Here is a 55,462-nt window from a genome sequence, read left to right as displayed (position 1 = left end):
ACAACACTACACATCGTAGTGTTCGAGTGTAAAAAAAACGAGCTAAAATTGCCCGCTAAGGAGCATGGCCGATACGAAGATCACCGTGTGAAGCGATATTAGCGCCCGTTTGATCGGCAGCTTGAAGTGCAGCGTTTCCTTCGGATCGAGCAGCTGTTGAAGTCTCGCATTGATCGACGTCTCCGCGAACGACGCATAAGTGAACGAGAACGTCCGAATCTGATTTTGCCGAATCAGCTTCAGCAAGGCGCTGCCGAGCCCGATCGACGAGCCTGACGCCCGCACCGCATACGCGTCGGCCAAGATTTCTCTCGCCGTCCGGTATTGGTCGTAACTCCAGCGGAGAATCGGAATGTACCACAGCGCGGCGGCACACCCATGCATGAAAGCCATTTTCAGCGGGTCTCTGCTTTGCTTATGGTGAATCTCGTGCTGCACCACCGCGGCCAACTCGTCATCGCGCAGCAGCTGCAGCAAGCCGGTGGATAGGACAATTTTCGGACGAAGAAAACCCATGGTCAGAGCGATGATCTCTTGATGGTCTACGACCAGAACTTCCCGGCGCCCTCCGAAGAGGCTGTCGTTAAGAGAAGCCGTGCGCTCCTCATGGATGGCCTTGGCTAATCTTCGGTGTGCAAGGAAGGAGAGGTACGATTGTTGCATGAAGCGCCAACATGCCAACACCAGCGTAGAGACGACCAACGCGTCCATGACGGGGACCAACCCGCTTAGTCCATTGGAAAGCAGCCAGCTGCTGCAATATTGGAACAGATTTCCCGCCGAAGCGCTGCCTTGCAAAGACGGGTATACGTAGAGCGCCATCTCCGTCAGAATGACAGCGGTCAGGGTCGCGGTCATTAGAAACAGAATTTTCGATCTTCGTTTCCAACTCATGTCATTTCCCCTCTTTAAGCTGTTTTAGTTTCCGTTCCAGCTTCTCGATCAACTCCTCGTCCGCGCGATCCAGCGCATCCAGCATATGATTAACAACCAAGGGCCCGAAATCTTCCACGAGGCTTTGCGACAGCTCCTTGGATTGCTTCTCCAAAAATTGCTCCTTCGAATCCACGGGCGAAAACAACGAAGTTCTGCCGACGACGTTCTTGGTTAAGAAGCCCTTGTCCAGCAGCCGCGTCATGACCGTCATGACCGTGTTGTAATTCAAATCCTTGTCTTCCTTCTCCAGCCTGAGCTGCACATCTTTAATCGATAAGCCGGGTTGATTCCAAAGGATCTCCATGATTCGGGCTTCAAGCGGTCCGAAAAAACGAACGAGCCCTCTCTGGTTCCGGTTTCTACTAAAATGATTCATCCCGTCGCACCAACCTTTCACTACATATTGTAGTGAATATGAGCGTCAAACGCAAAGGAAAGGACCGCTGCGAACATCAGTCTACCATTCGAACCTGAAATGAACCTTAAAGGAATTTAAAATTTTCCCTGCTCCTCCATGAATCGTTTTCCGGCGATGTTTCCTCATTGACGGGACTCTATATAGTGTCCTAAGATAAAGACACCATTTGGTGTACTTTCATTTCATACGAGGGAGTGCGCGATCATGGGCGCTGTTGCACACACGCGGGATGTCTTTTATGCCGTGGCCGATCCGACCCGGCGCGAAATCATTCGACTGCTGGCGGAGGCGGACGAATTGCCGCTCAATCGGTTAACTCCGCATTTTCCGATGGGCCGAACCGCAGTCTCCAAACATTTGACGATTTTGAAGGAAGCCGGCCTCGTGAGCGAGCGTAAAGTCGGCCGCGAAACGCGAAACCGTCTCAACTCTGCACCGCTGAAGGAACTTCAGGACTGGTTGTCGTACTACGAGAAATTTTGGAAGCACAATCTGGTTCGTCTAGAACAATTTCTTATGGAGGAACAGGAGTAACCCAAGCTGGCGATACGGAATAAATGATAAAGGAGCGGTACGAATTGTCCTATGTCGTTGATTACAAAAATGTCTCCACGGTTGGGTTAGAATCCTCGCCTGTAGCAGATGCGCTTGCCGGTTTACGTGCGAATGAAGCCCGTTACTTCATGAACAAATACAAGCATGAATTTACGGTGGTACCCGCCAGCGAAAGCCAGGACATCGTCGATTATGTGAACCGAATTTTAAAAGAAGAACGGGGTCTTGTATTTACGGCCAAACCATTGGAGACGTCGCGTGTTCAAGTCGAAAATATGATATGGATCTTCGTTTTTTATGAGGATGGTCTAGCGGTCAACGTCCTGTACACGGTCGATGACCCGAAGAAGCGGGCCGTTGGCTTTAAGCTTTCCGAGGGGATGGAGGTACCCAAGGAGTTGGAAGAGAAGAAATTTAAGTTTGCCAGACAAAAGTCGAAACTTGCCGGAACCATTCGAGGCTCGTTTTTTGTAATCAAGGGTGAATATTAAATATGGTTATATTGTGGTTCCTATTCCTTCCTTTCCTGTTGTTTCTTTTTGTAATGTTTTACCTTGAAGTATCGCTATATTCCCTTCTGCCCCCACACCAAGGCGGGATGAGTTTCTGGATGGAATTAACACATGTTTGGTATCGTTCCGTTTGGTTCCATGCCTCGTTGTCCGTGATGATCCTCTTTTTCGTTCTCTTTTTTCTACGTAAGCGAGGAGTATAAGCTTATTAGGGAATCCTCAATAATGTGTAATATTGAACTCATGGCATGTCCTCCATTGCTGAAGGAGAAGAAACCTAATGATGAAGCTGAACGAGCAAGTACTGCGCATTGAGGCGCTGGAGTTGGAGCTGACAAAGCTGAATGCGAGCCGATCCCTAACGACGGTCGAGAGGCAGCTAGAGGTCTGGAATGTCGGGGACTGTACGCTTCTGCGCGACAAAACGGATCCGCAATCCATGTATTATAACCGGGTGAAAGGGTTTGGACCGAAATCGTTGTCCATGTTGGACGAATTAATCCGGCAGTTCGGCGGCCAATGGCCGAGCATCGACCTGCTGCCTGGACGACTCACCGAATCCGTGGCGCAGGCGTTGATCCTTCGAGGTTTCATTCCTGTCGATCAGCTGGTATTTATGGCGGTCGAGACGGCAGCCCAAGTCGACCCTATGATACCGGGAGGAGTTCGTATTGATACCGTCACAAGAGAAAACGCAGAGGAATGGATCGAATGGATTGGACGGTCGACGGGGAGACCTGTTACGGACAAGCATGTCATTGACCGAGCCGCGCCATACTTTTACCGTTCCGACTTCGTAAATTATATGCTTACGATCGACGGCCAGCCGGCGGCGATGGGCTCGTTGTTTATCCGGGATCAAGAAGGTTATATAGCCAATGATTATACGTTCGAAAGCTTCCGCGGGAGAGGACTTCAACTCGCGTTGCTTCGGCATCGGCTGAAGGAGGCGAACGCAAGGGGAGTCGAGCGCGTGTATACGGACGTGGAATTCGGCTCCGTCAGCCACAACAATATGGCCCGGGCGGGGTTCCAAACGGTGTTTCTCAATACCTTCTGGATAAAAGCGAACGAACGACGGGATTGAGTTCAATCCATCCTTGATGAAAACAACAAATGGAGTAATGTACCAATGCCCAGGTACAGCATACAATATTGTGGGAAATTTCAGGATCATTAACGAAGGGCAGGAGACCTGGATGTCCATTTCACAAAGAGTATCGGAAGAGTGCTTAGGCGTGCCGCCGCAAAACATATCGATCGGTACAAGAATCAGACAACGTATACAGGCGGGGTCGGAGCTCCTGAATATTTTCTCAACTTCGTTTCCGTTCGAGAATGCCGCTGCCATTACTGTATTAGAAGTGACGAACACTTCCATTAGGGTAGGCGTAGCTACAGGCGCCAATGGTCAAGACGTATTCGTTCAAAGATTCGATCAACCGATTGCATTGCTTTTTGAAAAATTAGCAAGCGATAAACCGACAAATTCAAGAGTGCTTGTTAAACTGCCGATCGGCTTCTCCGTCGAGACATCCGAGACGAATTTGGAAGGTAAGATTTTGCGTGTTGGAAAGGGTTTTATTGAAATTCTGACAGATCTTAATTTCGGCACTCCGCAAGGGAGTGTAATTGTAATCCCGCTTAATAAGTTTATTCAAGTGATTTGTTTGGATGATGAGGAGTAAAACGTTCGGCGCGGCCGCTCGACTAACGGGCAGGAGAGTGCAATAACTTTGTAGAATTACTTATGTTCAGGTTTTGAACTGAAGGTTTTTTTCTTCAATAAGGGGGTTCTACGTGGCAAAGGCGAAAGTATCAAAGAGACCTACTCGGGACGAATTCGTATTAGAGGAGATCGGGAATCAGCTCAGCGAAGCGAAACAAGAAAATTCCGAAATCGTGCTTACGGTTTGGGGCTGGGAAGAACAAGTGCGCGGTTTGATTACTACGATGGATTCGCGTACCGGAAAAGTGCACATCCAACGGGATGAAGAAACTACGAAGGTACCGTTCATGGATATTATGAAAGTAGATTACCCTAGGGATTAATCGGAAAGGTCTCAACTAGGAGGGACGACAGTTCAACAATAAAGCCGGTCAGAACCATTCCTGAATGATTCCGAGCGGCTCTTTTTATTGTAGCTTCCGGAAGTACGATCGGCGGCTTCATGTACTAACGGCAGGATCGTTATTCGACACGGGGTGAGAAGTATGGATGTGCAAAGTGTGATTTCTAAAATTATGAATCGGCTAAAGGAAGTCGATGGTGTGCATGCTCTGGCACTAGGCGGTTCACGAGCTAGGGGAACTCAAAATCCCAACTCCGATATTGATATTGGAATATATTATAGCGGCAAGAGCGGTTTAGACATTGCCCAGCTTCAACGGGAAGCTTCTGTGTTGGATGACGATAATAGAGATAACATACTAACAGAAATCGGCGGCTGGGGATCATGGATCAATGGAGGCGGTTGGCTGAAAATGAATCAAATCCCGGTCGATTTTTTGTACCGCGATCTTGATAAAGTGTCTAAAGTAATGGATCAATGCATGACGGGGGATATTACGATCGATTACCAGCCGGGGCATCCTCATGGATTTATGAATTCCATATATTTTGCGGAAGTGGCGTTGTGCAAGGTGTTGTGGGACCCGTCAGGCGTGCTTGCAGAAATGAAGACGAGGACGAATCCGTACCCGCCGATTTTGCAAAAGGCAATCATTCAAAAATTTCTTTGGGAGGCAAATTTCTCCCTTGAGAATGGAAGAAAAGGTATCTATAAAAAGGATTTATCTTATATTGCTGGATGCTGGTTTAGGTCAGTTTCTTGCTTGAATCAGGTTCTGTTTGCACTTAACGAGACTTACTGGATGAACGAAAAAGGAGCTTCCGCCATCATTGATACATTGAAGATGGTTCCAAGCGAATACTCCTCTAGAGTGAATAACATAATGACCTTGGTCACGGAAGATCGAACCGAATTGGAGAAGGCTTTAAACATGTTACGCGCTCTGATTCGCGAAACAGAAGATCTGGTGAAAAGTGTATAAGGGGGGCATCCTCTTGTTGCGGTGCAAAACATTCATTACGATTGCAGCACTTTTGACCCTATCAGGGACAATCGTATCCGGCTGTTCATCTTCTTCCGTTAGTCCAGCTTCGTCAGAAGTTCCTTCGGAATCTTCGAATGTTGCAGGAATCGAATTTCCACCGGTATTACAAGAAGGAATTCGAGAGGCGCTCCGTCTCGAACCAGGCTCCGAGATCAAGGAAGAAGATCTTACAAATATTGAACATTTACATCTCCAAGGAAATCACGACATCGTTGATCTTACCGGTGTAAAAAAGCTGACTCATCTTCAAAGCATCGAACTGCATTATGTACATACTGAGAACTATGACTTCCTTTATTCGTTGCCTAATCTTGCATATCTCGAAATTCGTGGGATTACAGCTAGTCAACTTCCTGATTTTCATCGTCTGAAACTGAAAAACCTCAATTTATACGATGGCGACATTACGACACTCGATTTTTTAAGCGGTCTCAAACATCTTTCGTATCTCACTGTTATGCATAATCAACTCGAGAATCTGAATGGGATTCAAGACATCACAGGGTTGAAAGGTTTACGGATCTCGTATAACCCTGTAAGCGACATCAACGTAATCAAGAAATTCGATCAACTGGAACGGCTGGAGATTCGGAGTACAAATGTAAAAGACATTAGTGTACTTTCAAACTTGACCCATCTGAAACATTTGGACATTCGGGATACCGAAATCGACACTGTCTCGCCGATCTCCGAACTTCCTAATCTTCAGCTGTTGGAGCTGACAAAAGCAAAGATCAATGATTTAGATAAACTACCCAACAACGTGCGAGTATCCGAGGAGACAATCCACGAATACTAGCGCAAACATCGGGCAGATGCCGCGGAAGGGGGCACCGTTGTGAAGTTGTACCATTTCAGCGAGGAAAGCTCGATCGCGGCGTTCGTCCCGAGGCAGAAAGAAAATCGGAAGAACATGCCGCCGGTCGTGTGGGCGATCGACGAAGCGCATGCGTTCACGTTTTATTTCCCGAGGGCTTGCCCCCGCATTGTGTATACTCGTACGGACGACATCGACGAACGCGATGCGCAGACGTTCTTCGGTACGAGCGGGGCGAACATCGTCGTTACGGTGGAAACGGCATGGTTCGGCCGCATTCGGAGCGCTGTCATCTACCGGTACCATCTCCCCGCGGAGACGTTCCGGCTGTTCGACGAGTATGCAGGATATTACATATCTACGGAGACCGTCGCGCCGCTGGCGGTCGAGCCGCTCGACCGGCTGTTGGAGCGGCTGATGGAGCTGGGCGTCGAAGTTCGGTTTACGCCCGATTTGCACCCGCTGCGGAACGCGATATTGCAATCCTCTTTGCGAGACTTCGGCATCCACCAATTCGCGAACTTCTCGCGCGCGTGATCGGCGCAGGCGCCGCGCTTACGGCGCGCCGCGCCGTTCGTGGCGCAGCAGCCATTCTTTGCGGGCGACGCCTCCGCCGTAGCCGCCGAGCTCGCCGCTTGCGTTGATGACGCGGTGGCACGGGATGACGATCGCGAGCTGATTCGCGCCGTTCGCTTGGGCGACGGCGCGGCAGGCGGATGGCTTCCCGATCGCCGCGGCGATCTCGAGATAAGAGCGGGTTTCCCCCGGCGGAATGCGCAGGAGCTGCTCCCAGACGGACTGCTGGAACGGCGTACCGATCGGGCGCAGCGGCGTCCGGAATTCGGTCAGGCTGCCCTCGAAATATTGCGCCAGCTCCCGTTCGATCGACCGGATCGGCGCCGCGTCGCCGGGGACGACCGCCGACTTCGTCCGCAGGCGCAGCCGTTCCACCTCGCGCTCCAGCCCGCGTCGGTCGACGAACTCGAGCAAGACGAGCGCCTGCTCGTCGGCGACGGCCAGCATCGGGCCGAGCGGCGTGTCGATCCAGGACGCCTTCAAGACGGTGCCGTCCTTGCCGAGCAGCGCGGGCGCCGCGCCCATGATTTTGGAGAACGCGTCGCGAAACCCGCTGCCGGATTCGTAGCCGGTCGACAGCTGGGCGTCGATGACGCGTTGCCCCGCTCGGATACCCTTCAGCGCAATGCCCATCCGGCGCGCCCGCGCGTACTCCACGAACGTCATGCCGAACCGCTTCTTGAACTGGCGCCGCGCCGTCGACTCGTCCACCGACAGCGCCTTGAAATCCGACGTTCTCCAACGCTTCTCCGGATTCGCCTCGACGGCTTCGACGAGCGCGCGGACGACGTCCGAGACGCCGTTCGGGGGCGAAAGCGGCCTGCATCGGCGGCACGGACGGTACGAGGCCAGCAGCGCCTGCTGCGCGGTTTCGAAAAACTCGCAGTTGTCCGGCTTCGGCTTGCGCGCCGGGCACGTCGGGCGGCAAAACACGCCGGTCGTCTTCACCCCCACGTAAAACACGCCCTCGTAGTCCGAATTTTTCTCCACTAGCGCTTTATAAAATTCCGCATGCCTGCGTTCGCGTTCGGCGGCGATCATCGCGCGCAACCCCCTATACGGATTCGTTGCTCTCATTATAGCCGCTTGCCGTTGGGGATGCCGCCGAAAATCGGGCAGCGATTTTTTACACCTTGAACTTCCGGATGCCGTCGGCGAGCGCCTCAGCCATCTCCTGCAGCGCCGCGGCGGCGCGAGCCGTCCGCTCGGTCGCGCTCAGCTGCGCTTCGGAGGAGGCGGAGATCGTACGGAAGTGGGACGCCGCCTCCCGCGATATGCCCGCCATTTCGTCGACGGACGCGCCGACCTCCTCGGCTCCAGCGGCGGCCTGCTGCGAGATCGCGGAGATCTCCTGGATTTGATCGGCGATACGCTCGACCTCCGCCAAGATGTCGGCGAACGCCGCGTCCGTCTCGCGCACTGCGTCCATGCCCGCCTCGGCTTCGGACGCGCCGGCGCGAATGGACGCGGCGACGCGGCTCATGTCGGCGGTCGTTTCGCCGATGCGCGCGCCGACGAGCTGCGCCGATTCCTCCGTCTGCGCCGCAAGCTTGCGCACCTGCTCGGCGACGACCGCGAAGCCGCGCCCGTGCTCGCCGGCGCGCGCCGCCTCGATCGCCGCGTTGAGCGCGAGCAAGTTCGTCTGGGAGGCGATGCCGCTGATCATGGCCGCGATGTGCCGAATTTCCGCCGAGCGCCGCTCCAGCGTCTCGATGTCGGCGGCGAGCGCCTGCGTCGTCTCCGAGATCGCATGCATTTGCCGCAGCGCCTGATCGGCCCGTTCCTTCCCGCGGCGCGCCGAGGCGGTCGAGTTCCACGACGCTTCGCTGGCGGCGAGGCTGGCTTCGGCGATCCGCTGAATGCCGGCGTTCACTTCCTCCATCGCGGTCGCCGTCTCCGCGGCGCGCTGCACCTGCGTCTCGGCGCCCGCCGCGACTTCGCGCAGACCGGCGGCGACGCGCTGGCCGGACGCCTCCGACGCCGAAGCGTCGCTCGTAAGGCTGTGCGACGCCTCGCCCAGCGCCGCGGCGTTGTCGCGCATGCCGCGGATCATCGTCGACAGCTCGTCGACCATCTGCTGGAACGCTCGGGACAGCATGCCGATTTCGTCCTTGCCCCGCGTATCGACGCGAACCGTCAAATCGCCGCTCTGCATATGGCGGATCGCTCCGGTCAGACGGCGCAATGGGCCGAGGAGAAAGCGGGTGAACAGCCACGCGGCCGCCAATGAGACGGCGAGGACGATGCCGATGACGAGCAGGACGGTCCGCAAGTTTTGCCTCATCAAATGGTATATGTTCGTTGCGTCGAAGTCGGCGCCGACGACGCCGACGACGCGGCCGTCCGGGGACGTAATCGGAACGTAAGCGGTCAGCGTAGCCCCGTACAGCTCGGTATAAGTCAATTCGCCCGTGCTCGCGATTCCCGTCGCGAAGACGTCGCCCAAGGAGTGGAACGTCTCGGTTTCGACGTCCCCGAACGCGGACACGTCGTCGCCCGACGCGTCCAGCGGCGCGCCGTCCACGACGTAGAAGTATTCCGGCGCGCCGCCGTTGTCCCGTACGCCCATGGTGTACAAATATTTGAGTCCGTTCGCTTCTTTCATGTCGTTCAATTGCAGGCGCAGCTCTTTGTAGTAGTCGGAATCGGCGGTCAACGCCTCGTAACGGACCGGATCGATGCCGGCGGCGGCGCGTTCGGCGATGGCCTTCGCTTGATGGCCGATCGAATGCATCAGGAGCGAAGTGGAGGATTGGTACAACGCATAGCTGAGAACGACGCTTACAATGAAAATCAGCAGCGAGAAGAAGAGTAGAATGCGAGCTTGGATGCTTTTCAAAGGAAGGAACCTCCGGGGATGATTTACAATATTAAACAATATTTGACCTATTGTACTACAGAACTCAGCTTTTCTAAAGAGCCGTCTAGGTTTCCGATCCCGTTTTTGGTACAATGATCCCTGTTTTTTAAAAATAGAGTCCTACAGCTAGGAAAGGGAGAGACGCATCATGAAGAAGACTCTAAGCAAATTCAGCGCTGCGGCCGTACTGGCCGGCGCGCTGCTGCAGGCCGCGGCGCCGACGCCCGGCATGGCGAAATCGGCGCTGTACGCGCCGATCGATAGTATGCACCCGGACGCCGTCCTGACGTCGCAGCACAGCGGGCAATCGCTCTATCAAGCGAGCGAATCGCTGACGAAGCGCTGGACGTTCAGCACGGGGGACAAGGTGCTCTTCTTCGGCACCGTCGGTCCGGACGGCACCGTCTATGCGACGGGGCAGCGGGATATGGGGCATCCGATCCGCGTATACGCCATATCGCCGGGCGGGAAGCTGCTGTGGTCGTACGAGACGGAAGGCGAAGGCATCGCCACGATGGAGCTCGGTCCGGACGGCAATTTGTATGTGAACGCCGAAACGGTGTACGTCCTCTCGACGAAGGGCAAGCTCGTCCGCAAATTCGCGGCGGAGGGCTGGGCGGCCGCGATCAGCCACGACGGCATGGTCTATACGTACCACGACGATGTCGTGGCCGCCCGCACGAAGACGGGGGAAGCGAAATGGACGTTCGAAAGCTGGGGGCTCGAACCGTGGTCGATCGTGCTGGGCAAGGACAACACGCTGTACGCAATCGATCAAAACCAAGGCCTTATGGCGTTCGACGCCGCCGGCGGCATAAAGTGGACATGGATGGACGACGCGTACGATTATTACAGCGGCACGTCGCTCGGGCATGACGGGAACATTTACATCTATGCCAAAAAGAAAGATACATACCCTCGGGAAATTACGGTGCTGTTCGCGATCGGACCCGACGGCCAGAAGCGGTGGGAGCTGCAAATCGCGGACGTCCAAGCCGCCGACGCCCGGGGATATACGATCCAGCCGTTCTCCGTCGGCAACGACGGGACGATGTACTTCGGCGCGTCGGACCGGCTCGTCGCGATTACGCCCGACGGCAAGCGCAAATGGGAGGCGAAGCTGTTCGATTACGGCGCGCTCGACGGCCACGCCGGCGTCACGTCGCCGACGATCGGCGCCGACGGCACGCTGTACTTCGCGGCGGATTCGATGACGGAGACGACGATCGGCGAAAAGATCCAGTGGACCTCGAACAATTACTTGTTCGCCTACACGCCGGACGGGAAGAAGAAATGGTCCCGAACGAACGCCGAACATGTTCTGTTCGACAATCGCGGCGGCCGCAAAGACTGGGGGACCGGTTTCTTCCCGATTTCGAGGCCGGTCATCGCGCCTTCCGGGGTCATGTACATGATGGGCAATACGCTGCACCGATCCGACACGAAACGGTTCGAGGCGGTGATGTATGCGTTCGGCGCGCCGGTACAGCAGTACGAGACCGCCAAAGTGAGCGTGAACGGAACGTTGCAGTATTACGATCAGCCGGCGATCGTCAGCAACGGCGCGGTGCTCGTTCCGCTGAAAGGGCTGTTCGGCTCGCTCGGGGCGCAGACCGCTTGGGACGGGGCCGCGCAAGCCGTCACCGCGACGAAGGGCAGCCTGACGATCAAGCTGACCATCGGCTCGAAGAAAGCGTACGTCGGCGGACGCGAGGTCGCGCTGAGCGTGCCCGCGACCGTGCTGCGCGGCCGCACCTACGTGCCGCTCCGCTTCGTCAGCGAAGCGCTCGGCGCCGATGTGCAATGGGATAACAAATTGCGCACGGCAATGATCAACGGGAACCCCTAGGAGGGGAGGGGCTGCGGCGGAGGTCGGGACGGAACCGAACTGCCGAATCGGGTTTCGAGGCAAGGAACCGCGGCGACGCCGCAATAAACGGAACCCCGGGCGCGCATTGGCGTTCGGGGTTGCGCCGTTTTCGTGACTTTCCTGTGACTCGCGGCACTAAGCGTTTGTGACTCGGGCAAGGTAAGATCAGATTATCCTATCCATCGCTGCGGAGGTTTTCTACTCATGAAAAAGAAACTTGCAATATCGCTCGGCTTCGCCGCCGCGGGCTTCCTCGCCGGCACCGCCATCATACCGAGTCAATTGGAATCGGTCCAAAACAACCCCGCCGCGGCGGCGGCGCTGTCCGGGATGCCGGTGCCTGTGTTGATGCTGGCGGCCGGCCTGCAGATTGCCGTCCTGTCGTTCCTGCTCAGCCTCGCGGGGCAATGGTTCGCAGAGAAGGTCGGGCTGCGGCTGACGTCCCCGATATCCGGACCTTGGCTCGCCGCGGCCGTGCTCGGCGGGATGGTCGGCGCAGGCGCTGCCGCGATGCTCGACGCGTACGTGTTCTTGCCTCGCCTGCCGCAGATCGGAGCGGTCGAGGTCACATGGTGGAAAAGTTTGCTCGCCGGGGTGACGTACGGAGGCGTGTTCGAGGAAGTCGGCGTGCGGCTGTTCCTCATGTCCGCGATTGCGTGGCTGCTCTTGAAGCTGACGAAGGGCGCGCGCGCCCCTTGGGTGTACTGGACGGCGATCATCGTGTCCACGTTCGTGTTCGCGGCGGGCCATCTGCCTGCGACCGCGGCGCTGTTCGGCGGCCTGACGCCGCTCATCGTCGCGCGGGCGCTGCTGCTGAACGGCGCGCTCGGCCTCTTTTTCGGCTATTTGTATTGGAAGAAGGGGCTGTCCTACGCCATCGTATCGCATATCTCGGTGCATCTGTTCGTGCAAGGCGTCGTCAACGGGTTGATCTTGTAGAAGGCTTTACATGCGCCAGCAAGCCGGGGTATGTTGGATGGAAAGATTCGGCGGAAAACGGAAGGGCGGCGTTCGGATGGAGTTGCATTTGAAGCGGGCATGGGGATGGGCGGATTCGTTCGTCGTCGCCGTGCGGACGGTCGGGTTCGTTTTAAGCCTGATCCATGTATACGGCTTGGCGCCGGCCGGCCACCGCTTCGGATTGCTGGCGGTCGGCTTGCTCGCGTTCGCCGTCCCGCAGCTGTTCTATTTGCCTCGGCACATTCGCGCGAAGCGCTACATCGCGGCGGAGGCGGCGCTGAGCGGCGGCTTCACGCTGTATGCGAGCATGGTCGTACACGAAAACGCGCAAAGCTGTTATTTGATCCCGCTGTTCGTCATGAGTTATTTGGCGTCGAAGAAGGTGCTGTACGGCGTCGTGCTGGTCGGCTTCGCCGCGATGGTTCCCGGCATAGCGGCATCGTTCGGGCATGCTCCCGGCTACGTGGTCGGCCTCGCCAGCAATTTCGCCTTGTTCGCCGCGCTAGGGCACGCCTTCGGGCATTTCCTGCGCCAAAAGCATCAGCTGACGGAGGTGCTGGCTGCGATCGAAGAGAAAAATCGAGAACTAGAGCATTATATTCGCCAGGTCGAGCGGGTCACGCTGCTGGAGGAGCGCAACCGGATGTCCCGGGAGCTGCACGATACGGTCGGGCATTCGCTCACCGCCTCGATCGTGGCGATGGAAGCGGTGCACACGCTCATGGACCGGGATCCGGAGGCGGCGCGGCATCGGCTGAAGGAGCTGATCGCGTTCAATCGGGCGAATTTGGACGGATTCCGCCGGACGGTGCACGATATGGCGATGAACGAGCTGAAGCTGCCGCTCGTCGAGCTGCTGCGCCAGGCGGCGGAGGGATTCGCCGAGCGGACGGGCACGGCGGTCGTCGTGGAGGCGGACGAGCTGCCGTTCGCGGCGACGCAGCCCATGAAGCTGGCGCTGCTGCGCTGCCTGCAGGAGACGCTCACGAACGCGAAGAAGCACGGCGGGGCGTCGGAGGTGCGCGTGAAGTTGACCGCGGAAGGCGGGAAGCTGCTGCTCACGGTCCAAGACAACGGCGCGGGCGCCGACGGCATCGCGGAAGGCTTCGGCATCGAAGGCATGAAGGAGCGGATCGAATCGCTGCGCGGTTCGCTCCGCATCGTCTCGGAGGCGGGCCGCGGGACGACGGTCGCCTGCGAAATTCCGACGGGAGGTTGAGTTTCATGGATCCGATCAAAGTGATGATCGTCGAGGATCAAGAGCTGATCCGGTCCAGCCTGCAAATCGTGCTCGGCATCGAAAGCGACCTTGCGGTCGTCGGCGCCGCGGAGAACGGAGCGGAGGCGGTCGCGCTCTGCGAGGAGCGGCGTCCGGACGTCGTGCTGATGGACATTCATATGCCGGTGATGGACGGCATCGAGGCGACGAAGCGGATCAAGAAGGCGAACCCGCAGACGAAAATCATTATCCTCACGACGTTCCAGGAGATGGACTTCGTGATCGAGGCGCTGCAGGCGGGAGCCGAAGGATACCTGCTCAAGGCGATCGACACGAAGGACCTCGTCGCGGGCGTGCGCGTCGTCGCGCACGGCGGAACGCTCATTACGCAGGAGATCGCCAAGGCGCTGTTCGCCGGCCATATTCAAAAATCGAGCGGCGGCGAGTCGCCGAGCGAGAAATATATGCTGAGCAAACGGGAGACGGAAATTTTGCAATGTCTCGCCGACGGGCTGTCGAACGAAGCGATCGCGGAGAAGCTGTTTCTGTCGATGGGCACGGTGAAAAACTACATCTCCAACCTCTACGCGAAGCTGGACGTGGCGGGCCGCGCCGAAGCGGTGCGGAAGGCGCGAACCGAAGAGCTGCTGTAACGCGGCGCAACGACCAAAACCCCCATGCCCCGGGATGTCCCGGGAGGCATGGGGGTTTCGTCGATCCGGCCGTTATCGCACGGCGACGAGCGAGTTGAGCATCGGATAGAAGCGGGGAGTGACGCCTTCCGCCGCTTCCCCGTTCGGGAAGTTCAGCGTCACCAAGAAGTATGTGCCGTTACCCTTCAGCAGCACGATGTTTTGCGACAGCTCCGACGTGCTCGCGTGCAGGAAGAACGCCTCGCGGCCGCGCACGGACGAATGCACTTCGTCGCCGGTCATCTCGACGACGTCGCCGACCGCCTTGAGCCGTTCCGTCGAGGACGTCTTGATCGACTCGACGTCGACGTCCGCCGGGAGCATCTCGACGCGGGCGTAATATTCCGGGAAGTCCGCATGGAAGATCAAGTCTTTCCCCGGCTCCTCCATCGCGAATTCGAAACCGTCCATCAAATAGAAGGCATAGCCTTGTTCGCTCGTCGTCAGCGACGCGGGCACGTTCGCCGCCTCGCCTTCGACGGAAATCTCGAGCTCTGCCGTCTGCGGCAGGTCGGCCGCGTTCGCCGGTTCGCCCGCCGGCTGCTCGGCCGGCGCTTCCTTCGGCTGCTCCGCCTCCTCGGACGGCTGCTCCGTCTCCTCGGCCGTCGGTTGCCCCGCGTCATCTCCCGCCGGCCGCTCCGCGCCGCCGGCCTCCTCCGAAGCCGCCGGCGGCTGTTCCTGCTCGTCCGCTCCGCCGCCGGTCCCCATGCAAGCCGTCAAAGAAGCCGCCAGCGCCGCCAGCAGCATCGCATAACCCAATCGTCGTTTCAAATTCATTTCCCCAGCCTCCCGATCTCTCTCTATGATTACCTTGCCCCCTCCCGACGAGACGAGCGGGGCAAAGGTTGCACCGCGTCCGCATGTTGTGACTTTCGTATGACTTGCAGCACTAATTCGCCGTGACCGCTAGGCGGTATGATAAGGGCAACTCGACCGATACGGAGGCTGTTCTCGTGCTGAACCATCTTACGAATGTGCAAAAAGCTTTGTTATATCTCGGCATCGTATGTATTTTTATGTTTTTGCTGCTCGTCCTTCCGATCCCGCGCAGCACGGCCCTGTTCATGTTCGTCCCGCTCGCGTCCGCCGTCGCCGCGATGGCGCTGACGGGGCAGGCGTTCGCCGCCTCCGGCTGGAAGCGGCTCGGCTTGCACCGCCCGGCTTGGAAATCGCTCGCTCCGGCGTTCCTCATTCCGCTCGCGCCGATCGCCGGAGGCTACGCGGTCGTGTGGGCGACAGGGCTCGGGACGTTCGGGCTGCCGGCGGCCTACGAAGGGAAAGAATTAGAGCTGTTCATCGGCTTCTTCGTGACGATGCTGATCAGCGCGTTGACCGTCACCTTGGGCGAGGAGGCCGGCTGGAGAGGGTATTTGGCGTCGAACTTGGAAGGACTCGCTTTCCCGGCCGCGCTGCTCGCGAACGGATTCGTATGGGGGTTGTTCCATCTGCCGGTCATGCTGCTGACGGACTTGTACCATTCGGACGTCAACCCTCTCGCGTACGTTCCGCTGTTCCTGATCACCGTCACGCTCGCCGGCGCGTTCATGACGTACCTCCGCTACCGAACGGGCAGCGTGTGGCCGCCGATCGTCGCGCATACGGTTCACAATGTCGCATGGAATTACGGCGACCTGCTCACTGGGGAGCCGCACGAGGCCGTGCCGTACGTGACGGGCGACGCCGGGGCGGCGCTGATCTTGTTTTACGCAGGGCTATTCTTATGGATCGTGACGAAAGGGAGGCTTCCGGCATGGAATCGCTAAGAAGGTGGACCCCGCCGCTCATGTGCATCGCCTCGATGACGCTGCTCGTTGCGCAAACGTACGGCTACGTTGCGATGCGGTGGTATGTACCGAACGGAGGGGCTCGGTCGAGGGGCAGGCCGCCTGGCTGCTCAGCCCGGAGAAGCATGTCGTGAGCGGCTTGAACCTCGTCGGATTTTTCCTGCTGATCCTGACGCTCGTGCTCGTCTACTTCCGCTTCGCCGATCGGCTCGGCCGGTTCGGCTTCGCCGCCTTCGCCGCCGCCCTGCTCGGCACGTGCCTCGTCTACGGCGACGTCTGGTTCGAGGCGTTCGCGACGCCGCTCGTCGCCGAATTGGCGCCGGAGGCGATCGGGCGATTCACCCCGTCGCTCGTGCTCGGCGCCGTGCTGACGTTCGTCGGCTTCGGCCTCGGCTGGGCGTTGTTCGGGCTCAGCTTCTTCCTCGCCCGCTGCGCGCCCCGCCCCGTCAGCGCGCTGCTGATCGCGGCGGGCTTGTACGGCTGGCAGGCGCTGACCGCGCCGAAGCTCGTCCCGCTCGCGCTCGCGTGGGGGACGCTGGGCGTCCTGCTGTGGCTCGAGGACCGCAGAGGGAGCCGGGCCTCGTAAGGGGCGGACATTGAACCGGTTCGGCCGGGCAGCGCCGGCCGGCGCGCAGCGGATCGGCGGCCGGCCGGCGGCGAACCGAATTCATTTCTGCGAAATCCGGTACGCGGTCAAGACGCAGGGCACGCCTCGACCGACGGCGCCCGGCTTGCTCATTTGCTCCAAATACTCGATGCCCCGCGCGCATTGGCTTTTGCACGAGGCGCAAGTGTCGGAAGTGACGATTTTCATATACCACTGCAGCGTGTTGTGGTACGCGATCGTCCGCTTTTTCACCGCTCGGCCTTTTCCCGCCATGGTCAACCTCTCCTTCTCGTCGACGCTCGCTTGCTAATCCCAACATATGAGGCTGTCTTGAAAAGGTTCGCCCGTCCGCGCCTTCGCCGCGCCCGGTTTGATTCGGCTTGGACGCTCGTCGGGCGGCGCGCCGGACGGCATCGCGTTCGGCCGAGAATGTGATACAATCGGAGTGGAATCGAGAACAGCGATGGACAGAAAGGACGCGCATGCCATGGTCGAAATTAGCGCCTACAGCGCAGAGCAGGTCAAAGATCCGTTCGGCATCATCGCCGGCAAACGGTACGAATTTTTCCTCGATCTCGAGGTGGACGAAGACGACGAGCTGTACAGCGATCGGGGGCTCGCCGCCCGCGTCGTGTACGGGGTAGGAGAGGACCGGTCGGGCATCGTGAAATACGAGCTGCTCGAGAGGTCGACGGAGAAATACCTTGATTACGAATTGGAAGCGGACGAGCTCGAGGCGATCGAGGCGTTCTGCCGGGAGCATCTGCCGGAGTGAAGTACTTCCTGCTGTATCTCGGGATCGTCAACGTCGTCGGCTTTTTCTTGATGAAGCACGACAAGGCGCAATCCCGGAACAAGCGCTGGCGCGTCTCCGAGCGGCGCATCTTCGCGTATGCGGCCGCCGGCGGCGCGCTCGGCGTCTGGGCCGGCATGTTCGCCTTCCGCCATAAAACGAAGCATTGGTCGTTCCTGCTCGGCGTTCCGGCGCTGTTGATCGCGAACGCGGCATGCGTCTATTGGGTGCTTACGGACATTTTTCATATTCGATGGTAACTGCAATCTTATTGCATAAAACGAGGCGCCGCGTGGGATTCTTTTTCAAGTAAACATTCCAGAAAAAGGAGACGTGACCCGTGGCGAGACCCGATGGACGCACGGAAAATGTAGACAGATTGCAGAAAATGTTAAAAAATACCGAGGAAAACATGAACGAGGCGCAGGAGTACTTGGCGGAGCACGGGGAGGAGCTGGCCCCGGCACAAGCGGAGGCGATTCGCGAGAAAAACGAGCGCCGCCGCGCCAACATCGATCAGCTCCAAGGGGAAATCGAAGAGGAACGCCGGCTGGAGCTGTAAAGATCCGCCGGGACGGAGGGGGCCGGGCGCCCCCTTGTTCGCGTTCCGCCGAAATGCGCCCCAGAACCGATAGATGAGATCAAAGGATGATAGATTGCTATGTGGAAACGCTGGATGGCGTCGAGCTTATCCCGCAGCCCGTTCGTGTTGATGCCGCTTCTGCTGCTCATGTGGGGGTCGCTGGCGGCCGTAAGCAAGCTGCTGCTGCGCAATTTGGACAGCTACCAAGTATTGTTTTATATGTACGGCTTCGGCGTCGTCATCTTCTGGGCGATCCTGCGGTCCCGAGCGAACTGGCGGCTCGCCTTGACGTGGAAAGCCCGGGAGGCGGCGCTGCTGCTTGCTTGCGGCGCGCTTACGTTCTTATATGATTTTTTCTATTTGAAATCGCTGGAGCGCATTCCGGCGGTAGAAGCTTCTATGCTAAATTATTTATTCCCTATATTTATCGTGCTGTTAGCGATTCCGATTCACGGAGAGACAATGAACCGATATAAGGCCGCGTCGGTTCTCATGGGGGCTGCGGGCACCGTGCTGCTCGTGACGGAGGGGAATCTCGGGAGCATCGCCTTCACGGATATCGAGGGCGACGCCTTCGCGGTGGCGGCGGCGGTCAGTTGGGGGCTGTTCACGAACCTCGTCAAGAAAAATCGGCAGGATCTCATGCTCAGCACTTTCGCGATCGCGGCGGTCGCGTTCGTCCTGTCGGCGGGGGCGCTGCTTCTCTCTTCCCGATTTGTCGTGCCGCGAAGCGGCGATCTGTACGGCGTGCTCTGGTTGAGCGTGAGCAACGTCGTGCTCGGCTTCTTTTTGTATTTCCGGGCGCTGAAGTACTCGTCCGCTTCGTTGGTCGCGAGTTTTACGTTTTTTACGCCGTTCGTCACTCTATTATTTATCGTGCTGCTGCTGAATGAGAGACTTACGCCGACGGATGCCGCCGCGGCGGCGCTCATTATTTGCAGCGTGCCGCTGCAAAAGCTCGGCGAACGGGCCGGCAAGCGCATTGCATCGCATTATTAAATTTTTACTGGCATAGTTATTAATGGCAACTAGAATCGCTCTCCACTCGTCTATGTATCGGAATGCATTTGCGAGGGAGATTGGTGACGGACATGTTCAAAAAGACGACGGTTATCGTTTGCGCCGCGGCGTTGTCGCTGTTGACCGCCGCTTGGGCCGCCCCTAGGGCGGAATTAGGCTATAAAGCTTGTTTGGCGCAGCACATCGCGCAGCGGAAAGCGTTCACGCTGACGCATCCGCTTCCTCCGTCCGGCTTCGCGGGCAACGGCACCGCGCCGCCCGCCGAGGCCGGGATATCGGCCCCGAGCGTCCCCGTGCTCATGTATCATTACATTACCCCGTCCCGGTACAACAAGGAGCCCCGCAACCGGTCGATCGTGAATGCGGAAGCGTTCGAGGAGGATATGAAATACCTCCACGAGCGCGGCTATTACACGGCGTCGCTGCAGGAGCTCGAGGATTATGTGCACGGGTTCGCGGCGCTGCCGGCCAAAACCGTCGTCCTCACGTTCGATGACGGCTACGAAAACAACGTCGCTTACGCATACCCCGTCATGAAGAAATACGGTTTTCGAGCTTCGATGTTCGTCGTAGGCGCCAACGTCCCGGAGACGAACGGGCCGTTCGATCCGCTCGGGCGTAGCTACGTGTCGAGGGAGCAGATGGAGTCGACGGCCGACGTCTTCGAGTTCCACAGCCACACCTACGATCTCCATTACAAAACCGAACAGCATTGCGGCCTCGTGATCAGCGCGGCGGCCGACGCGGACCGGCTCGCCCCGGATATACGGCGCATGAAAGCAGCCGGCATCGACACGCCGTATTTCGCTTACCCGTTCGGCGAAACGAATTACAGGGCCGTCTACCGGCTGGCGGAGGAGGGCTATCGGATGGCGTTCACCGTGAAGGACGGCTACGTTCGCCCCGGCGACCACCCGATGTATCTCAGGCGCATCGCCGTGACGAACGAGACCGATGTCGCCGCGGTTCTCGAGGGCGCCGCCGGCGCCGGGCATTGATGTATATAGCGAGTCGTCTTTGCCAGGTCCGCCTGCCTAAGACGGGGAACGTTCATGAATTGACACCGGAACGAAGGGGGAGGTATGCTTTCTTGTACTTGTAATAATTTGACCAGTGGTTATCTACGGAATGGAGCATGCGGGCGCAATGATGAATGCGGCGATCGGCGGCAATTTGACGAGAGAAATGAAAGTGTTTTTGACGGCGAGCTTGGTGAACGCGACGGGGAGCGCGCTCATGTGGCCGCTTATCTCGATGTTCGTCTTCGACGAGCTCGGACGCAGCATGGCGGACGCGGGGCTGGCGCTGCTCGTGCAGTCGATCGGCGGCATCGGCGGGCAGCTCGCCGGCGGCGCGCTTTATCACCGCCTCGGCGTTCGCCGTCTCGTCGTCGGTTCGCTCGCTCTGCATGCGGCGGGCTTGCTGCTGCTGCCGATGTTCAGCCGGGACTGGACCGCGTTCATCGCGCTGCTGGCGTTCACGGGATGGTGCAACGCGATGGCGTCGCCCGCCATTCAATCGTTCATCGGCTTCCGGTTCCCGGAGCGCCGGGCGGAGATGTTCAACGTCGTCTACGTCGCAAGCAACATCGGCGTCGCGGTCGGCACGGCGCTCAGCGGATTTCTGGCTGAAATTTCGTATTCGCTCAGCTTTTACGGCAACGGCGTCACTTCGGCCGCGTTCGCGCTGTTCTTCTGGCTGTATCTCCGGAAGATCGACGCGTCCGCGCTTGCCGCCGCGATGCCGCGGAAGGGCGGCGGGGCGAAGGAGGTCGGCGTTCGCGCGCTGCTCGCGCACACGCGAATTTATCTGCTGATGGCGCTGGCAGGCCTCCTGCTCAACGCGGGCAATTCCGTTTGGAACGCCGGCGTATCGCCGTTCCTCATCTCGGAGGGGATGGCGAAGTCGGCTTACGGCATGCTGTGGACGCTGAACGGCGTGCTCATTTTCGTCGGACAGCCGCTCGTCGGCTGGCTCCGCCGCGCGCTCGTTACTTCCTATAACGGACAAATGACGGCGAGCGCGCTTTTGTATGCGGCGGGCTTCGTTTGTTTTCTCGTCCTGCCGAACTACCCCGGCATGGTGCTTGCAATGATTCTCGCGACGTTCGGGGAGATGCTGATCGCGCCGGCCGTGCCGTCGTTCCTATCCGAGCGGGGCGGGGGGCATGCGCCGTTCTACTTGGGCGTGACCGGCGGCGTCGGCGCCGCGGGGCGGGTCGTCGGCCCGTATGCGATGGGCAGCCTGTACGACGCCGGCGGGCTGCCGCCCGTCGCTTGGGTCGCGGTCGCCGCGGCGGCGGGAGCCGCGGCGCTGTACTACGCGCACGCGCGGTGGAACCGGGAGGCGGCGGCGAGCGGCGCGGCTGCGTCCGCGCGTTCGGGAGGCGTTTCCTCCTGAGCCTTTCCCCGTGATAAAATGGAAGCGCAACCATTCCTCGCAATCGAAAGGGCGATTCCTATGGCTTTATTGCGATGCAATTTCTTCTCGGACGCGCTGCAGCTCAGCACCTCGATGACGGTCATCCTGCCGCAGCGAACGTACACGCAGATCGGCATGAGCGGCGCCGGCAGCGACAGAGACCGGTATCCGACCCTTTATTTGCTCCATGGGCTGTCGGACGACGACACGATTTGGACGCGCCGCACGTCGATCGAGCGGTACGCCGCTTCGCTGGGTCTTGCGATCGTCATGCCGAACGTGCACCGCAGCTTTTATTCGGATATGGCGTACGGCGGCAAGTATTGGACGTTCCTCAGCGAGGAGCTGCCGGCGCTGGCGCGCTCGTTCTTCCCGCTGTCCGCGGAGCGCGAGGACAATTTCGCGGCCGGGCTGTCGATGGGCGGCTACGGCGCGATGAAATGGGCGCTCACGCATCCCGGCCGGATCGCGGCGGCGGCCAGCCTGTCGGGGGCGCTCGACATCGCTTCGATGGTGCGCGGCGCGTCGGAATGGATCAAGCCGACGTTCGAGCTCGTGTACGGCGGGCGGGAATTGACGGGGTCGGGCGACGATCTGCTCCGGCTGCTCCAGCAGGTCGACCGGTCGGAGGGACCGAAGCCGAAGCTGTATCAATGCTGCGGGACCGAAGATTTCTTGTACGGCGAGAACGTGACGTTCCGCGACGCCTGCCGCCGGACCGGGTTGGACTTCACGTACGAGGAAGGGCCGGGCGAGCACAACTGGGAATATTGGGACGCGAAAATTCAGGACGTGTTGAAATGGCTGCCGCTGCGCTGATGCGAGATTCGTAGTCTAAACCCTATCATGCGGACATATACTCTACCAAATCGTTGAAATGATTCGGGAGGGTTTCCGTCATGATAGGTTCTTGGGGCAAACGGTTGGCGATGGTGACGACGACGGCGGTGCTGCTGCTCACGTGGCCGCAGACCGCCAAAGAGGCGGACGTGCTGGCGGCTTCGAATGTGGCGATCGCGCCTGCGGCGGTCGAGTCGGAGAAGGCGGGGGCGGCCGCGGTATCGGTCGAGAAGGCGGTCGCGGCGGAAGAGCCGCCGCAGGCTCGCGCCGCGCAGCCGCCGGAAGAGACGCCGACGCCCGCGGCCGCGCCGATGCGCGCGGAACCGCCGGCGGCAGCCGAGTCGTCGGTTCCGCCGCAAGCGGCCCCTTCGGAACCGATAGAAGAGAAGGCGGCCGATCCGCGGGAGGTGTACGCCCGGCTGGCCGCGGGGGATCGCACCGGGGGAGACCTCGGGGAGAAACGGCAATACGCCGCGCCGGAACAGCCGACCGTCTATTTGACGTTCGACGACGGCCCCTCGAAGTGGACGCCGAAAGTGCTCGATATTTTGAAAGAATACGAGGTTCCCGCCACCTTCTTCGTGCTCGGCTCGCTGGCCGAACAGCAGGAAGAGACGGTGCGCCGCATCGTCCGGGAGGGTCACGCCCTCGGGAATCACACGTACGATCATACATATAAAAACTTGTACGGCAGCTTCGCGTCGTTCTGGGAGCAGGTGCAGCGGACCGACGACATCTTGGAGCGCATCGCGGGGGAGCCGGTGACGCTGCTGCGGGCGCCCGGCGGCACCGCGTCGAATTTCGACGCCTTCTACTTCTACTATTTGGAGAAGGCCGGCTATTCGGTGCACGACTGGAACGTCGACTCCGGCGATTCGAGGCGCAAAGGCGTGCCGGCGGCCGAAATCGTCGCGAACGTGAAGCGGGCGAAGCTAACGCACGAAATGAACGTGCTGCTGCACGACGGGGCGGGGCACGAGGAGAGCGTGAAGGCGCTGCCGGACATCATTCGTTATTTCAAGGACAAAGGCTACCGGTTCGCGGCGCTCTCCGAGGACGTGAAGCCGATCGCGTTCCGGGTCGGCAAGCCGAAGTGGAGCCGGAACGTGGACGCGAAGGAGCACGAGCGGCTGCTGGCGCTCGTCGAAGCCGGCGCTTCGAGGGCGGGACCGGACGACACGTGGGTGCCCTTGCGGACGTGGGCCGGGGAAGCGGGAGCCGCCGTCGCTTGGGACGCCGAAGCGGAGACGGCGAGAGTCGTCATCGGCGGCACGACGGTGGAGTGGAACGTCCGGACGAAGTCGGGACGGGCGATCGGCGCCGACGGGCGCGCGTCAAGCATCGCGTTCGTCTTCGAGCTGAAGAACGAGCGGCTGTACGTGCCGAGAGCGGCGGTTGAGGCGTATTTGCAGGACGGCGGCGGCGTTCGCACCGCAAGCGTGCCGTTCGCGCAGGAAAGCTTGTAACTTCTATCGGCGGATGTTGCGGGCAATCGCGAGAAAAGATGAACAATCTGGCTGTCGTCTGAGGTACAATAGGGAAAAGGCCGTACGACGGAGGTTCCCTATGCAGGACGTTGAAGTGTTGATGGCGTCGTTTTCTTATCATACGAAACCGTTCCATACCGTGGCGAAGGAAGGCATTCAGACGCATTATCTGTTTCGCCTTCAAACCGAAGGGCGGTGCAGAACCCGGATCGACGGGAAAATGACGCCGGTCGATCCGGGCGATCTGCTCATGATTTCGCCGAACACGCCTTACGAGCTGCTGATCCAAGAGGAAGAACGGGGCGGGGAGAAAGCGGTGGCGAGCGGCGATTATTTCATATTTTTCCGCGGGCCGTGGGTCGACGCGTGGTGGGCGGAGAAGCGGCGCCCGACGATGATGCGCATTCCGCTCGACGAAGGCTTCGTGCCGCTGTGCCGGCAGTTGATCGCGGAGCATCGGAGAGGCGGCCCCGAGTCGCCGGCGCTGCTCGATTATATGATGCGGGTCATATGCCTCACGGTGGATCGGTTGTGCTCCGAGCAGCGGCCGATGCAGGGCAACGCGTTCCTCGCGTACCGAATGAAGCATTATATCGAAGAGCGGGCGACGACGCTGTTCCAGCTGAAGGATTTGGCGCGCCACTGCAATGTAAGCGTTTCCCGTGCGGTTCATTTGTACAAACAGTTTTTCGGGAAAAGCATCATTCAATACGCGCAGGAGGTGCGGCTTAAAGTGGCGAGGGAGCGGATGCTGTACACGCAGACGCCGCTCGAGGTCATCGCGGAAACGTCGGGCTTTCCGAGTTATACGTATTTTTACCGCGTATTCAAAAAGGCGTTCGGCGTGTCGCCGAAACAGTACCGTAGCAGCAACGGATCATATTTGGAATGAGGGGCGCATAAGGAAACAGATATTTACAAACGATATCTTCTACCGGCCGCTCTTTCCATCGCGCGGCCTCCCATACCCCTCAACGTACCGCAGGCCCCGTGCGCTTGGCGACGATGTAAGGAAGGACCGCAATGAATAAGATTAGCCCTCCCTATGAGAAGCTGCTGTGGAGCATCGCTTTGCCCGGCTTCGGACAGTTTCTGAACGGCAAATATCTCAAAGCCGTAGTGCTGATCGCTTTGGAGATCGTGATCAATGCGGGGGCGAATTTGAACCTGGCCATCATTGCGAGTTTCCAAGGCGATATCGAAAGAGCGATTCGCGAAGTAGATTACCAGTGGCTGATGTTTTATCCTTGCGTTTACATGTTCGGGATTTGGGACGCGTTCCGGGACGCCGGCGGCGGTCAAGGCCGCCACGACACGCTGCCGTTCGTGCTCTGCGCGTTCGTCGGCACCGTCGGGCTCATCTATTCGTCGAGCTTGCGCATCTTCGGCGTGCTGCTCGGACCGGTATGGATGCCGATGCTGTTCGCCGGGCTCGGCCTCGCCGTCGGCGCCGCGCTGCGGGGGGCGCTCCTCCGCGCGGACGGCCGAACGGGCTAAAGGAATTCCGCGAGCCGCGTCGCCAGCTGCGTGCGGTTCTGAACGCCCGCTTTTCCGAGCATGGACTGAATATGTTTTTTGACCGCCGCCTCGCTGATGAACATCAGCGAGGCGATTTGTTGATTGGTCGCCCCGCCGGCCAAATGCTTCGCGACCTCCCGCTCCTTCGGGGTGAGCGCGAACGACGGCGCCGCGACGGGGTTCTCCGGCGGGGAGACGGGGCCGACCATGCGCCGAAGCCATTCCGCCAGCTTCTCCCCTCGGGTGTCGATCGCATACGTGATCGCCGGCGCGCCGCCGCCGTAATCTTCGTGCTCCGCGCCCGCGACCGGCTCGAAGCCGAGGCTGCGGTGCGACTGCTCGTAATGCGGCAGCGGGGGCGGCGAAGAGACGACGATGCCGCCGGCGAGGACGTAATCGAGCATGATATGCACGATGTCGGAGCGGCGGTCCTCGCGCTCGGGGTCGTCCATGTCGACCGACAGCAAGTACCACCCGATCGGCGCATCGGGGTCGGCGCAGTGGAGGCGCAGACGCTCCGGCGGAAGCGCGGCGAAATAGGCGCGGCTGATCGGCGCTTCCCGAAGATAAGGCACGGTCCCGCGGTGGATCGGCACGGCCGCGATCAGCCCGGCGACGGCGCCGCTCTCGTCGCGCACGAGGCGCAGCGCTCTCGGGTCCTGCGCGAGCAGGAGCCTCGGCTCCACGCCGCGGAGGCGCATGGCGCTCTCCTCCGCCGTAAGGTTATACCGGTACAGCGTCCCGGTTTCCGGATCGGCGCAGCGGATGCGGACCGGTTTCGCGGTGTCGCGCCGCCGCCGAATGTACGCTTCGGCCTCCGCGGCCGTCGCCGGCGTCGCGTCCTCCACATAAGCGGACGAGAAGCCGGCATGCCGGTAATGCGCCCGCAGCACCGGGCTGCCGACGTACTGGAGCAGCTCCGCGGTTTCGTGCGCGACGGGCCGGCCTTCGCGCCGTTTGCGCTCCAGCCGTTCGACCGTGTGGGCGATCCAGCGGGCGCGGCACCTCTCGAACGCGTCCGGCTTGCGCGCGCGGAAGCTGCGGCGCAGCGCGTCGCGGATCATGTCGTGCATGCCCCACCCGTGATCGGTCCGCCGGAAGCACGACAGCTGCACGAGCCGGTCGAACAGCGCGTCCGGTACGTCGGCGCCGCGCAGCGCGGCGAGCCCTTCCTGGTCGAAGCGGCGGGCGACGGCGGCGGCCGACAGCAGCTCGGCGAGCTCCGGGTCGGACGCTTCCTCCGTCCAATGGCGCACGAGCGCGTCCCATTGCTCGGGCAGCTCGAGCCGGCGGGCGGCCGGGCCGCCGGCTCCGGCGGCGATCAGCGCGAGCGCCAGCGGGTGGCCCATCGAGCGGACCCATAGGCCGTCGAGCTCGGCCTCGTCCGCCGCGCCGATGCGGCGGCCGTACTCGCGGACGTCGTCGTACGAGAGGCGCCCCAGCTCAAGGTGGACGATCAAGGCCCGCCACGCGGGATCGATCGCCCAAGGGCCTTGGAGCGGCCGCCGGCTCGCCATGACGATCAAGACGTCCGCGCGGAGCTGCGGGAACCACCGTTCCCGCAGCCATTGGTCGATGCCGCCGAGGTCGTCGCACGGATCGAGGAACAAGACGAGCCCGTCCGGCGCCGCCAAGGCGTTGACCGCGTCCGCGCATCGCCCGGCGGCGTCCGCGCCCTCGGGCGCGTCCGCGGCGCCGCAGCGCTCCAGGATGAGGCGCGCCGCGGCTTCCGCGCTGCGGCCGGCCTCCCGGAGATCGACGGTCAGCGCGGGCCGTCCGGCGGCGGCCGCCAGCCTGCGAAACCGGTCGAGCAGGAAGCTTTTCCCTATGCCGCTGCCGCCGCATACGTTCACGATGCGCTCGGGGCGGGGCGCCCCCCTCTCCAAGAAAGCGGAGAACACCGCGAGCTCGACCCCGCGCCCGACGAACAGCCGCTCGCTCAGCGCTTCAATTCGATCCCCGATCCGTTCTGTTTGTCGTTCGTACACCTTCGTCACCTCGGCAGCCTTTTCCCGAAAATTTTATCTATAAGTATACTACCGGGGTAACCGAAAGAGTAGTTTCTTGCACAGCCCTCCATGGTACGTTGATGTCGTTCGACATGGAGGAGGAATGCGCAATGATCGAGAGCAACGCTTCGGCGCCGCCGGCGCCGATTCGATGCAGCGGCTCGGAAATTTTGCTCCGCACGCTGCTGGCCGAAGGAGTGGACGCCGTCTTCGGATATCCCGGCGGCGCGGTGCTGTATATGTACGACGCCATGCACGGCAATCCGGAGTTTCGGCACGTGCTGACGCGTCACGAGCAAGGCGCGATCCACGCCGCGGACGGCTACGCCCGGTCGACGGGGAAAACCGGAGTCTGCCTCGCGACGTCGGGGCCCGGCGCCACGAACCTCGTGACGGGCATCGCGGCCGCGTACGCGGATTCGGTTCCGCTCGTCGTCATTACCGGCAACGTCGCCACGGAGTTTACCGGGACGGACGCGTTCCAGGAAGCCGATATCGTCGGCATCACGCAGTCCATCACGAAACACAGTTATTACGTTCGAAGGGCGGAGGATCTCGCTAGAGTGCTGCGGGAGGCGTTCCATATCGCGGGGACGGGCCGGAAGGGGCCCGTGCTGGTGGACATCCCGAAGGATGTGTCGGCCGCCGAGGCCGAGTTCGCGCTGCCGGATCGCGTCGACGTTCCGGGCTATCGCGCGCCGAGCGGCTTCGACGCAGAGGCGGCGGCGCGCTTGGCGGCGCGGCTGCGGACGGCGCGGCGGCCGGCGCTGCTCGCGGGCGCGGGCGTCATCCACGCGGACGCGTCGGCGGAGCTCGCCGCCTTCGCCGAGCGGACGCAGTGTCCCGTCGCGGCGACGCTGCTCGGGCTCGGCGCTTTCCCGGCGGACCACCCGCTGTGGCTCGGCATGGCCGGCATGCACGGCACGGTGGCGGCGAATACGGCGCTGCAGGAGTGCGATCTGCTGATCGCCGTCGGGGCGCGGTTCGACGACCGGGTGACGATGAAACTCGACGCGTTCGCCCCGAAGGCGGCCGTCGCCCATATCGACATCGATCCGGCCGAAATCGGCAAGCTGGTGCCGACGGCGATCGCGGTCGAAGGCGACGCCCGCGGCGCGCTCGCGTGGCTCGCCCGCCATACGGAGCCCCGTTCGGACGGCGGCGCGTGGGTGCGGGAGCTCGCCTCGCGCAAGGCGCGCTTCCCGCTCGCCTACGACCGGAGCGGGGACGGGCTGAAGCCGCAGTACGTCATCGAGCTGATCGACCGGACGACGAACGGGGAGGCGATCGTGACGACCGACGTCGGCCAGCACCAGATGTGGACGGCGCAATTTTACCGGTTTCGGCGGCCGCGATCGCTGCTGACGTCGGGCGGACTCGGCGCGATGGGGTTCGGCTTCCCGGCCGCGATCGGCGCGCAGATCGGCAACCCGGACCGCGTCGTCGTCTCCGTTAACGGGGACGGGGGAATGCAGATGTGCGCCCAAGAGCTCGCCGTCTGCGCGATCCATCGGCTGCCGGTCAAAATCGCCGTCATCAACAACCGGACGCTCGGCATGATCCGGCAGTGGCAGAAGCTCATTTACGACGAGCGGTACAGCCACATCGATTTGTCGGGGAGCCCGGATTTCGTCAAGCTGGCGGAAGCGTACGGCGTGCGCGGCTTCCGGGCGGAGACGAAGGAGGAGGCGGAGCGCGTCTGGCGGGACGCCTTGGAGACGCCGGGGCCGGCGCTCGTCGACTTCGTCGTCGACCGCGACGAGATGGTGTATCCGATGGTGCCGCAGGGCCGCGCGCTGCACGAAATGATTTTGGGGGGAGGCGGCGGGATATGAAAAATCGGAAGACGCTGTCGCTGCTCGTCGCCGACCACCCCGGCGTCCTGCAGCGCGTCGCAGGCTTGTTCGGCCGGCGCGGCTTCAATATCGATAGCATCGCGGTGGGCGAATGCGAGCAGCCGGGCTGCGCGCGCATGACGATCGTGACGCCGGACGAGGGCCGCGGGGTGGACCAAATCGTGCGGCAGCTGGAGAAGCTGGTGGACGTATACGAGGTCCGCGTGCTCGACCGGCCGGCAGTATCCCGGCAGTATATGCTGGTCCGCGTCCGTCTCGCGCCGGGGGAGGAACGGGCGCAGCGGCTGCGGAAATGGTCGGAGTCGTTCCCGTGCGAGGTGCTCGACGTGCGGGACGACGCCGTCGCGCTGCAGCTCGTGGCGAGCCGGGCGCAAAACCGCGCGCTGCTTCGGCTCATCGCCGCCGAGGCCGACGTCGAGCAAGTCGCGTGCGCGGGCGAAGTCGCTTTGCCTCTGTGACGCGCGCAGGACGAACGAAAGCGCCGCCCCTCCCGCCGGAAGGCGGAAGAAGCGGCGCTTATTTTGAGCGCAAAACATCTTATTCGGCGGCGCCGGCGGCGCGAACGCGCTCCGGAATCGCCCTCGCGGGCAGCGGGTGCGCGAACAGGTACCCTTGGGCTTGGGCGCAGCCGTTGTTCCGGAGAAAATCGGCCTGCTCCCGCAGTTCGACCCCTTCGGCGATCGCTTGGATGCCAAGGCTATGCGACATCGTCAGGATCGCCTTCACGATGTCGCGGTCGTTCTGATCCACGAGCAAATCCCGAACGAACGACTGATCGATTTTGAGCCGGTCGATCGCGAGGTGCTTCAGGTAATGCAGCGAACTGTACCCGGTGCCGAAGTCGTCGATCGCGACGCCGACGCCGAGCTGCTTCAGCCGCTGGATGACGGCGGACGACAGCGCCTTATCCATCATGTAGCTTTCCGTCAGTTCCACCTCGAGCCAATGAGGCGGGAGTCCGCTCGATCGGAGCGCCGCTTCCACGGTCGCCGCGAAATCGGGCTGCTGGAATTGCCGCGCCGAGATGTTGACGGACATCGTCATCGGCGGAAGCCCTTCGTCGAGCCACGCCTTCGCTTGGCGGCACGCTTCGTTGAGCACCCAATCCCCGATCGGCAAAATGAGCCCTGTCTCCTCGGCGAGCGGGATGAATGCGGCGGGGGAGATGAGCCCCCAAGATGTGTGATGCCAACGGATGAGCGCTTCGACGCCGATGATCCGTCCCGTCCGGATGTCGACTTGCGGCTGATACAGCAAATGCAGCTCGCCGCGGCCCAGCGCGCGCCGCAAATGGTTTTCCGTTTCAAGCTGCTTCTCGGCTTTCTTCTGCAGCTCCGGATCGAACAGCCGGTAGCCGTTGCGGCCGCTCTGTTTCGCCTGATACATCGCGTAATCCGCGTTTTTCAGCAGCGTCTGCGGGTCCCGGCCGTGGGTCGGGAACACGCTGATGCCGATGCTGGGCGTGACGAACAGCTCTTGGTGGTTGACGTAGAACGGCGTCTGGAAGGCCGTCACGATGTTTTCCGCGGTGCGGATCGCCTCCGCCTCGTCGGCGCCGGCGAGCAGCAGCACGAATTCGTCGCCGCCCTGCCGGGCGATGACGCCGAACTCGCCGGCCGTCTCGAGGAGCCGCTCGGACACTTGGCGGAGCAGCAAGTCCCCGAAACGATGCCCCATGGAGTCGTTCACGATTTTGAAGCGGTCGAGATCGAGGAATAGGAGTGCAACGACGGTGTCGTTCGCTTCGGCGCTGCGAATGGCCTCGTCGAGCGAATCTTCGAGCAGCCGCCGGTTCGCAAGACCGGTCAACGCGTCCCGGAACGCCAGGCGCCGGATCGTGTCGTCTTGGCGCTGCCGCTCGATCGCGAGCCCGGCCAGCGCGCCTGCGCGTTCGAGCATGTTGAGCGCTCCCTTGCTCGGAGACCGCTTTTCCTTGTAATACATCGCGAACGTGCCGACGACTTCCTGGTCCTGCATAATCGGCACCGACCAGCACGCCTTGAACCCGTACGGCGCCGTAAGCTGGCGATAGTCTTCCCACCGCTCGTCCGTGTCGATATCGTCCACGATGACGGGGGACTTGAGATACGCCGACGTGCCGCACGAACCGTGACGCAATCCGACGGGAATATCAACCAAGTTTCGGTTGAACTCCTCCGGCATGCTCGGGGCCGCCTTCAAGTTCAGTTTTCCTGTCGTTTTATCCAGCAGCAGCACCGAACAATACGCGCCGGACTGCTCTTCGATCAATGTAATCATCTGATGGAGGATCGCGTCGAGGTTTTGCGTCGTCGCGATCATCTCGAGCACTTGGTTTTGGCCGGCGACGAGACGGAGCGCTTGATTTTGCAGCGTTTTATCTTTCGCGATGACGAGCGCGCCCGGGACGTCCGTGCTCAGCGGCATCGCGACGATCGTAATTTCCGCCGTGCCGCCGTCCGGGCGGACGATGTTGGCATCCATCGTCCGGGACGCTTCTTTCCGAAGGGCGGACTGAAAGCCGGAGCGCACGATGTCCGTGTACGGGGCGGCGACGACCTCGAACAGCGTTCGCCCGAGGAGCTGGGCTTTGCCGCAGCCGAGCAGCTGCTCGCCCGCCTCGTTCGCGTCCGCGAATCGGCCTTCGGCGTCCAGAATAAACACGGCGTCCAAATTGTATCGGAACAAGGACTCGAAATTCGAGCCCTCGCAAGGCGATATCGGGGGTTTGCTCACGGGTGCACATCCTTGTCCTAGCCGAAGTCACTAGTTAATTTGATAAAGGCAATTATATGGCGAGCCGGTGCTAGTGTAAACGAAATTTATATGGAATATGTCGTTTTAGGGCGAATGGTGTCGATGAACATAACGCCGCACCGGACGGACATACTAACGCGGAATGCATTTTCGACAAGGAAGGAAGTCGATTCGATCATGGCTACAACGACGGCTCAGCCTCCGAAGACGACGTTTCCCCCGCAGCACCAGGATCGTCAGCCGGGCCTGGAAAGCGCGATGCATCCGCGTCCCGCGTTCGAGGACCGGGCGTACAAGGCCGCCGGCAAGTTGCTGGGCAAAACCGCTCTCATCACCGGGGGCGACAGCGGCATCGGGAGGGCGGTCGCGGTCACCTACGCGAAAGAGGGCGCGGACGTGGCCATCGTGTACCTCGACGAGCATGCCGACGCGGAGGAAACGAAGCGGCAGGTGGAGCAGGAGGGAAGACGCTGCCTGCTTCTTCCGGGCGATATCGGGGACGAGGCGTTCTGCCGGGAGGCGGTCGAACGGGCGGCGCGGGAGCTCGACGGGCTGGACATTCTCGTCAACAACGCGGCGGAGCAGCACCCGCAGAACAGTATCGAGGCGATTACCGCCGAGCAGCTGGAGCGAACGTTCCGCACGAACGTATTCGGCATGTTTTACCTGACGAAGGCGGCTCTCGCTCATATGAAGCCGGGCTCGGCCGTCGTCAATACGGCTTCGGTTACGGCGTATCACGGGAACGAGCTGCTGCTCGACTACTCGGCGACGAAGGGCGCGATCGTCACGTTCACGCGCTCGCTCGCGCTGCAGCTCGTCGGCCGAGGTATCCGGGTCAACGGCGTGGCTCCGGGACCGATTTGGACGCCGCTCATCCCCTCGACCTTCAACGAGGAGCAGGTGTCGAAGTTCGGCGCGACGACGCCGATGCACCGCGCGGGACAGCCGGAGGAGCTCGCGCCGAGCTACGTATTTTTGGCGTGCGACGATTCTTCGTACATGACGGGGCAGATTTTGCACGTGAACGGTGGTATGATCGTTAACGGGTGATGGTTCATGGGGAAACGAAAAGCGGGCGGTTCCTCGTTCGGGGCGAAGGCCGGCGAGACGAAGGCCGCCGCGGCTTCGCAGGAGAAGGGGCTTACGCTGAAGGACGCGCTCGGCGCGGACGTGCTCGCGAAGCTCAAGGCGCAGGCCGAGGAGCTGAAAGCGCAGGAAGCGCGGGAGCGAGAGCGTCAGCGCGTCGAGGCGGAGGAACGCCGCAAGCAGGAGCAGAAGCGGCTCGAGAACGACTTCGAGCATTTGCTGAACAACAGTTCGATGGATTGGAAGAAGTACAAGTAGCGGAAAATAGCGGAGGAGCCGGTTTGCTGCCGGTCGACCTCCGCTATTTTTCTATTCAGGCGGCTGTGCGCCGACCCGTTTGACGATGATAATCATTTTCAAATAGAATAATGGGCGGGAAAGGATGTGAACGTGAAAATGCTCACTTACATAGATACGACGGTCGTCCGCATCGCGGGAGGGGCGCGGGCGGACGTCGCCGGCGAGGAAGCGCTGCGGTTCGGCTACGTGAAGCGGGAACGCGTGTCGGCGACGATGGAAGACGAGGCTGCGGACTTTCCCGCGTCGGCGGGGGATTGGTTTTTCGTGCCGGCGTTCCGAACGCTTGCGCTGCATAATCCCGGCCCCGCAGCCGCGGAGATCGTCTTGATTCGCTTCCGGTCGGCGGAGGAGGTGCCGCCCTGGCCGGACCGCGCCGCGCCGCGCACGTTCCGGATGCCCCGCTCGCAGGCGATCGCGGATGCGTTCGAGGCGGCGGGGACGGCGCGCTTCGAGTCGCTGCGGCTCGAGGCGCGGCTCGATCTGCAGTCGCATTTGTACGCCGTCGCGGCCGCCTCGGTCGCGGCCATCCGGTCGGCGTCGGGCGCCGCGGATCCGCTCCGCCGCTGGGTCGAAGAGGCTCGGCGAGCGATGCTCGAGCGGTACGACGAACCGCTCGACATGGAAGAGCTGGCGCGGCTGTCCGGCGCGAGTCCGACCCGGTTCCACCAAGCGTTCCGCGAGCAGACCGGCTTCAGCCCGCACAAATGGCTGACCGCCGTGCGGCTGAACGCCTCGCTCGCGCGGCTGTCGAACGCGCCCGCTTCGATCATGGAAGTCGCGCATTCGGTCGGATACGCGGACGAGCTGTATTTCAGCCGGCTGTTCAAGAAGCATATGGCCGTGTCGCCTTCCGAATACGTCCTTCGCGCGAACCGGCGCATCGCCAACTTATGTCCCGTCTTCCTCGGGGACTTCTCGGCGCTCGGCATTACGCCTGCGTTCGCACCCCCGAGAGGGTGGACGGAACGGCCCGAGGAGCTGCTCCCGCGCCTTAGGGCCGCGGAGCCGGATATTATTTTTACCCATCCGGTGCCGGGCGAGCTGTACGACGAGCTGCGCCGCATCGCGCCGGTCGAGATGATCGTGTGGAAAGGGCCGGGGGCGCTCTCTTGGAAAGAAAGGCTGCGCCGCATCGCGGGGACGCTCGAGCTGCCCGGCGTCGCGGAACGGTGGCTGTCGCTGTTCGAGACGAAAGCGGCGAACGCGCGGGCCCACGTGCGCAAATCGCTCGAAGGGGCGCCGTTTCTGCTCGTCGGCGCTTACGCCGGAGGCTTCCGCGTGTTCGGGAACCGGCGCAAGAAGATGAGCGACTTGTTTTACGCGGAATTGGGCTTCGCCCCGCCGCCGGCGGCGCTCGGCATCGGCTTCCTCGACGCGGAGCGGCTCGAGGAGATCGCGGCGCTGCCCTGCGACAACATTCTGCTGCTGATCCCGGATTCGCTGCCGGAGTCGTACGGATACCGGCTCGCCAGCCGCTGGAGAGAGCTGAAATCCGGCCCTACGGCGTGCCTGCTGCTCCGCCATTCCGATCCGTCGTTGTACAACGCGGCCTTCTACGAACGTCTGCTGGATCAGACCGTCAATCAGCTGCTGCGAGGCGACATTTTAAAAAATCCATCCGAAAAATGAGAAATGTCCATTCCGCGCATGTCGCTTTTATGTAGAATAGGAAAAGTAGTTATTGATAATGATTATCAGTTTCGTCGTTGCGGGAAATGCCGCATGGATAGAGGGGGACCTTATGAGATTGTCGGAAGTCATTCGAGAACGCCGATCGGTACATAAGTTCCAACAGGATCGGCCGGTGCCCTTGGAGCTGGTCAAGGAGCTTCTGGACACGGCGGTATGGGCGCCGAATCATAAGCTGACGCAGCCGTGGCGGTTCGTCGTCGTGCACGGGAGGGGGCGCGAGCGCATCGCGGAGGTAGCTCGGGCGGTCAACGAGAAGCGGGAGAAGGATCCCGTCAAAGCAAAAGAACTCGGCGAATTTTTCTACAAGAAGTTGATGGCCGTGCCGATGTTCGTCGTCGTTCTTATGCGCGAGGACACGCAGCTGACCGTACGCGAAGAAGATTACGCGGCGACGAGCTGCGTCATCCATAATTTCGCTCTGCTGGCTTGGGAGCGCGGGCTCGGCACCGTATGGGAAACATACGGTCTGCTTCACCAGAGCGGCTTCCGGGAAGCCGTAGGCGCGCAGCCCGGCGAGAAAATCGTCGGCAGCCTGCACGTCGGCTATCCCGCGGCGGTGCCACCCGCGCAGCCGAGAATTCCCGCGGAGCGGCTGCTTACCGTCATCGGCGAGTGACGCCGTCATGAAGACACGTTACTTACTGCCCGCGCTGATCGTCTTATCCGCCGCCTCGGTGTTCGTAGGCGTCACATCATTGACGCCGAAGGATTTGCTCTCGATGACCGACCTGCAGAAGCAAATCTTGTTCGCCAGCCGGCTGCCGAGGCTCGCGAGCATTATCATCGCCGGCATGAGCATGAGCATCGCCGGGCTCATCATGCAGCAGCTTACGCGCAACAAGTTCGTGTCGCCGACGACCGCGGGAACGGACGAAGCCGCCAGACTCGGCGTGCTCGTGTCGATCCTGCTGTTCGCCGGAGCCGCGCCGATGGCGAAGCTGCTCGTCGCCTTCGCCTTCGCGCTGGCGGGCACGTTCCTGTTCATGAGCTTGCTCGACCGGGTGAAATACAAGGATTCGGTGTTCATTCCGCTGGTGGGTCTGATGTTCGGCAGCATTCTCGGGTCCGCGACGACCTTCGTCGCGTACAAGTACGAATTGATCCAGAACGTGTCCGCTTGGCTGCAGGGCGATTTCTCCCTGGTTATGCGCGGCAGCTACGAGCTCTTGTACTTGAGCGTGCCGGTGCTCGTCGCGGCGTATGTATACGCCAACCGGTTTACGGTCGCCGGCATGGGCGAGACGTTCGCGCTCAATCTCGGCCTCAATTACCGGCGGGTCGTGAACGTCGGCCTCGTGCTCGTCGCTTTGATTTCCGCCGTCGTGCTGCTGACCGTCGGCATCATTCCGTTCCTCGGATTGATCGTTCCGAATCTCGTGACGATGTACCGGGGGGATCATTTGCGGAAAAGCCTCACGTCGACGGCGCTCTTCGGGGCGGTGTTCCTGCTGGCGTGCGACGTGCTGGGGCGGCTCGTCATTTACCCGTACGAAATTCCGATCGGGCTGACGGTGGGCGTCATCGGCAGCGGATTTTTCTTATACTTCATCTTCAGGAGAAGGGCATTATGAGCGTTAAATTCAAGCTCGGGGCGCTGACGGCGGCGGCGCTCGCGCTCATCGGCGTCTTCTTGTTCGTGAAGCTCGGGGGCAATTGGGAATACGTGCTGCCCCGGCGGGCGTACAAAATTTTGGCCATCGCGCTGACGGGCGCGGCGATCGGCTTCGCGACGACGGCGTTCCAGACGATGACGAACAACCGGATTTTGACGCCGAACATTATCGGTCTCGATTCGATGTACGTGCTCGTGCAGACGTTCATCATTTTCGCCTACGGCTCGGTCAGCGTCGCGTCCATGAACAAAGCGCTCAACTTCGGGATTTCCGTCGCCGCCATGATCGGCTTCTCGGTGCTGCTCTATCAGCTCTTGTTTCGGAGACCCGGCCGTCATATCTACTTCCTGCTGCTGGTCGGCGTCGTCATGGGAACCTTGTTCGGCAGCCTCACGACGTTCATGCAGGTCTTGATCGACCCGAACGAATTCCTGGTCCTGCAAGGCCGCATGTTCGCGAGCTTCAACAATATCGACACGGACTTGTTGTGGCTGTCCTTCGCGCTGTTCGCCGCGGCGGGCTTGTACAGCTTGCGGCTGATCCCGTACCTGGACGCGATGTCTCTCGGCCGGGAGCAGGCGATCAACCTCGGCGTCGATTACGAAGCGCTCATTAAAAAGCTGCTCGCCGTCATCGCGGTGCTGATCTCGCTGTCGACCGCGCTCGTCGGGCCGATCACCTTCCTCGGTCTCTTGATCGCGAATTTGGCGGTGCAGTTCATGCGCACGCACCGGCACCGGCATTTGCTGCCGGCCTCGATGCTGCTCGGGGTCATCGCGCTCGTCGGGGGACAGCTCCTCGTCGAGCGGGTGTTCACCTTCGCGACGACGGTCAGCGTCATCGTCAATTTCGCCGGCGGGATCTATTTCTTGTATTTGCTGTTAAAGGAGAATCGCTCGTGGTAGTCGTGAACAACGTGACGAAAACGTACGGAGGCAAGACGGTTTTGGGCCCCGTGTCGCTCGAGATCGAGCGGGGGACGCTGACGTCCTTCATCGGTCCGAACGGGGCGGGCAAAAGCACGCTGCTTTCCGTCATCGCCCGCCTGCTCCCGCCGGACGGCGGCGAGGTGCTCGTCGAAGGGAAGGACGTCCGGCGCTGGGACAGCACCGAGCTCGCGAAGAAAGTGTCGATCCTGAAGCAGTCGAATCATATTAACGTTCGGCTGACCGTGCGCGAGCTCGTCAGCTTCGGCCGGTTCCCGTATTCGCAAGGCCGGTTGACCAAGGACGATTGGACGTTCGTCGACGAGGCGATTCGGTATATGGACCTGGAGAATTTGCAGGATCGGTATTTGGATCAGCTCAGCGGCGGGCAAAACCAGCGGGCGTTCATCGCGATGGTCATCGCGCAAAATACGGAGACGGTGCTGCTCGACGAGCCGTTGAACAACCTCGATATGAAGCATTCCGTACAGATCATGAGGGTGCTGCGCCGGCTCGTCGCCGACCTCGGCAAAACGGTCGTCGTCGTGCTGCACGACATCAACTTCGCGTCGTGTTATTCGGACCGGATCGTCGCGCTCAAGGACGGGCGCGTCGCGCGCGAGGGGACGCCTGCGGAGATCATCCGGACGGATGCGCTGCGCGACATTTACGACATGGACATTCCGATCGAGACGATTCAGGGCAATCGGATCGCGGTATATTTTAATTCGTTATAAGGAGTGGTTGGTTATGAAGAAAATGACGGGATTGGCGGTGCTATTGGCGTTCATGCTGCTGCTTGCGGCTTGCGGCGGCGGGAACGATGCGGGGAGCGGCGCGGCGGCGCCGGCGGCGGTCGAAGCGCAGGCGGAGGAGCCGACTGCGGCGGAGAGCGAGGCGGGTACTGCGGAAGAGCCGGCGGCTGCCGCGGAAATTACGGTCACGCATCAGCTGGGCGAAACGGTCGTGCCGGTCAACCCGGCGAAGGTCATCGTATTCGATTGGGGCACGCTCGACACGCTTGATAAACTCGGCGTTCCGGTCGCGGGCGTTCCGCAATCCGGCTCGGTGCCGAAGTATCTCGAGAAATACGCCGGGAGCGACTATGCCAACGTCGGCAGCCTGCAGGAGCCGGACTTCGAGAAAATCGCGGAAATCGATCCGGACCTTATTTTGATCTCCGGACGCCAGAACGCGCACTATGAAGAATTGAGCAAGCTCGCTCCGACCGTATTCGTCGGGGTGGACAGCAAGAACTATATGGAGTCGTTCAAGTCCAACGTCACGACGCTCGGCCAAATTTTCGGCAAAGAAGACGAGGTCGCGGCGGAACTGACGGCCGTCGAGAAGAGAATCGCCGAGCTGAACGCGGCGGTAACCGCATCCGGCAAGAACGCGCTGATCGTTCTGACGAACGAAGGCAACCTGAGCGCATACGGCACCGGCTCGCGCTTCGGCATCATCCACGACGTGTTCGGCTTCGCGCCGGTCGATCCGAACATCGAAGTGTCGACGCACGGCATGAGCGTCACGTTCGAGTACATCGTCGAGAAGAACCCGGACTATTTGTTCGTCGTCGACCGCAACGCGGTCGTCGCGGCGGAAGGCGCGGCGCCGGCGAGCGCGCTGATGGAGAACGAGCTCGTGAAAAACACGAAGGCGTATCAGGACGGAAACATTATTTATTTGGATCCGAGCTTTTGGTACGTATCCGGCGGCGGTCTCGTCTCCGTTCCGGAAATGGTGAAAGAAGTGAAGGAAGGCGCGAAGCTGTAAGGCCTAGTGGGCTGCCGCGCGCGAACCCGTCGAGGATTTTCCTCGACGGGTTTTGTATTGTCGGCGGCAGGCTGGGGCGAGTAGTCGGAGTTTCTCCGACTACATGGCCGCCGGAGGCCGGGCAGGCGCGAATAGTCGGAGTTTCTCCGACTACAAGGCCGCTGGGGGCCGGGCTGGCGCGAATAGTCGGAGTTTCTCCGACTACGTGGCCGCCGCAGGACCGGGAAGGGTACGGCCGATCGTTACAGCGACAACGCCGCGTGCGCGTTCTTCACGTCGCCCGCCAGCAGCTGATCGAGGTTGTAAGCGGGATAGTAGCCGCGTTCGAGCATAAACTGGAACACCTTCGCATGCAGCGCGATGGCGGCCGTCAGGTGCTTCAGGAGCACCGCGCGAAGCTCGGGCGTCGCCGTCTCCGTAATGGCGATCGCGTAGTTGCGGACGGCCGTCTTGACGACGCCGAGCAGCTGGGCGGACTCCACGGCGGGCAGCTCCGGCTCGTCTTTGCGCGCGAAAACCGGCGCCTTCGGATAGAACGCGAGCAGCTCGCGGAGATTCATTTCGAGCGCGGCGATGCTTTCGACGTACAGGGCGCGCAGCGCCGGATCGTCGAGCGACGGCAGCTTCTTTTTGAAGGCGACGAGCTGCCCGGTTTGGAACGCCACCAGCTCATGCAGCTCCAGCGTTTCGTGCCATGCTAAATATTTGACGTGCCCCGGATTCATGTTCACAATAGTTCACTCTCCAATTCCAAGATGGGATACCATATGCCCAGCCGCGCCTAGAAGAACATTGTCCGTCAGAAAAGGACGCGTCAGGTGTAACGGCGGCCCGTTTGGACGATGCTGAGAGGAAGGAAGGAACGAACGAAAGGAAGACGGCGGATGAAAACCAGAACGGAGGCGGCGGCGCTCGCCGCGCTCGCGGCATTTTGCCTGCTGCGCATCTATCTCGGCATCGCGCACGAGCCGATGATCGGCATGGCGAACAACGGCGATTTCGAGCGCGTCATGGCGACGGCGGGCATTGGGTACCCGAGCGGCGCCGCGGCATACGCGGACAAATATTTCGGCTACGCGATTTTCGAATACGCGAACGTCCCTTGGGGCTTCGGCGGCTATCCGTCCACGCATTTGTTGTTTTTGTTCGCGGCCAAGGTCGTGAACGCGGCGCTGTTCGGCGGCGATGCGTTCCGGATCGCGGCGCTGGGCGCGGTGTACGGGGTATGCCTCGCCGCAGCGATCTCCGTCATTTACACCGGGCTCTCGGCGGCGCGGCCGCTGCGGCTGGCGATCGCGGCTGCGCTTGCGTTCCTTTTCACGGATGTCGGTTACGTCGCCTATTTCCATTCGCTGTACGGAGAGCCGGCATCGCTGCTCGGCTTCCTGTTCGCGATCGGCTTCGCGCTGCACGCGCGGCGGGGGAGCCGGACGGCGCTCACGCTGTTCGCCGCGGCGGCAATCCTGTGCATCGGGGCGAAGGCGCAGAACGCTCCGCTGGCGGCGGCGTTCGCGGCGCTGCCGCTGCTGGCGCCGCGCCCGGCGGGAACGCGCGGGCGCCGGGCGGCGCTGGCCGCGGCGGCGGCCGTGCTGCTCGCCGGCGCGGCGATGTATGCCGCGGCGCCGAAGGAGCTGAAGCGGATCAATTTATATCAGACGGTGTTTTACGGCATTCTGAAGCATTCGGACGACGTCGCCGCCGACCTGCGGGAGCTGGGGCTGCCGGAGGAGCTCGCGCCGCTCGCCGGCACGAACTATTTCGAGGCGGGGACGGCGATTCCGCAAAGCTCTCCGCGCCTTACCGCTTTATTTTACGACCGGATCGGTCACGGCGACGTTCTCCGATATTATGCGGCGAATCCGCTGCGGTTCGTGGAGCGGCTCGCGCGGGCGGCGGAGCACAGCACGACGATCCGGCCCTATTACGTGGGCAGCTACGCGAAGGAAGCGGGGAAGCCGGCCGGCGCCGTTCATCTGGAGGGGGCGTGGTGGAGCGAGTGGAAGCGCGCGAACGTGCCGGCGAGCGCGCCGTTCGCCGCGGCGGTCGCGCTCGCGTACGCGGCGCTGGCGTCGAGCCGCCGGGCGTGCGCGCGGGCGGGCCTCGATCCCGCATGCCGCGCGCCGCTGCTGGCGGTTCCGTGCGTCGCCGCGATCGCCTACGTCACGCCGATCCTCGGCGACGGCGACGCCGATCTCGCGAAGCACTTGTTTCTATATAATGCGGCCTTCGACTTCATGGCGGCGACGGGGGCGGCGCTGCTTGCCGCCGTGCTCGCGCGAACGGCCGCGGCGGCGGCGAAACGGCGGCGGCGCGCGGCGTCAAGGACGGCTTGACGCGCGATGGGTTCGTTCGGCCGATTTCTGCTCGTCGGCGTCGCCAACACGGCGGTCGGCTACGCCGTCATGTTTTCGTCGCTGGCGCTCGGCGTTCCGTACGCGCCAGCGACGTTCGCCGGCACGCTCGCAGGGCTGTGCGTCAGCTTCGCGCTCAACCGCCGGTTCACGTTCCGGCACACCGGCGGGACGGCCGGCGCGGCGGCGCGGTTCGCGGCGGTCAGCCTGCTGTGCTACCTCGCCGCGTATCCGGGCGCTCGCGCGGCGCTGGCCGGAGCCGCGGCGGCGCCGCTGACCGCCGACCAAACGGCGGCGATCGCCGGGAGCGTGCTGTACACGGGGCTGCATTACGTCCTGCTGCGAACGGTCGTGTTCAGCCGCGCCAAATGTTCCCGTGGAAGGACGTAATGGACCGGAACAGCGCCTCCCCGTCGTGCGGCAGCGCCGCGTCCGGGCGCAGCTCCTTGTACAGCGCGCGGTACGGCTCGGGCACCCACCGGTACGCGTGCACGTAGTCGGTACGGACGAAGCCGGCGGACGTCCAAAACCGTTCGCGCGCCGCATTCTCGGCCGTAACGTCCGCTTCGATTTCGATGACGAGCGCCCCATAACCGCGCGAGGACGCCTCGTCGGCCAGGAAGGCCGTCATGGCCGAGCCGATGCCGCGGGATTGAGCCGCGGACGCCACAGCGATGTAGTCGATGAGCAGCGCGTTCAGCTCCGGCAGCTTCCCGGTTACCGCCATAGCGACGGGGCGGTCGTTCTCTAAGCCGATATGCAAAAAGCCGGCCGACGTTTCGACGATTTTCCTCACCATGCGGGCCGTCTTGCGGCCTTGCGGCGGGAACGCCTCGTCGAAGATCGGCTCGACCTGTTTCCAAGCTCGCTCGTCCCAAACGGACAGCGTCGAAAATCGCAGCGTCACCGGATACCCCTCCGCCTTCGAATCGTGGTACAATCTGCATACCAATCATACCATGAACGGCGGTGCGGACATGAAAGAGAAGGAGCTCGTCCGGTTCGGCGTGTCGATGCCCCAAGAGTTGGTCGAGCAATTCGACCGGGTCATCGCGGAGCGGGGGTACGGCAACCGGTCCGAGGCGATTCGGGACTTAGTGCGCAAGGAGCTGCTGCAGACGGATCGGCTGGCGCCGACCGCGGCGGTGGCGGGCACGGTCGTCATTGTCTACGACCACCATGTGTCGGACTTGTCGCAGCAGCTGACGGAGCTGCAGCACGATTACCATCACGACATCGTCTCCACGATGCACGTGCATCTGAATCACGACCAATGTCTCGAAATCGTCGTGGTGAAGGGCGCCTACGGCCGGCTGCGCCAGTTGAACGAAGCGATTCGGGTGCTGCGCGGGGTGACGTACGCGGAGCTGTCGGTAAGCCATATCGAGACGTCGGCGCACGACGGCGAACACGGCCATTCGCATTAAAAAATTTTCGGATGTCAGGTTTTCCTGTCCGGATTGTGCTACAATTTTAACGATTCGTAACACGATTCGGCGGAAAGGTGTGGAGAGAAGCAATGCATATTCCTGACGGCATTTTAAGTCCTGCGGTGTGGGGGGCCTCGGCGGTCGTATCCGCGGTCGCGCTCGCCCGCGGCGTGCGGTATTCCCGCACGAAGCTCGATCACCGGACGGTTCCGGTCATGGGCGCCATGGCGGCGTTCGTATTCGCTTCGCAAATGATCAATTTCCCGCTGCTCGGGGCGGCGGCGTCCGGTCATTTGATCGGCGGCGCGCTGTGCGCGATATTATTCGGCTTCTGGCCGGCGACGCTCATCATGACGACGGTGGTGGCCATACAGGCGTTCGTCTTCCAGGACGGGGGCGTCACGGCGCTCGGCGCGAACGTGCTGCTCATGGGCATCCTGGCTCCGGCGGTCGCCGCCCTCGCGCATCGGCTGCTGCGCGGACTGCGCGTGCCGATGGCCGCCTCCGGCTTTATCAGCGCGTGGCTGTCGGTCGTCTGCGTCGCGCTGTGCGGCGCGGGTCTGCTCGCGCTGTCCGGCGTCATCGGCTTCGTTCCGGCAGCGTCCGCGCTGCTGTTCTGGCATGCTATCATCGGCGTCGGCGAAGGGCTCATCACGGCGGTCGTGCTGCCGTTCGCGCTGCGTTCGTCGTTCCATTTCGCGGCGAAGGAGGGGATGAGCGCATGAAGAAACGCGTTCTGGCATGGTTAGCCGTCTCCTTCGTGTTGGCGGGAGTCGTCTCGCTATTCGCCTCGTCGCATCCGGACGGGTTCGAGAAGGCCGGCGAGGAGACCGGGTACATCGAAGGAGCGACGAGCGTGCTCGCTTCGCCGCTGCCCGACTACACGGTGCCCGGCATCGATTCTTGGCTTTCCGCCAGCCTTGCGGGCGTCGTCGGCGTGGCGCTGACGTTCGCGGCGTTCTGGGGGCTCGGCCGGGTGCTGGCGCGCCGGTCGTCTCAATGACGGCGCTCGCCTCCATACGGGACCCTCGCCTTCGAATCGTCGCGCTGTTCGGCGCCCTTGCGCTAGGCGTGTCCGTGTCCCGCTGGACGACGGCGGCGGCTTTCGTCGGGTTAGGTGTTGTTTGGCTTGCGGCGGGCGGCGTGCCCGCCCGTTTTTTTTGGCGCCGATTTCGGCTCGTGCTGCCGCTCATCGGTTTTATGCTGATTTATTTTCCGCTGGCGGAAGGTTCCGGAGGCTGGGGGAAGGCGGCGTTGTACGCCGGGCGGCTTACGTTCGCGGCGCAGACGCTGACGCTCGCGTTCCATGGCTTGACGCCGCAAACGTTTTTCCAAACGCTGCTTCGGCTGAAGGTTCCGTCGATTTTCGTCGAAATGGCGCTGTTCACGCTCCGGTATGTCGACGTGTTCCGGGAGGAGGCGCTCGCCATGCGGAGGGGGCTGCACAGCCGGGGGTTTCGGGTCGGATCCGGCTGGTTTTCGGTCCGCACTTACGCCGCCTTGTCCAAGCTGCTCGGTTCGCTGCTGCTGCGGGTGCTACGCCGAAGCGAACGCGTCTACCTTGGCATGCTCTCCCGAGGGTACCGCGGACGCGGCGCCGAGGCGGGCGACCTGCCGGCGAGCGCTCCGGGGGACGGCTGGAAAGCGGCGTGGCTGGCGGGAGGGGCGATCATATTATTCGTTTGGGACTTCACGGCGGGAGGATGAAGGAGATGACGCAGCAAACGGAACCGGTCATCGCGTTCGACCGCGTCACGTATCAATACCGGGACGGGCAGGCGGCGCTCTCCGGCGTCACCTTCGAGGTGCGTCCCGGACGGAAGACGGCGATCGTCGGCGGCAACGGCGCCGGCAAATCGACGGCCGTCTTCCATATGAACGGCTTGTACCGGCCGACGTCCGGAGAGGTGCGCTTTCGGGGCCGGCCGTTGGACGCGGCGCTTCGCGACCGGATGACGGACCATGTCGGCGTCGTGTTCCAAGATCCGGACGACCAAATCGTCGCGCTGACGGTCCTTGAGGACGTCTCGTTCGCTCCGCTGCAGCGGGGCGTTCCCCGCGCCGAGGCGGAGCGGCTCGCCCGGGGCGCGCTCGCTTCGCTCGGCATCGAGCGGCTGGCCGACGCGAATCCGAGCGAGCTGAGCTACGGCCAGCGGAAGACGGTCGCGATCGCCGGCGTGCTGGCGATGGAGACGGAGGTCGTCGTGTTCGACGAGCCGATGGCGTTCCTCGACCCCGCCGGCAAGAAGGAACTGCAGCGTCTGATGGAGCGGCTCGCCGCGGAAGGACGCACCGTCGTGACGACGACGCACGATATGCAGCTCGTCGCCGAATGGGCCGACGACGTGATCGTCATGAAGGGCGGCGTCTGCCTCGGCCAAATGACGCCGCGCGAGCTGTTCGCGAATCGAACGCTGCTCGCGGAGACGAAGCTGGAGCTGCCGCCGATCGCCGAGCTCGCCGCCGCGCTGTGGACCGGCGAACCGGCGGACATGCCGATTCGGCTGGAAGAAGTCAAACGATGGTTGTCCGGGAATCGGCAATAGCCTAATTTTTTCACCCCCCAAGTGTTAGGTTCATACACTGTCCTAACAACAAGGGGGGACATTCATGGAGCGAAACCGATGGATTTGGACCGGCCTTGCGTGCCTGCTTGCGGCCGCGCTGCTGTCCGCTTGCCACGGGGGAGCGAAGGAGCCTGCGAGCGCGCCGATCGATCCGCCGCGGACGGAAGCGCCTTCGGGCGGGGCGAATCCGGAGCCGCCGGCGGCGCCCGAAGCGCCTGCCGCGCCGGAGACGCCGGAATCGATCGACACCGTCTGGGGCATCGATACGGCGAGCGTCGTCGACCGGGAGTTTTTCGCCTGCGTGAAGGAACATTTCGGGTTCCCGGCGTTCGTCGGACGGTACTTGGAAACGAAAGAAGGCGTCTCTCACGGTATTACGCGGGAGGAGGCGGCGTTCCTGCACGAGCAGGGCGTCAAGATTTTGCCGATTTACAACCACTTCACGGACGCGACCACGTACGAGCGAGGCGTCGCGGAAGCGGAGCAGGCGATTCGGCTGGCGGGGGAGGCGGGCATTCCCGAAGGCGTCGCGATTTTCGCGGACGTCGAGCCGGATTACCCGGTGGACGCCGAGTTTCTCCGCGGCTGGACCGAAACGATGCTCGACTCGCCGTACGTGCCTGGCCTGTACGCTGTACTGGTGGAGGCAAGCGATAGCAAGGCGTTGCGCTCGTATTTGTCGTTCGCGCGGCAGCATCAGGAACTCGCCTCGGCGCTCGCCGTATGGACCAGCGACGTGGAGGTCGGCATCACGACGAAGGCGAACGCGCCGCAGGCGTACGCGCCCGAAGCCGAAGCCGTCACGACCGTCGACGTCTGGCAGTACGGCATCGACGCGGAGGCGTGCAATATCGATACGAACTTGATGCGCTCGTCGTTTATGGACTATTTATGGTAATCGCTCTACATCCCGAGGCCGCATGCGGTCTGCGGGATGTTTGCGTTTGTTTGTGTCCGAGCGTCCGCTGTGAGACAATACGGTGGATTACAAAAATTCGCTTGGACGCAGAGGTGCGGATACAGGAATGAAAAGCAACGAAAAGAAACCGAAGCAGCTGTCGAAACGGGAGCGCGAAGCGAAAAAGGCGAAGACGATCTGGATCTCGATCGGCATCGCCGCGGCCGCCGTCATCGCCCTGTTCATCATACTGAGCATCCAGCAAAACCGCGAGCAAGCAAGACTCCTCCAAGGGGAAGAAACGTTCGCGGACGCCGGGCACGAGCATATCGCGGATGTGGCCGAGTTCGATCCTTCGAACTACAACAGCGATCCGCCGACTTCGGGCCCGCACATGGGGAATGTCGCGCCGAAAGGGTTTTATGAGGAGACGATTCACGACGCGTACCTCGTGCACAATTTGGAGGACGGGTTCGTGGTGTTGTATTATCGCCCGGATCTCGCCGCCGAGAAGCTCGATGCGATTCGCTCGTTCGCCGAGAAGCATAACCGAGGCGCCGGCCACAGCGGCGTCGTCGCCGTCCCGCGGGAAGGCATCGCCGAGGAGGCGATTTTGACGGCTTGGACGAAAATGCTTCGCCTTCCGTCGTACGACGACGCCAAAGCGTCCGCTTTCGTGTCCGTCTACGTCGGCATCGATCATCATCAATAAAGGAACGGCCCGGCCGCGGGCCCTGCCGCTTTGCGAGGGGCGCGGCGCTAGGAACGGGCCCGGACGCCGGCGATCACAGGGGCAAGCGGTGGATTATGGGAAGGAAGTATGCAAAAGAAAGACAGGGTGGTTGCTTCTTATGCATACACGCTTCCCATAACGCCCCCGGACGCCGGCGAACGCGGCCGTATGCGGCGCCCACGAACGAGTCCCGGCTCCTTGGAGCCGGTTTTTTGCGTTTCCGGGCAAAATGCGGAAGCGCCGGGGGCTCGAAGCGGAGGAGAAATGGTCGAGGCGAAACAGAACAATTACAAATGAGCCTGGGACGCCGGAAAGCGGATCTCCAGCGCCGCGCCCCGGCCGCCGGCGTCGCCGATCGCGAGCGTGCCGCCGAGCTCGGCGACTCGATCGTGCAGCGTCGACAGGCCGAAGCCGCGGGGCACGGGCGCATACGGCTCACCGTCGTTGCGCAGCGCGAAGCGGATCGCGCCGTCCTCGACGCCGAGCTCAAGCTCGAAGCGCCGCGCGCCGCCGTGCTTGATGCCGTTCGTCAGCCCCTCCTGCAGGGCGTAGTACAACACCTTCTTCTGCAGCGCGTCGAGCGGCGGCAGCGGGCCGAACTCGGCGTCCACGTCGACGCCGGTCAAATCCTTCGTCGCGTCGATCAGCTCCGACAGCAGATCGACAGCGTCCTGTCCGCCGACGTCCATCTTCATCATGCGGACGGCGGACCGGACGTCGCCGAGGCCGCGCCGCACCGATTCGAGCGCGGTTTCGATTCGCGGCAGCGCCGCGTCGGGATCGAGCCGGATCAGCCGTTTCGCCGCCTCCATTTGCATCGCCGCGCCGGTGAGCTGGTGGCCTAAAATATTATGAATTTCCTGCGCGATGCGGTTACGCTCCTCCCAGACGGATACTTCCCGCAGCGCTTCGAACGTTTCGCGCGTCGACGCCTGCAGCTGGCGATGCTTCGTCTCGAGCTCCGCGGTGCGCTGCGCCACGAGGTCCTCCACCCGCTGATGCAGGTCGCGCAGATGGGACGCGAAGGCGAGGCCGATGCAGGCGACGAAGGAGAAGATGCCGACGTACAGCGTCGATTCTTTCCAATAGTAGTTGTACAGAGGCGCTTGGTCGTGCAGCATCGGATGGACGGACGGGAACACGGCCAGCACCCATTGGGCGGCGCCGAACAAGGCCAGCACGCAATACCCGATGAAAATCCACCCGAGCTTCCCGTCGGCGGGCGACGGCGAGCGCGTCAGCGAATACGCCGTGACGACGCCGCACGCGAATGCGACCCACATGGAAGCGGGGCCCGTCAACTGCAAATATGCGGGGCCGTTCGTCCACGCGGCGACCGCGCAAACGACCGTGTATCCGCCGAGCACATAACGAATCCGCCGGTGAACGGCGTAAACGCCGGAGCCGTAGAGCTGCTCTAGGAACGCGACGAACGCTAGCAGGCCGATCGGGAAAGCGAGCCGCATATAGTAGGATGCCGCCGATAGGTCGATGAAAAAGTGCGCGAGCGACGTATGGACGAGCCCGCTGGCGCCGGAAACGAGCGCGAGCGCCCCGAAATAGGCGTATACGGGACGCCGCACGTTCATAAGAAAGCCGAGCAGCGACGCGGCGGCCATGACGAGCAGCGCGACGGCGAGCAGCGCCCTCGGGGCGTTGCGGCGGAGCAGATCGCCGTATTCGGTCTTGCCGTCCGCGATCGTCACCCGGCCGAGCGCGAGTCCGGGCGCGTCGTTCACGACGCGAAGATGGACGACGGTGGAGGAGCGGTCGGGCGGCAGCGACACGAGACGCACCTGTTTGGAGGTGTCGAGGCGAAACGTCGGCCGGTGCATGTTATAGCTGAGCGCCAAATCTCCGTTGACATACACCTCGTAATGAGAGAGCTGGCGCACGCGCAGAACGGGCGCGTCGAACGGCTCGTCGGGCAGGCCGAACCGGAGCCAATAGGCGCCTGCGTGCGCGGCGGCTTCCGCGGTGCCCGCGACGACGGCGGCCTTCCGCCAGGCGACTTCGCCGTCCGCGAGCGCGCCGTCCGGCGTTCGGGGCAGCTCCCCCAAGTAGATGTCGGCGCCGGGTTCGTTGTAGATCGCGCCGAAGATCCGAGGGTATTCGAAGCTCGCCCGTCCGCCGTTCAGCAGCAGCGTCGCGGCAGCGCAGACAACGAGCAGGGCGGTCAGGAACGCCGCATATTTGCCGATCAGCGATGTCGCGGTCACGGCTGCAGCAGCTCCTTCAAATATTGAATCGCGCGCAGCCGGTCGTTGGTGCCGATTTTTTGATATACGACGCTGACGTAATTTTTCACGGTGCCCTCGCTCATGTACAGCATCCGGGCGATTTCTTTGTTCGTCCGGCCTTCCGCGATCAGCTGCGCGATGTGGCGTTCCCGCTGAGTGAACGTCAGCCCCTCTTTGCGCAGTTTATCGGCCCGGAACGCTTGCTGCGCACCGGTTTGCGCGCGCGCGACGCTGGCCGCCAGCTTGTTCGCGGCGACGCCGGACAGCAGCAGCTGCCCCTTCGCGGCGTCGCGGATCGCCTGAATCAACTTGTCGCCAGGCAAATCCTTCAGCAGAAACCCCGCCGCGCCCTGCGCCATACTTTCTATAATGTACTGCTCTTCGTCGAATGTGGTCAGCATGACGATTTTCGTTTGCGGATGCTCCGCCAAAATGATTCGCGCCGCTTCGATGCCGGTCATGACGGGCATTTGGACGTCCATGAGCACGAGGTCCGGACGCAGCCTGGCGGCGAGTTCGACCGCTTGGGCGCCGTTGTCCGCCGCGCCGACGACGCGCATATCTTCTTCCAAATTGATGATCGTCTGCAGCCCGTCCCGCAGCAAAATATGATCGTCGGCGATCACGACGGTAATGGTGGACATAAGTATCCTACTCTCTCGCGTGCGGCGATTGATTTTCCTCTATTATAACGGTTTTGCCCGGCTGCGGGCGGACTCCTCCGCGAAAGATGACCGCCTGCATGACCGAAGTCACTAGGGGAATGACCGGGGATGTCATAGGATGAAAGAAAGGATTCATAGGCGTGTAAAAGGGAGGGCGACTCGGTGTCCATCAAACAAACGCTGGCGCTGTTTACGATCGGCGCTGCGCTGCTGTCGGGCTGCGGCGGCGGGCAGAGCGCAGGGGAAGCGGCCGCGGCGGAGCCGGAGCAGGATCTCGCGGTGCTCAGCGACGAATTCGGGGATGCGTCAACGCTAGCCGATTGGACGGAGCTGTCGGCCGTCGAGGGGCATAAAAACTTCGTGGAACGGCTCGACGTGAACGAAACGCATGCCGGGGAGCTGTTTTTAGCGCCTTACGCTAGCGGCTGGTTCGAGGACGACCGAGGGGTGTTTCTCTACAAGGAAGTGACCGGCGATTTCGACGTTACCTTCCGGCTGCTGACGACCGGCAAAGAGACGGACGTTCCGCAAAAGTCGTACTCCCTCGCCGGACTGATGGCCCGCGCTCCGCGCGACGTAACGATGGAAACGTGGGTGCCCGGGGAAGAAAACTGGATTTTTATCACGACGGGTTATGGCGCGTATACGAAGTTCGTGAAACAGATCGAAACGAAAACGACGGTAAACAGCAAATCCGACCTGCGCCTCACGAACATCCGCGACGGCTGGATTCAGCTGCGCGTCATCCGGTTAGGCGGCGTCTTTTTCACCTTGTACAAGGTCGAAGACGGCACGTGGACGCGCGGGCGCGCGTTTCTTCGGCCGGACTTGCCGGAGACGCTGCAGGTCGGCATCGCGGCGTATTCGAACGGCGCGTACTTCGGCAGCGAGCGGACGCCGGAGCAATTTAATACGAATCCGGAGAACGGCCCGGCCGATTTGCTCGTGCGCGGCGACTATATTCGCTTCCAGCGGCCTGACTTGCCGGAGGAGCTCGCTTCGCAGCTGCGGGACGGCACGCTGTCCGACAGCGCGCTGATCGAGCATTTGAACAAGCAGTAGACGGGCATGCGCGCAAAGAAGGGAAGGCTCCCTCGGGAGCCTTCCCTTTTTATTGCCGTTTCAGCGACTGCACCGCGTCGAGCGCCTTTTGCACGTCCTTCTCCGTAATATAAATCCCCGGCGTGAACCGCGCATACCGCTTTTTGTACGGCGCCTCCGTGGAAATGACCTTCTTGTCGATAAGCGCCTGCGCCGTCTCTTTCGGCGACATACCCTTCACCTCGAAGGACACGATGCCCGACGACAAATTGTCGTCCATCGGCGTTGCCAGCATGACGTGAGACATATCGGCGAGCCCTTCCTTCACCATGCGCGCCAGCTCGTGGACACGCTCGTAGATCGCCTCTTTGCCGATGCTCAAGCAAAACTCGAACCCGCTCGGCATCGCCCACAGATGCTCCATCGAATGGAAGCCGCCCGGCGACATCGTCGTCCCGTCCACTTTGTCCGTCTCCGGCTTGCCGCTGATGATGTCGTACATCGTCTCGGAGAAGCTCGGGATGACCGGAACCACATGGTTGTACGCGGACGCCTTGGCGGCGACGATGCCCGTTCCGCGCGGGCCGTAAATCCATTTGTGCGCGCCCGCGCAGAAGAAGTCGCACCCGAGCTCGGGGAACGTTTCCTTCTCCACGCCGAAGCCGTGCACGCCGTCGACGACGAGCAGCACGCGGTCTTCCTCGGCGCGCTTCTCGTTCACCTTCGCGATTTCCTTGGCCAGCTTCGCGATCGGCGACTTCAGTCCGGTGCTGGAATGCACCCACGTCGCGCCGATGACGCGCGTTTTGTCGGTCACTTCCCGCATGATGTTCGACACCATTTCGTCCTCGGTGACAGTGCGGATATCTTCGTAATACGTGACTTCACGGAACGTGGCGCCTGTCTGCTGAGCCGCCCGGCGTATGGCTTCCTGCTGCGAATAATAGTTATGCTCCGAGGTTAAAATTTCGCGTCCCCGTTGAATGTTAAGCCCCGTGTATACGATCCCTAAGCCGACCGTCGTACTGTCGACGAGCGTAATCAGCTTATGGTCGTCGACGCCGAAATAATGTGCGGCCGCCTTCCGGCACCGCTCGGCCAGCTCGACCTCTTTATTAAGGATATATAAAGCCGGGTTTTTGTCCAACGCGTCGCGGTGGCGCTGAATTTCCTCGCGCACCGGCTTCGGATGCGAGGCGAAATATTGGGCGGTGCCCATATGGACATAATCAGGGTCCAAATCGAACAATGCGCGAACCGCCTCCCAGTCGACCGACCGGGCGGCGGACGGTCTCGTTGCCGTCGTGGTGGCCATAGCCTCATTCTCCTCTTTGTGGTCTGATCGCAGTTATTGTGAACTATCCGGCGGCTTCGCATCCGGCGACGTCGTTCCAGTTGTTCCCTGCGCCGGCGCGCTAATAAGTTTCCTTCCGGTATCGAACGCTAATCGGTACATGCGTCAGACGAATCCAACTTACGAAGAAGGGGCTGCGAAACGATGAGCCAAAAACAGCATCCGACATCGGGCGCCGCGGCGAGCCGGGGAAAGCTCGAGTGGTGGCAGCTGACGCTGCTCGGTCTCGGCTTTACGACCGGCACCGGTTTTTTCCTGGGGTCCGGCCTCGCGCTCGAAAAGAGCAGTTATGCGGTGCTCATTTTGTTCGTTTTGGCGGCGGTCGGCACCTATTACGTATACGATGCATTGTCCTGCATGATCGCGGAGCACCCGGAGAAAGGGTCGTTCCGGACGTACACCAAGCATGCATTCGGCCATTGGGCGGGATTCAGCCACGGGTGGATGTATTGGCTGTCCGAAATGCTGATCATGGGCAGCCAATTGACGGCTCTCGGGTTGTTCACGCGATTTTGGTACGACAAAATGCCCCTTTGGGTATACGCCGCAGGGTATGCGGGGCTGGGCGTCGTCATCGTGCTTCTCGGGCAAAAAGGGTTCCAGAAAGCCGAGAACATATTTGCCGTCGTGAAGGTGACCGCTCTGATCATGTTCATCGTGCTCGGTTTTCTCGTCATTCCGGGGGTGCTCGGGCAAGAGAACGCGCATATGCATCCGCCGAAGTCGACGGCCGATTTTTTCGAGCACGGCGCGATGGGCATGTGGACAGCGTTCATATTCGCATTTTTCGCGTTCGCGGGCATCGAAGTGATGGGTCTCATGGCGACCGAACTGAAAACGGAAAAGGATGCGCCGAAAGCGGGTAAAATTATGATCGCGGTCGTGACCGTCCTGTATACGTTGTCGCTATCCCTCGCGCTGATCTTGGCGCCTAAGAAGGCGTTCAGCGCGGACGAAAGTCCGTTCGTGACGGCACTCAAGGATTTGCATTTTGAAGTCATCGTCGACATTTTCAACGGGGTGCTCATTATCGCGGGCTTCTCGAGCCTCGTCGCCTCGCTGTTTTCCGTCACGAAAATTATGTACACGATCGCGCAGGACGGCGACGCGCCGAAAATGTTTACGAAGCGGACGAAAAAACGAAAACTGCCGTACGTGTCGTTGTTCCTGACGATTTTCGGCATGATCGTATCGGTCGTGGTCGCGCTCGCGCTCCCGAAGAAGGTGTACGAATACATTACGACGGCCGGCGGGTTGATGCTGTTGTTTTCGTGGCTGTTCATGGTGCTGTCCGCGCGCCGGTTGACGAAGCTGAGCGCATGGGCGCAGGTGAAGTCGGTGACGGCGATTACGTTGATCGTGGCCGCAGTGTCGGGAACGCTGTTCGATAAGAGCAGTCGTCCGGGCTTTTTCGTCAGCGTCGGATTCGTTCTCGCGATCGTCGGCATTGCGCTGATCCTGCAATTTACGAAATGGAAAAAGGGCGGAGGAGGCGGCCCTTCGAAGGATACCGCCCAGGAAGAAGACGATGAGGGGGAATCGGCGGGAATTCGGCTGTGGCGCAAGCGCCATGCGTTAGAGAAACAGTAGCTTGAACGCCTGCAGCCCGAAATATAGACCGAAACCGATCAAACAAAGGCCCGCCGCGCGGGATATGAACGTCAGCAGAGCGCTGCGTGCGATTTTTTGGAACGAGCTGGCGACGGATGCCATTGTGAAATCCCATACGAGAATGCCGAGAAAAATCGCGATCGTATTCAGAAGGATGGAAGCGGGAGTGCTTGTCGCCGTCGCTTGCGCTAGAATCGAACCGTAAATGCCGAGCCAAAACAAAATGCTGATCGGATTGCTCAGCGTGAGAAAGAACCCTTGCGTGAACGATTTTAATGGGGGTTCTTTCTTCGTTTGCTTGGAGGCTTTCACCGTTTTCGCTTTTTGGAAGCCCTCCACCCCGGTGTAAATGAGCACGAGACATCCGAAGGTCCATAGGAACGCCTTCATGAACGGCGTCTGCAGAAAGTGGGCGAAGCCAAAATAAATGATAAGCATGAAGGCGGCATCCGCGGCCATGGCCCCTAATCCGAGCAGCCAAGCGTTCCAGAAACCGAACCGGATGCCTTTGTCCAGCTGAGCGGCGTTCACCGGACCGATGGGCGCCGACAACGATAGGCCGAGCAGGATGTAACTTAGAAACGTACTCATGGTTGTAACAGCTCCTCGTTGCGGGTTGTATCACTCTTGTACAGTGTATTGGCAGGGCTGTCCTTATAGAACAAGCCTAATTGGTAAAAATTATGTGTTGCAGGGACTATGCCAGGGTGATAAGATGTTCTTCCGCCGGTCAGCCGGCAGGGCAGTCGGAAAAAAAGTTAAAAATTCCACTTGCAAAGTGCGAGCCGATTGTGATATATTCTAATTCCGGTCGCGAAAAGCGCATCGGACAAGCAAGAAGGCAAGACGAGCTTGCTCCTTGAAAACTGAACAACGAGCGCATACGCGCTGTGAGCAATCACAGCAAAGTTTTAAAGCTAGCTTAGCAATGAGCATAGACGAACTACCCTTTTTGGAGAGTTTGATCCTGGCTCAGGACGAACGCTGGCG

60 protein-coding genes are annotated in these 55,462 nt (G+C 61.4%); 46 read left to right on the top strand and 14 right to left on the bottom strand.

Translation table 11 applies throughout. The features are described 5' to 3' along the window. Nucleotides 1-42: 42 nt before the first annotated feature. Both VE009_RS26530 and VE009_RS26525 read right to left on the bottom strand, forming a co-directional pair. Nucleotides 43-894, bottom strand: coding sequence for a M56 family metallopeptidase (locus VE009_RS26530; protein WP_325013039.1), 852 nt, complete (start codon nt 892-894; stop codon nt 43-45). A gap of 1 nt (nt 895) precedes the next feature. Continuing rightward, nucleotides 896-1,312 carry a BlaI/MecI/CopY family transcriptional regulator gene (locus tag VE009_RS26525; RefSeq protein WP_325013037.1) on the bottom strand — a complete coding sequence of 139 codons (417 nt, stop codon included), beginning with the start codon at nt 1,310-1,312 and terminating at the stop codon, nt 896-898. Between the two features lie 246 nt (nt 1,313-1,558). On the opposite strand from VE009_RS26525, the gene VE009_RS26520 reads away from it, so the two are divergent. The 8 genes from VE009_RS26520 (at nt 1,559) to VE009_RS26485 (ending at nt 6,892) form a co-directional block, all read left to right on the top strand. Continuing rightward, a complete protein-coding gene (locus tag VE009_RS26520) occupies nt 1,559-1,888 on the top strand; it encodes a metalloregulator ArsR/SmtB family transcription factor (protein ID WP_325013035.1) in 330 nt (109 codons plus the stop codon). Nucleotides 1,889-1,932: 44 nt separating this feature from the next. After that, nucleotides 1,933-2,400 (top strand): phage tail protein, encoded by a 468-nt coding sequence (locus tag VE009_RS26515; protein ID WP_325013034.1) that lies wholly within the window; start codon nt 1,933-1,935, stop codon nt 2,398-2,400. A 301-nt stretch (nt 2,401-2,701) separates the two neighbouring features. Continuing rightward, complete coding sequence (locus VE009_RS26510) at nt 2,702-3,508, top strand: GNAT family N-acetyltransferase (RefSeq protein ID WP_325013032.1); 807 nt, start codon at nt 2,702-2,704, stop codon at nt 3,506-3,508. Between the two features lie 112 nt (nt 3,509-3,620). Further along, nucleotides 3,621-4,109 (top strand): hypothetical protein, encoded by a 489-nt coding sequence (locus VE009_RS26505; protein WP_325013030.1) that lies wholly within the window; start codon nt 3,621-3,623, stop codon nt 4,107-4,109. Between the two features lie 112 nt (nt 4,110-4,221). Further along, nucleotides 4,222-4,473 carry a YolD-like family protein gene (locus tag VE009_RS26500; protein ID WP_325013028.1) on the top strand — a complete coding sequence of 84 codons (252 nt, stop codon included), beginning with the start codon at nt 4,222-4,224 and terminating at the stop codon, nt 4,471-4,473. Between the two features lie 162 nt (nt 4,474-4,635). Next, nucleotides 4,636-5,475: a nucleotidyltransferase domain-containing protein gene (locus tag VE009_RS26495; RefSeq protein ID WP_325013026.1), complete on the top strand. Its 840-nt coding sequence runs from the start codon at nt 4,636-4,638 to the stop codon at nt 5,473-5,475. Nucleotides 5,476-5,488: 13 nt separating this feature from the next. Next, the gene (locus VE009_RS26490; RefSeq protein WP_325013025.1) at nt 5,489-6,337 is read left to right on the top strand and encodes a hypothetical protein; all 849 of its coding nucleotides are present in this window, start codon (nt 5,489-5,491) and stop codon (nt 6,335-6,337) included. 39 nt (nt 6,338-6,376) lie between these two features. Continuing rightward, nucleotides 6,377-6,892: a DUF6886 family protein gene (locus VE009_RS26485; RefSeq protein ID WP_325013023.1), complete on the top strand. Its 516-nt coding sequence runs from the start codon at nt 6,377-6,379 to the stop codon at nt 6,890-6,892. A gap of 18 nt (nt 6,893-6,910) precedes the next feature. Here the strand turns inward: VE009_RS26485 and VE009_RS26480 are convergent, their stop codons facing one another. Next, nucleotides 6,911-7,972 (bottom strand): trifunctional transcriptional activator/DNA repair protein Ada/methylated-DNA--[protein]-cysteine S-methyltransferase, encoded by a 1,062-nt coding sequence (locus VE009_RS26480; RefSeq protein ID WP_325013021.1) that lies wholly within the window; start codon nt 7,970-7,972, stop codon nt 6,911-6,913. 85 nt (nt 7,973-8,057) lie between these two features. Further along, nucleotides 8,058-9,770, bottom strand: coding sequence for a methyl-accepting chemotaxis protein (locus VE009_RS26475; protein ID WP_325013019.1), 1,713 nt, complete (start codon nt 9,768-9,770; stop codon nt 8,058-8,060). Between the two features lie 169 nt (nt 9,771-9,939). On the opposite strand from VE009_RS26475, the gene VE009_RS26470 reads away from it, so the two are divergent. The 4 genes from VE009_RS26470 to VE009_RS26455 all read left to right on the top strand — a co-directional run bounded on the left by VE009_RS26470 (nt 9,940) and on the right by VE009_RS26455 (nt 14,493). Beyond that, the gene (locus VE009_RS26470; protein ID WP_325013017.1) at nt 9,940-11,640 is read left to right on the top strand and encodes a stalk domain-containing protein; all 1,701 of its coding nucleotides are present in this window, start codon (nt 9,940-9,942) and stop codon (nt 11,638-11,640) included. Between the two features lie 225 nt (nt 11,641-11,865). Continuing rightward, nucleotides 11,866-12,600 (top strand): type II CAAX prenyl endopeptidase Rce1 family protein, encoded by a 735-nt coding sequence (locus tag VE009_RS26465; RefSeq protein ID WP_325013014.1) that lies wholly within the window; start codon nt 11,866-11,868, stop codon nt 12,598-12,600. 37 nt (nt 12,601-12,637) lie between these two features. Continuing rightward, nucleotides 12,638-13,840 (top strand): sensor histidine kinase, encoded by a 1,203-nt coding sequence (locus tag VE009_RS26460; RefSeq protein WP_325013012.1) that lies wholly within the window; start codon nt 12,638-12,640, stop codon nt 13,838-13,840. Nucleotides 13,841-13,845: 5 nt separating this feature from the next. Beyond that, entirely contained in the window at nt 13,846-14,493 is a 648-nt protein-coding gene (locus VE009_RS26455; RefSeq protein ID WP_325013010.1) for a response regulator transcription factor, read from the top strand. A 72-nt stretch (nt 14,494-14,565) separates the two neighbouring features. Here VE009_RS26455 and VE009_RS26450 read toward each other — a convergent pair whose 3' ends face one another. Beyond that, nucleotides 14,566-15,309: a hypothetical protein gene (locus VE009_RS26450; protein WP_325013008.1), complete on the bottom strand. Its 744-nt coding sequence runs from the start codon at nt 15,307-15,309 to the stop codon at nt 14,566-14,568. A 176-nt stretch (nt 15,310-15,485) separates the two neighbouring features. Here VE009_RS26450 and VE009_RS26445 point away from each other — a divergent pair, with 176 nt between their 5' ends. The 3 genes from VE009_RS26445 to VE009_RS26435 are packed head-to-tail and all read left to right on the top strand — an operon-like array spanning nt 15,486 to nt 16,902. Further along, a complete protein-coding gene (locus tag VE009_RS26445) occupies nt 15,486-16,295 on the top strand; it encodes a CPBP family intramembrane glutamic endopeptidase (RefSeq protein ID WP_325013006.1) in 810 nt (269 codons plus the stop codon). After that, on the top strand, nt 16,283-16,450 hold the full coding sequence (locus VE009_RS26440) for a hypothetical protein (RefSeq protein ID WP_325013004.1): 168 nt from the start codon (nt 16,283-16,285) through the stop codon (nt 16,448-16,450). The genes VE009_RS26445 and VE009_RS26440 overlap by 13 nt, the downstream gene beginning before the upstream one ends. Next, nucleotides 16,447-16,902 carry a hypothetical protein gene (locus tag VE009_RS26435; RefSeq protein WP_325013002.1) on the top strand — a complete coding sequence of 152 codons (456 nt, stop codon included), beginning with the start codon at nt 16,447-16,449 and terminating at the stop codon, nt 16,900-16,902. Before VE009_RS26440 ends, VE009_RS26435 begins: the two co-directional genes overlap by 4 nt. Nucleotides 16,903-16,983: 81 nt before the next feature. Here the strand turns inward: VE009_RS26435 and VE009_RS26430 are convergent, their stop codons facing one another. Further along, a complete protein-coding gene (locus VE009_RS26430) occupies nt 16,984-17,196 on the bottom strand; it encodes a hypothetical protein (protein ID WP_325013000.1) in 213 nt (70 codons plus the stop codon). 214 nt (nt 17,197-17,410) lie between these two features. On the opposite strand from VE009_RS26430, the gene VE009_RS26425 reads away from it, so the two are divergent. The 10 genes from VE009_RS26425 (at nt 17,411) to VE009_RS26380 (ending at nt 25,564) form a co-directional block, all read left to right on the top strand. After that, nucleotides 17,411-17,698 carry a DUF6509 family protein gene (locus VE009_RS26425; protein WP_325012998.1) on the top strand — a complete coding sequence of 96 codons (288 nt, stop codon included), beginning with the start codon at nt 17,411-17,413 and terminating at the stop codon, nt 17,696-17,698. Continuing rightward, complete coding sequence (locus VE009_RS26420; protein WP_325012996.1) at nt 17,695-17,976, top strand: DUF1294 domain-containing protein; 282 nt, start codon at nt 17,695-17,697, stop codon at nt 17,974-17,976. The genes VE009_RS26425 and VE009_RS26420 overlap by 4 nt, the downstream gene beginning before the upstream one ends. A gap of 80 nt (nt 17,977-18,056) precedes the next feature. Further along, a complete protein-coding gene (locus VE009_RS26415) occupies nt 18,057-18,278 on the top strand; it encodes a small acid-soluble spore protein Tlp (RefSeq protein ID WP_325012994.1) in 222 nt (73 codons plus the stop codon). Between the two features lie 99 nt (nt 18,279-18,377). Continuing rightward, nucleotides 18,378-19,298, top strand: a complete 921-nt coding sequence (locus tag VE009_RS26410) for a DMT family transporter (RefSeq protein ID WP_325012992.1) — start codon at nt 18,378-18,380, stop codon at nt 19,296-19,298. 92 nt (nt 19,299-19,390) lie between these two features. Then, nucleotides 19,391-20,317: a polysaccharide deacetylase family protein gene (locus VE009_RS26405; RefSeq protein WP_325012989.1), complete on the top strand. Its 927-nt coding sequence runs from the start codon at nt 19,391-19,393 to the stop codon at nt 20,315-20,317. A gap of 148 nt (nt 20,318-20,465) precedes the next feature. Continuing rightward, the gene (locus VE009_RS26400) at nt 20,466-21,719 is read left to right on the top strand and encodes an MFS transporter (RefSeq protein ID WP_325012987.1); all 1,254 of its coding nucleotides are present in this window, start codon (nt 20,466-20,468) and stop codon (nt 21,717-21,719) included. Nucleotides 21,720-21,779: 60 nt separating this feature from the next. After that, a complete protein-coding gene (locus tag VE009_RS26395; protein WP_325012985.1) occupies nt 21,780-22,559 on the top strand; it encodes an alpha/beta hydrolase family protein in 780 nt (259 codons plus the stop codon). 80 nt (nt 22,560-22,639) lie between these two features. After that, nucleotides 22,640-24,046: a polysaccharide deacetylase gene (locus tag VE009_RS26390; RefSeq protein WP_325012983.1), complete on the top strand. Its 1,407-nt coding sequence runs from the start codon at nt 22,640-22,642 to the stop codon at nt 24,044-24,046. A 694-nt stretch (nt 24,047-24,740) separates the two neighbouring features. Further along, nucleotides 24,741-24,959 (top strand): helix-turn-helix domain-containing protein, encoded by a 219-nt coding sequence (locus VE009_RS27320; RefSeq protein WP_414694936.1) that lies wholly within the window; start codon nt 24,741-24,743, stop codon nt 24,957-24,959. Nucleotides 24,960-25,090: 131 nt separating this feature from the next. Beyond that, nucleotides 25,091-25,564 carry a hypothetical protein gene (locus tag VE009_RS26380; protein WP_325012978.1) on the top strand — a complete coding sequence of 158 codons (474 nt, stop codon included), beginning with the start codon at nt 25,091-25,093 and terminating at the stop codon, nt 25,562-25,564. Here VE009_RS26380 and VE009_RS26375 read toward each other — a convergent pair. After that, entirely contained in the window at nt 25,561-27,573 is a 2,013-nt protein-coding gene (locus tag VE009_RS26375; RefSeq protein WP_325012976.1) for a LuxR family transcriptional regulator, read from the bottom strand. The genes VE009_RS26380 and VE009_RS26375 overlap by 4 nt on opposite strands. Before the next feature lie 131 nt (nt 27,574-27,704). Between VE009_RS26375 and ilvB the strand changes: the two genes are divergently transcribed. Beyond that, nucleotides 27,705-29,429 (top strand): biosynthetic-type acetolactate synthase large subunit, encoded by a 1,725-nt coding sequence (gene ilvB, locus VE009_RS26370; RefSeq protein WP_325012974.1) that lies wholly within the window; start codon nt 27,705-27,707, stop codon nt 29,427-29,429. Next, complete coding sequence (gene ilvN, locus VE009_RS26365; RefSeq protein WP_325012972.1) at nt 29,426-29,908, top strand: acetolactate synthase small subunit; 483 nt, start codon at nt 29,426-29,428, stop codon at nt 29,906-29,908. Before ilvB ends, ilvN begins: the two co-directional genes overlap by 4 nt. Nucleotides 29,909-29,987: 79 nt before the next feature. Here the strand turns inward: ilvN and VE009_RS26360 are convergent, their stop codons facing one another. Beyond that, a complete protein-coding gene (locus VE009_RS26360; protein ID WP_325012970.1) occupies nt 29,988-32,165 on the bottom strand; it encodes an EAL domain-containing protein in 2,178 nt (725 codons plus the stop codon). Between the two features lie 198 nt (nt 32,166-32,363). On the opposite strand from VE009_RS26360, the gene VE009_RS26355 reads away from it, so the two are divergent. From VE009_RS26355 to VE009_RS26320, 8 genes are all read left to right on the top strand, one after another. Next, on the top strand, nt 32,364-33,239 hold the full coding sequence (locus VE009_RS26355; RefSeq protein ID WP_325012968.1) for an SDR family oxidoreductase: 876 nt from the start codon (nt 32,364-32,366) through the stop codon (nt 33,237-33,239). 6 nt (nt 33,240-33,245) lie between these two features. Continuing rightward, nucleotides 33,246-33,533 (top strand): YqkE family protein, encoded by a 288-nt coding sequence (locus tag VE009_RS26350; protein ID WP_325012966.1) that lies wholly within the window; start codon nt 33,246-33,248, stop codon nt 33,531-33,533. A gap of 126 nt (nt 33,534-33,659) precedes the next feature. Next, nucleotides 33,660-35,204 carry a helix-turn-helix domain-containing protein gene (locus VE009_RS26345; protein WP_325012964.1) on the top strand — a complete coding sequence of 515 codons (1,545 nt, stop codon included), beginning with the start codon at nt 33,660-33,662 and terminating at the stop codon, nt 35,202-35,204. 112 nt (nt 35,205-35,316) lie between these two features. Next, nucleotides 35,317-35,883 carry a nitroreductase gene (locus tag VE009_RS26340; protein ID WP_325012962.1) on the top strand — a complete coding sequence of 189 codons (567 nt, stop codon included), beginning with the start codon at nt 35,317-35,319 and terminating at the stop codon, nt 35,881-35,883. Between the two features lie 7 nt (nt 35,884-35,890). Beyond that, nucleotides 35,891-36,838 carry an ABC transporter permease gene (locus tag VE009_RS26335; protein WP_325012960.1) on the top strand — a complete coding sequence of 316 codons (948 nt, stop codon included), beginning with the start codon at nt 35,891-35,893 and terminating at the stop codon, nt 36,836-36,838. Next, nucleotides 36,835-37,785, top strand: coding sequence for an iron chelate uptake ABC transporter family permease subunit (locus tag VE009_RS26330; RefSeq protein WP_325012958.1), 951 nt, complete (start codon nt 36,835-36,837; stop codon nt 37,783-37,785). The genes VE009_RS26335 and VE009_RS26330 overlap by 4 nt, the downstream gene beginning before the upstream one ends. Continuing rightward, a complete protein-coding gene (locus tag VE009_RS26325) occupies nt 37,779-38,543 on the top strand; it encodes an ABC transporter ATP-binding protein (protein ID WP_325012956.1) in 765 nt (254 codons plus the stop codon). Before VE009_RS26330 ends, VE009_RS26325 begins: the two co-directional genes overlap by 7 nt. Nucleotides 38,544-38,556: 13 nt before the next feature. Continuing rightward, on the top strand, nt 38,557-39,582 hold the full coding sequence (locus VE009_RS26320; protein ID WP_325012954.1) for a siderophore ABC transporter substrate-binding protein: 1,026 nt from the start codon (nt 38,557-38,559) through the stop codon (nt 39,580-39,582). Nucleotides 39,583-39,824: 242 nt separating this feature from the next. Here VE009_RS26320 and VE009_RS26315 read toward each other — a convergent pair whose 3' ends face one another. Further along, nucleotides 39,825-40,307, bottom strand: coding sequence for a spore coat protein (locus tag VE009_RS26315; protein ID WP_325013091.1), 483 nt, complete (start codon nt 40,305-40,307; stop codon nt 39,825-39,827). Nucleotides 40,308-40,466: 159 nt separating this feature from the next. Between VE009_RS26315 and VE009_RS26310 the strand changes: the two genes are divergently transcribed. Next, nucleotides 40,467-41,915 (top strand): hypothetical protein, encoded by a 1,449-nt coding sequence (locus tag VE009_RS26310; protein WP_325012952.1) that lies wholly within the window; start codon nt 40,467-40,469, stop codon nt 41,913-41,915. Between the two features lie 6 nt (nt 41,916-41,921). Then, entirely contained in the window at nt 41,922-42,323 is a 402-nt protein-coding gene (locus VE009_RS26305; protein WP_325012950.1) for a GtrA family protein, read from the top strand. Here the strand turns inward: VE009_RS26305 and VE009_RS26300 are convergent. After that, entirely contained in the window at nt 42,289-42,840 is a 552-nt protein-coding gene (locus VE009_RS26300; RefSeq protein ID WP_325012948.1) for a GNAT family N-acetyltransferase, read from the bottom strand. The two genes, VE009_RS26305 and VE009_RS26300, sit on opposite strands and share 35 nt — an antisense overlap. Nucleotides 42,841-42,910: 70 nt before the next feature. On the opposite strand from VE009_RS26300, the gene nikR reads away from it, so the two are divergent. The 7 genes from nikR (at nt 42,911) to VE009_RS26265 (ending at nt 47,540) form a co-directional block, all read left to right on the top strand. Beyond that, complete coding sequence (nikR, locus tag VE009_RS26295) at nt 42,911-43,360, top strand: nickel-responsive transcriptional regulator NikR (protein WP_325012946.1); 450 nt, start codon at nt 42,911-42,913, stop codon at nt 43,358-43,360. 92 nt (nt 43,361-43,452) lie between these two features. Beyond that, nucleotides 43,453-44,088 carry an energy-coupling factor ABC transporter permease gene (locus tag VE009_RS26290; RefSeq protein ID WP_325012944.1) on the top strand — a complete coding sequence of 212 codons (636 nt, stop codon included), beginning with the start codon at nt 43,453-43,455 and terminating at the stop codon, nt 44,086-44,088. Continuing rightward, entirely contained in the window at nt 44,085-44,366 is a 282-nt protein-coding gene (locus tag VE009_RS26285) for a PDGLE domain-containing protein (protein ID WP_325012942.1), read from the top strand. Before VE009_RS26290 ends, VE009_RS26285 begins: the two co-directional genes overlap by 4 nt. Further along, a complete protein-coding gene (locus tag VE009_RS26280; protein WP_325012940.1) occupies nt 44,363-45,070 on the top strand; it encodes an energy-coupling factor transporter transmembrane component T in 708 nt (235 codons plus the stop codon). The genes VE009_RS26285 and VE009_RS26280 overlap by 4 nt, the downstream gene beginning before the upstream one ends. 5 nt (nt 45,071-45,075) lie before the next feature. Continuing rightward, complete coding sequence (locus tag VE009_RS26275; protein ID WP_325012938.1) at nt 45,076-45,909, top strand: ABC transporter ATP-binding protein; 834 nt, start codon at nt 45,076-45,078, stop codon at nt 45,907-45,909. 64 nt (nt 45,910-45,973) lie between these two features. Next, entirely contained in the window at nt 45,974-46,828 is an 855-nt protein-coding gene (locus tag VE009_RS26270; protein ID WP_325012936.1) for a glycoside hydrolase domain-containing protein, read from the top strand. A 127-nt stretch (nt 46,829-46,955) separates the two neighbouring features. Beyond that, nucleotides 46,956-47,540 (top strand): DUF3105 domain-containing protein, encoded by a 585-nt coding sequence (locus VE009_RS26265; RefSeq protein WP_325012934.1) that lies wholly within the window; start codon nt 46,956-46,958, stop codon nt 47,538-47,540. A gap of 308 nt (nt 47,541-47,848) precedes the next feature. Here the strand turns inward: VE009_RS26265 and VE009_RS26260 are convergent, their stop codons facing one another. Continuing rightward, nucleotides 47,849-49,780, bottom strand: a complete 1,932-nt coding sequence (locus VE009_RS26260; protein ID WP_325012932.1) for a sensor histidine kinase — start codon at nt 49,778-49,780, stop codon at nt 47,849-47,851. Beyond that, nucleotides 49,777-50,445: a response regulator transcription factor gene (locus tag VE009_RS26255; protein ID WP_325012931.1), complete on the bottom strand. Its 669-nt coding sequence runs from the start codon at nt 50,443-50,445 to the stop codon at nt 49,777-49,779. The genes VE009_RS26260 and VE009_RS26255 overlap by 4 nt, the downstream gene beginning before the upstream one ends. Nucleotides 50,446-50,628: 183 nt before the next feature. Between VE009_RS26255 and VE009_RS26250 the strand changes: the two genes are divergently transcribed. Next, nucleotides 50,629-51,528, top strand: coding sequence for a hypothetical protein (locus VE009_RS26250; protein WP_325012929.1), 900 nt, complete (start codon nt 50,629-50,631; stop codon nt 51,526-51,528). 49 nt (nt 51,529-51,577) lie between these two features. Here the strand turns inward: VE009_RS26250 and VE009_RS26245 are convergent, their stop codons facing one another. After that, nucleotides 51,578-52,822, bottom strand: a complete 1,245-nt coding sequence (locus VE009_RS26245; protein WP_325012928.1) for an aminotransferase class V-fold PLP-dependent enzyme — start codon at nt 52,820-52,822, stop codon at nt 51,578-51,580. Nucleotides 52,823-53,005: 183 nt separating this feature from the next. Here VE009_RS26245 and VE009_RS26240 point away from each other — a divergent pair, with 183 nt between their 5' ends. Further along, complete coding sequence (locus VE009_RS26240) at nt 53,006-54,451, top strand: amino acid permease (protein WP_325012926.1); 1,446 nt, start codon at nt 53,006-53,008, stop codon at nt 54,449-54,451. On the opposite strand, the gene VE009_RS26235 is transcribed toward VE009_RS26240, so the two are convergent. Beyond that, nucleotides 54,437-55,063, bottom strand: coding sequence for a LysE family transporter (locus VE009_RS26235; RefSeq protein ID WP_325012924.1), 627 nt, complete (start codon nt 55,061-55,063; stop codon nt 54,437-54,439). The genes VE009_RS26240 and VE009_RS26235 overlap by 15 nt on opposite strands. Nucleotides 55,064-55,462: the final 399 nt, after the last annotated feature.

The organism is Paenibacillus sp. (assembly GCF_035645195.1).
Taxonomy (GTDB): domain Bacteria; phylum Bacillota; class Bacilli; order Paenibacillales; family YIM-B00363; genus Paenibacillus_AE.
This window is presented reverse-complemented; position numbering and strand designations above follow the sequence as displayed.

What these genes read in the sequence shown, in the direction of transcription:
- VE009_RS26440 (WP_325013004.1), top strand. Translation starts at nt 16,283, where the DNA reads ATGGAATCGCTAAGAAGGTGGACCCCGCCGCTCATGTGCATCGCCTCG.
- VE009_RS26335 (WP_325012960.1), top strand. Translation starts at nt 35,891, where the DNA reads ATGAAGACACGTTACTTACTGCCCGCGCTGATCGTCTTATCCGCCGCC.
- ilvB (WP_325012974.1), top strand. Translation starts at nt 27,705, where the DNA reads ATGATCGAGAGCAACGCTTCGGCGCCGCCGGCGCCGATTCGATGCAGC.
- VE009_RS26265 (WP_325012934.1), top strand. Translation starts at nt 46,956, where the DNA reads ATGAAAAGCAACGAAAAGAAACCGAAGCAGCTGTCGAAACGGGAGCGC.
- VE009_RS26495 (WP_325013026.1), top strand. Translation starts at nt 4,636, where the DNA reads ATGGATGTGCAAAGTGTGATTTCTAAAATTATGAATCGGCTAAAGGAA.
- VE009_RS26275 (WP_325012938.1), top strand. Translation starts at nt 45,076, where the DNA reads ATGACGCAGCAAACGGAACCGGTCATCGCGTTCGACCGCGTCACGTAT.
- VE009_RS26255 (WP_325012931.1), bottom strand. Translation starts at nt 50,445, where the DNA reads ATGTCCACCATTACCGTCGTGATCGCCGACGATCATATTTTGCTGCGG.
- VE009_RS26510 (WP_325013032.1), top strand. Translation starts at nt 2,702, where the DNA reads ATGATGAAGCTGAACGAGCAAGTACTGCGCATTGAGGCGCTGGAGTTG.
- VE009_RS26520 (WP_325013035.1), top strand. Translation starts at nt 1,559, where the DNA reads ATGGGCGCTGTTGCACACACGCGGGATGTCTTTTATGCCGTGGCCGAT.
- VE009_RS26270 (WP_325012936.1), top strand. Translation starts at nt 45,974, where the DNA reads ATGGAGCGAAACCGATGGATTTGGACCGGCCTTGCGTGCCTGCTTGCG.
- VE009_RS26460 (WP_325013012.1), top strand. Translation starts at nt 12,638, where the DNA reads ATGGAAAGATTCGGCGGAAAACGGAAGGGCGGCGTTCGGATGGAGTTG.
- VE009_RS26355 (WP_325012968.1), top strand. Translation starts at nt 32,364, where the DNA reads ATGGCTACAACGACGGCTCAGCCTCCGAAGACGACGTTTCCCCCGCAG.
- VE009_RS26290 (WP_325012944.1), top strand. Translation starts at nt 43,453, where the DNA reads ATGCATATTCCTGACGGCATTTTAAGTCCTGCGGTGTGGGGGGCCTCG.
- VE009_RS26505 (WP_325013030.1), top strand. Translation starts at nt 3,621, where the DNA reads ATGTCCATTTCACAAAGAGTATCGGAAGAGTGCTTAGGCGTGCCGCCG.
- VE009_RS26240 (WP_325012926.1), top strand. Translation starts at nt 53,006, where the DNA reads ATGAGCCAAAAACAGCATCCGACATCGGGCGCCGCGGCGAGCCGGGGA.
- VE009_RS26530 (WP_325013039.1), bottom strand. Translation starts at nt 894, where the DNA reads ATGAGTTGGAAACGAAGATCGAAAATTCTGTTTCTAATGACCGCGACC.
- VE009_RS26340 (WP_325012962.1), top strand. Translation starts at nt 35,317, where the DNA reads ATGAGATTGTCGGAAGTCATTCGAGAACGCCGATCGGTACATAAGTTC.
- VE009_RS26320 (WP_325012954.1), top strand. Translation starts at nt 38,557, where the DNA reads ATGAAGAAAATGACGGGATTGGCGGTGCTATTGGCGTTCATGCTGCTG.
- VE009_RS26395 (WP_325012985.1), top strand. Translation starts at nt 21,780, where the DNA reads ATGGCTTTATTGCGATGCAATTTCTTCTCGGACGCGCTGCAGCTCAGC.
- VE009_RS26470 (WP_325013017.1), top strand. Translation starts at nt 9,940, where the DNA reads ATGAAGAAGACTCTAAGCAAATTCAGCGCTGCGGCCGTACTGGCCGGC.
- VE009_RS26465 (WP_325013014.1), top strand. Translation starts at nt 11,866, where the DNA reads ATGAAAAAGAAACTTGCAATATCGCTCGGCTTCGCCGCCGCGGGCTTC.
- VE009_RS26480 (WP_325013021.1), bottom strand. Translation starts at nt 7,972, where the DNA reads ATGATCGCCGCCGAACGCGAACGCAGGCATGCGGAATTTTATAAAGCG.
- VE009_RS26405 (WP_325012989.1), top strand. Translation starts at nt 19,391, where the DNA reads ATGTTCAAAAAGACGACGGTTATCGTTTGCGCCGCGGCGTTGTCGCTG.
- VE009_RS26455 (WP_325013010.1), top strand. Translation starts at nt 13,846, where the DNA reads ATGGATCCGATCAAAGTGATGATCGTCGAGGATCAAGAGCTGATCCGG.
- VE009_RS26310 (WP_325012952.1), top strand. Translation starts at nt 40,467, where the DNA reads ATGAAAACCAGAACGGAGGCGGCGGCGCTCGCCGCGCTCGCGGCATTT.
- VE009_RS26425 (WP_325012998.1), top strand. Translation starts at nt 17,411, where the DNA reads ATGGTCGAAATTAGCGCCTACAGCGCAGAGCAGGTCAAAGATCCGTTC.
- VE009_RS26280 (WP_325012940.1), top strand. Translation starts at nt 44,363, where the DNA reads ATGACGGCGCTCGCCTCCATACGGGACCCTCGCCTTCGAATCGTCGCG.
- VE009_RS26245 (WP_325012928.1), bottom strand. Translation starts at nt 52,822, where the DNA reads ATGGCCACCACGACGGCAACGAGACCGTCCGCCGCCCGGTCGGTCGAC.
- VE009_RS26450 (WP_325013008.1), bottom strand. Translation starts at nt 15,309, where the DNA reads ATGAATTTGAAACGACGATTGGGTTATGCGATGCTGCTGGCGGCGCTG.
- VE009_RS26330 (WP_325012958.1), top strand. Translation starts at nt 36,835, where the DNA reads ATGAGCGTTAAATTCAAGCTCGGGGCGCTGACGGCGGCGGCGCTCGCG.
- VE009_RS26380 (WP_325012978.1), top strand. Translation starts at nt 25,091, where the DNA reads ATGAATAAGATTAGCCCTCCCTATGAGAAGCTGCTGTGGAGCATCGCT.
- VE009_RS26315 (WP_325013091.1), bottom strand. Translation starts at nt 40,307, where the DNA reads ATGAATCCGGGGCACGTCAAATATTTAGCATGGCACGAAACGCTGGAG.
- VE009_RS26525 (WP_325013037.1), bottom strand. Translation starts at nt 1,312, where the DNA reads ATGAATCATTTTAGTAGAAACCGGAACCAGAGAGGGCTCGTTCGTTTT.
- ilvN (WP_325012972.1), top strand. Translation starts at nt 29,426, where the DNA reads ATGAAAAATCGGAAGACGCTGTCGCTGCTCGTCGCCGACCACCCCGGC.
- VE009_RS26430 (WP_325013000.1), bottom strand. Translation starts at nt 17,196, where the DNA reads ATGGCGGGAAAAGGCCGAGCGGTGAAAAAGCGGACGATCGCGTACCAC.
- nikR (WP_325012946.1), top strand. Translation starts at nt 42,911, where the DNA reads ATGAAAGAGAAGGAGCTCGTCCGGTTCGGCGTGTCGATGCCCCAAGAG.
- VE009_RS26285 (WP_325012942.1), top strand. Translation starts at nt 44,085, where the DNA reads ATGAAGAAACGCGTTCTGGCATGGTTAGCCGTCTCCTTCGTGTTGGCG.
- VE009_RS26390 (WP_325012983.1), top strand. Translation starts at nt 22,640, where the DNA reads ATGATAGGTTCTTGGGGCAAACGGTTGGCGATGGTGACGACGACGGCG.
- VE009_RS26305 (WP_325012950.1), top strand. Translation starts at nt 41,922, where the DNA reads ATGGGTTCGTTCGGCCGATTTCTGCTCGTCGGCGTCGCCAACACGGCG.
- VE009_RS26235 (WP_325012924.1), bottom strand. Translation starts at nt 55,063, where the DNA reads ATGAGTACGTTTCTAAGTTACATCCTGCTCGGCCTATCGTTGTCGGCG.
- VE009_RS26400 (WP_325012987.1), top strand. Translation starts at nt 20,466, where the DNA reads ATGATGAATGCGGCGATCGGCGGCAATTTGACGAGAGAAATGAAAGTG.
- VE009_RS26410 (WP_325012992.1), top strand. Translation starts at nt 18,378, where the DNA reads ATGTGGAAACGCTGGATGGCGTCGAGCTTATCCCGCAGCCCGTTCGTG.
- VE009_RS26350 (WP_325012966.1), top strand. Translation starts at nt 33,246, where the DNA reads ATGGGGAAACGAAAAGCGGGCGGTTCCTCGTTCGGGGCGAAGGCCGGC.